Annotated in this window: 41 protein-coding genes and 3 tRNA genes (1 of these 44 running past the window's edge); 27 read left to right on the top strand and 17 right to left on the bottom strand. The window is 34.1% G+C overall.

Going from position 1 to position 57,671, the window contains the following annotated elements; all coding sequences use genetic code 11:
- On the bottom strand, positions 1 to 180 hold the 5' end (the start) of the coding sequence (locus QO200_RS12645) for a carbohydrate-binding protein SusD (protein ID WP_371540752.1). It extends 1,089 nt beyond the left edge of the window; the window shows 180 of its 1,269 coding nt (coding positions 1-180); it begins with the start codon at positions 178 to 180; its stop codon lies off the left edge, out of view.
- Between the two features lie 18 nt (positions 181 to 198).
- Entirely contained in the window at positions 199 to 3,258 is a 3,060-nt protein-coding gene (locus QO200_RS12640; protein WP_371540750.1) for a SusC/RagA family TonB-linked outer membrane protein, read from the bottom strand.
- Between the two features lie 190 nt (positions 3,259 to 3,448).
- Between QO200_RS12640 and QO200_RS12635 the strand changes: the two genes are divergently transcribed.
- The 13 genes from QO200_RS12635 to QO200_RS12575 all read left to right on the top strand — a co-directional run bounded on the left by QO200_RS12635 (position 3,449) and on the right by QO200_RS12575 (position 20,054).
- On the top strand, positions 3,449 to 4,225 hold the full coding sequence (locus QO200_RS12635) for a DeoR/GlpR family DNA-binding transcription regulator (RefSeq protein WP_371540748.1): 777 nt from the start codon (positions 3,449 to 3,451) through the stop codon (positions 4,223 to 4,225).
- Positions 4,226 to 4,339: 114 nt separating this feature from the next.
- On the top strand, positions 4,340 to 6,265 hold the full coding sequence (gene nagB, locus QO200_RS12630) for a glucosamine-6-phosphate deaminase (RefSeq protein ID WP_371540745.1): 1,926 nt from the start codon (positions 4,340 to 4,342) through the stop codon (positions 6,263 to 6,265).
- A gap of 134 nt (positions 6,266 to 6,399) precedes the next feature.
- Positions 6,400 to 9,306, top strand: coding sequence for an FAD-binding and (Fe-S)-binding domain-containing protein (locus QO200_RS12625; RefSeq protein ID WP_371540743.1), 2,907 nt, complete (start codon positions 6,400 to 6,402; stop codon positions 9,304 to 9,306).
- A 105-nt stretch (positions 9,307 to 9,411) separates the two neighbouring features.
- Positions 9,412 to 9,864: an alpha/beta hydrolase gene (locus QO200_RS12620; RefSeq protein ID WP_371540740.1), complete on the top strand. Its 453-nt coding sequence runs from the start codon at positions 9,412 to 9,414 to the stop codon at positions 9,862 to 9,864.
- A complete protein-coding gene (locus QO200_RS12615) occupies positions 9,831 to 10,235 on the top strand; it encodes an alpha/beta hydrolase (RefSeq protein ID WP_371540738.1) in 405 nt (134 codons plus the stop codon). The genes QO200_RS12620 and QO200_RS12615 overlap by 34 nt, the downstream gene beginning before the upstream one ends.
- A 135-nt stretch (positions 10,236 to 10,370) precedes the next feature.
- A complete protein-coding gene (locus tag QO200_RS12610; RefSeq protein ID WP_371540736.1) occupies positions 10,371 to 11,795 on the top strand; it encodes a beta-N-acetylhexosaminidase in 1,425 nt (474 codons plus the stop codon).
- Between the two features lie 3 nt (positions 11,796 to 11,798).
- Positions 11,799 to 12,875, top strand: coding sequence for a chitobiase/beta-hexosaminidase C-terminal domain-containing protein (locus QO200_RS12605; protein WP_371540734.1), 1,077 nt, complete (start codon positions 11,799 to 11,801; stop codon positions 12,873 to 12,875).
- Between the two features lie 8 nt (positions 12,876 to 12,883).
- Positions 12,884 to 14,194 (top strand): serine hydrolase domain-containing protein, encoded by a 1,311-nt coding sequence (locus QO200_RS12600; RefSeq protein ID WP_371540732.1) that lies wholly within the window; start codon positions 12,884 to 12,886, stop codon positions 14,192 to 14,194.
- Between the two features lie 407 nt (positions 14,195 to 14,601).
- A complete protein-coding gene (locus tag QO200_RS12595) occupies positions 14,602 to 16,533 on the top strand; it encodes an amino acid permease (RefSeq protein ID WP_371540730.1) in 1,932 nt (643 codons plus the stop codon).
- A 321-nt stretch (positions 16,534 to 16,854) separates the two neighbouring features.
- A complete protein-coding gene (locus QO200_RS12590; protein WP_371540728.1) occupies positions 16,855 to 17,325 on the top strand; it encodes a hypothetical protein in 471 nt (156 codons plus the stop codon).
- Between the two features lie 303 nt (positions 17,326 to 17,628).
- A complete protein-coding gene (locus QO200_RS12585; protein ID WP_371540726.1) occupies positions 17,629 to 18,186 on the top strand; it encodes a hypothetical protein in 558 nt (185 codons plus the stop codon).
- Between the two features lie 461 nt (positions 18,187 to 18,647).
- Positions 18,648 to 19,058 carry a DUF4870 domain-containing protein gene (locus QO200_RS12580; RefSeq protein WP_371540724.1) on the top strand — a complete coding sequence of 137 codons (411 nt, stop codon included), beginning with the start codon at positions 18,648 to 18,650 and terminating at the stop codon, positions 19,056 to 19,058.
- A gap of 84 nt (positions 19,059 to 19,142) precedes the next feature.
- On the top strand, positions 19,143 to 20,054 hold the full coding sequence (locus QO200_RS12575) for a hypothetical protein (RefSeq protein ID WP_371540722.1): 912 nt from the start codon (positions 19,143 to 19,145) through the stop codon (positions 20,052 to 20,054).
- 472 nt (positions 20,055 to 20,526) lie between these two features.
- Here the strand turns inward: QO200_RS12575 and QO200_RS12570 are convergent, their stop codons facing one another.
- From QO200_RS12570 to gcvT, 4 genes are all read right to left on the bottom strand, one after another.
- Positions 20,527 to 21,384 (bottom strand): EamA/RhaT family transporter, encoded by an 858-nt coding sequence (locus QO200_RS12570; RefSeq protein ID WP_371540720.1) that lies wholly within the window; start codon positions 21,382 to 21,384, stop codon positions 20,527 to 20,529.
- Positions 21,385 to 21,515: 131 nt separating this feature from the next.
- Entirely contained in the window at positions 21,516 to 22,229 is a 714-nt protein-coding gene (locus QO200_RS12565) for a YebC/PmpR family DNA-binding transcriptional regulator (RefSeq protein ID WP_371540718.1), read from the bottom strand.
- Between the two features lie 102 nt (positions 22,230 to 22,331).
- Positions 22,332 to 24,368 carry a S41 family peptidase gene (locus QO200_RS12560; RefSeq protein ID WP_371540716.1) on the bottom strand — a complete coding sequence of 679 codons (2,037 nt, stop codon included), beginning with the start codon at positions 24,366 to 24,368 and terminating at the stop codon, positions 22,332 to 22,334.
- 230 nt (positions 24,369 to 24,598) lie between these two features.
- The gene (gcvT, locus tag QO200_RS12555) at positions 24,599 to 25,681 is read right to left on the bottom strand and encodes a glycine cleavage system aminomethyltransferase GcvT (RefSeq protein WP_371540715.1); all 1,083 of its coding nucleotides are present in this window, start codon (positions 25,679 to 25,681) and stop codon (positions 24,599 to 24,601) included.
- Between the two features lie 217 nt (positions 25,682 to 25,898).
- Here gcvT and QO200_RS12550 point away from each other — a divergent pair, with 217 nt between their 5' ends.
- Positions 25,899 to 26,747 (top strand): NAD(P)H-hydrate dehydratase, encoded by an 849-nt coding sequence (locus QO200_RS12550; protein ID WP_371540712.1) that lies wholly within the window; start codon positions 25,899 to 25,901, stop codon positions 26,745 to 26,747.
- 28 nt (positions 26,748 to 26,775) lie between these two features.
- On the opposite strand, the gene QO200_RS12545 is transcribed toward QO200_RS12550, so the two are convergent.
- Positions 26,776 to 28,125 carry a TlpA family protein disulfide reductase gene (locus QO200_RS12545; RefSeq protein WP_371540710.1) on the bottom strand — a complete coding sequence of 450 codons (1,350 nt, stop codon included), beginning with the start codon at positions 28,123 to 28,125 and terminating at the stop codon, positions 26,776 to 26,778.
- 202 nt (positions 28,126 to 28,327) lie between these two features.
- Between QO200_RS12545 and QO200_RS12540 the strand changes: the two genes are divergently transcribed.
- The 3 genes from QO200_RS12540 (at position 28,328) to QO200_RS12530 (ending at position 30,040) form a co-directional block, all read left to right on the top strand.
- Positions 28,328 to 28,813 carry a hypothetical protein gene (locus tag QO200_RS12540; protein ID WP_371540708.1) on the top strand — a complete coding sequence of 162 codons (486 nt, stop codon included), beginning with the start codon at positions 28,328 to 28,330 and terminating at the stop codon, positions 28,811 to 28,813.
- 71 nt (positions 28,814 to 28,884) lie between these two features.
- Complete coding sequence (locus tag QO200_RS12535; RefSeq protein ID WP_371540705.1) at positions 28,885 to 29,679, top strand: HipA family kinase; 795 nt, start codon at positions 28,885 to 28,887, stop codon at positions 29,677 to 29,679.
- Entirely contained in the window at positions 29,657 to 30,040 is a 384-nt protein-coding gene (locus QO200_RS12530) for a DUF3037 domain-containing protein (RefSeq protein ID WP_371540704.1), read from the top strand. The genes QO200_RS12535 and QO200_RS12530 overlap by 23 nt, the downstream gene beginning before the upstream one ends.
- Positions 30,041 to 30,087: 47 nt before the next feature.
- Here QO200_RS12530 and QO200_RS12525 read toward each other — a convergent pair whose 3' ends face one another.
- Complete coding sequence (locus QO200_RS12525; RefSeq protein WP_371540702.1) at positions 30,088 to 30,597, bottom strand: GNAT family N-acetyltransferase; 510 nt, start codon at positions 30,595 to 30,597, stop codon at positions 30,088 to 30,090.
- Between the two features lie 568 nt (positions 30,598 to 31,165).
- Between QO200_RS12525 and QO200_RS12520 the strand changes: the two genes are divergently transcribed.
- Positions 31,166 to 33,619 carry an ATP-binding protein gene (locus QO200_RS12520; protein ID WP_371540700.1) on the top strand — a complete coding sequence of 818 codons (2,454 nt, stop codon included), beginning with the start codon at positions 31,166 to 31,168 and terminating at the stop codon, positions 33,617 to 33,619.
- A 421-nt stretch (positions 33,620 to 34,040) separates the two neighbouring features.
- Positions 34,041 to 34,580: a YSC84-related protein gene (locus QO200_RS12515; RefSeq protein WP_371540698.1), complete on the top strand. Its 540-nt coding sequence runs from the start codon at positions 34,041 to 34,043 to the stop codon at positions 34,578 to 34,580.
- A 116-nt stretch (positions 34,581 to 34,696) separates the two neighbouring features.
- Here QO200_RS12515 and QO200_RS12510 read toward each other — a convergent pair whose 3' ends face one another.
- From QO200_RS12510 to thrA, 5 genes are all read right to left on the bottom strand, one after another.
- Entirely contained in the window at positions 34,697 to 35,335 is a 639-nt protein-coding gene (locus QO200_RS12510) for a hypothetical protein (RefSeq protein WP_371540696.1), read from the bottom strand.
- 425 nt (positions 35,336 to 35,760) lie between these two features.
- Complete coding sequence (locus QO200_RS12505) at positions 35,761 to 36,657, bottom strand: mechanosensitive ion channel family protein (RefSeq protein ID WP_371540694.1); 897 nt, start codon at positions 36,655 to 36,657, stop codon at positions 35,761 to 35,763.
- 253 nt (positions 36,658 to 36,910) lie between these two features.
- A complete protein-coding gene (thrC, locus tag QO200_RS12500; RefSeq protein ID WP_371540692.1) occupies positions 36,911 to 38,200 on the bottom strand; it encodes a threonine synthase in 1,290 nt (429 codons plus the stop codon).
- 118 nt (positions 38,201 to 38,318) lie between these two features.
- Complete coding sequence (locus QO200_RS12495; protein WP_371540690.1) at positions 38,319 to 39,239, bottom strand: homoserine kinase; 921 nt, start codon at positions 39,237 to 39,239, stop codon at positions 38,319 to 38,321.
- A gap of 81 nt (positions 39,240 to 39,320) precedes the next feature.
- Complete coding sequence (gene thrA, locus QO200_RS12490; protein ID WP_371540688.1) at positions 39,321 to 41,768, bottom strand: bifunctional aspartate kinase/homoserine dehydrogenase I; 2,448 nt, start codon at positions 41,766 to 41,768, stop codon at positions 39,321 to 39,323.
- A gap of 679 nt (positions 41,769 to 42,447) precedes the next feature.
- Here thrA and hutH point away from each other — a divergent pair.
- From hutH to QO200_RS12475, 3 genes are read left to right on the top strand one after another with little or no spacing between them, the layout of a single operon-like run.
- Positions 42,448 to 43,956, top strand: a complete 1,509-nt coding sequence (gene hutH, locus QO200_RS12485) for a histidine ammonia-lyase (protein WP_371540686.1) — start codon at positions 42,448 to 42,450, stop codon at positions 43,954 to 43,956.
- Positions 43,957 to 44,008: 52 nt separating this feature from the next.
- Positions 44,009 to 44,653 carry a DUF47 domain-containing protein gene (locus QO200_RS12480; protein WP_371540684.1) on the top strand — a complete coding sequence of 215 codons (645 nt, stop codon included), beginning with the start codon at positions 44,009 to 44,011 and terminating at the stop codon, positions 44,651 to 44,653.
- Positions 44,654 to 44,687: 34 nt separating this feature from the next.
- Positions 44,688 to 46,028: an anion permease gene (locus tag QO200_RS12475; RefSeq protein WP_371540682.1), complete on the top strand. Its 1,341-nt coding sequence runs from the start codon at positions 44,688 to 44,690 to the stop codon at positions 46,026 to 46,028.
- A 126-nt stretch (positions 46,029 to 46,154) separates the two neighbouring features.
- Here the strand turns inward: QO200_RS12475 and rimK are convergent, their stop codons facing one another.
- Complete coding sequence (gene rimK, locus QO200_RS12470; protein ID WP_371540681.1) at positions 46,155 to 47,525, bottom strand: 30S ribosomal protein S6--L-glutamate ligase; 1,371 nt, start codon at positions 47,523 to 47,525, stop codon at positions 46,155 to 46,157.
- Positions 47,526 to 47,665: 140 nt separating this feature from the next.
- On the bottom strand, positions 47,666 to 50,215 hold the full coding sequence (locus tag QO200_RS12465) for an ATP-dependent Clp protease ATP-binding subunit (RefSeq protein ID WP_371540679.1): 2,550 nt from the start codon (positions 50,213 to 50,215) through the stop codon (positions 47,666 to 47,668).
- 256 nt (positions 50,216 to 50,471) lie between these two features.
- Between QO200_RS12465 and gyrA the strand changes: the two genes are divergently transcribed.
- Together gyrA and QO200_RS12455 are read left to right on the top strand one after the other, a co-directional pair.
- On the top strand, positions 50,472 to 53,123 hold the full coding sequence (gene gyrA, locus QO200_RS12460) for a DNA gyrase subunit A (protein ID WP_371540677.1): 2,652 nt from the start codon (positions 50,472 to 50,474) through the stop codon (positions 53,121 to 53,123).
- Positions 53,124 to 53,176: 53 nt separating this feature from the next.
- Positions 53,177 to 54,448: a tetratricopeptide repeat protein gene (locus tag QO200_RS12455; protein WP_371540675.1), complete on the top strand. Its 1,272-nt coding sequence runs from the start codon at positions 53,177 to 53,179 to the stop codon at positions 54,446 to 54,448.
- A gap of 49 nt (positions 54,449 to 54,497) precedes the next feature.
- On the opposite strand, the gene QO200_RS12450 is transcribed toward QO200_RS12455, so the two are convergent.
- Both QO200_RS12450 and QO200_RS12445 read right to left on the bottom strand, forming a co-directional pair.
- Positions 54,498 to 55,259, bottom strand: coding sequence for an NlpC/P60 family protein (locus QO200_RS12450; RefSeq protein ID WP_371540673.1), 762 nt, complete (start codon positions 55,257 to 55,259; stop codon positions 54,498 to 54,500).
- 64 nt (positions 55,260 to 55,323) lie between these two features.
- A complete protein-coding gene (locus QO200_RS12445) occupies positions 55,324 to 56,502 on the bottom strand; it encodes an acetyl-CoA C-acyltransferase (RefSeq protein ID WP_371540671.1) in 1,179 nt (392 codons plus the stop codon).
- A gap of 241 nt (positions 56,503 to 56,743) precedes the next feature.
- Here QO200_RS12445 and QO200_RS12440 point away from each other — a divergent pair.
- From QO200_RS12440 to QO200_RS12430, 3 genes are all read left to right on the top strand, one after another.
- Positions 56,744 to 56,827, top strand: a tRNA-Ser gene (locus QO200_RS12440).
- Positions 56,828 to 56,915: 88 nt separating this feature from the next.
- Positions 56,916 to 56,990 (top strand) — tRNA-Pro (locus QO200_RS12435).
- A gap of 39 nt (positions 56,991 to 57,029) precedes the next feature.
- Positions 57,030 to 57,103, top strand: a tRNA-Arg gene (locus QO200_RS12430).
- Positions 57,104 to 57,671 lie beyond the last annotated feature (568 nt).

The raw sequence follows: 57,671 nt of genomic DNA, 5'->3' as shown, positions 1-57,671 counted from the left end.
ATAAACAGGGCTTATTCTTGATGTACTCCATAACTGTTGTAAACCATTTGCAGCTCCTATTAAACCATCTCTACTATTAAGAATTTGTTCTTGTGAAGGCTTAGTTGGATCTAAGAATTCCTCGTTGCAAGAAGTAAATGAAACACTTACTATTAGTATGATTATAAATATTTTCTTCATTTGTTTTTCTTTTTTTTATTAAAATTGAAATTTTAACGCTAATGAATATGATCTAGGGATTGGTACTGTACCAAAATTATATTTAGCTACTGATGATTGCCCTCCAGAGTTAGTTTCAGGGTCGAAACTTGTGAATTTATCCCAGGAGAATAAGTTTCTACCACTTGCATTAATAGTTAAGTCATCAAAAAAGCTATTCAATTTCCCGAAAGAATAACTAAACGAAACTTCTCTCAATTTGATGTAACTACCATCTACAACTCTAAATTCTTCAATTCCATATATCGACCATATATATCCTCTGGGTAATTCCCCATTAAGTTCTTTTTCAACTAATTCTCCATTTCCAACTCCTTGTCTTGTTCTGTAATCTGCATCAAATACATCCACACCCTGAACACCGTCAAATAAAATAGACATACCAAATTTTTTGTAATTTAAATTGGCACCGAAAGAGATAATGTAATCTGGATTAGGATCTCCTATTTTTGTATTAAGGATAGTTCCTGTAGGTTGTCCACTTGCATCTCTCGTAGGATTTCCAGTTAGAGCATCTCCTTTTTCAACTTGTGGATATCCATTTGCAGTAAGTAGCAAGCTACCGTCTGTGTTTCTAGCGTAATACGTACCATAATAAATACCAATTGGTTGTCCTTTTTCTACAAATACTGGTGCTCCAGAAGGATTACTGTCTAATTTGAATCTTTGCTGCGGCAAACCAGTCACTTTATTTCTATTGCTGCTGTAGTTTACATACACATCAAGATTAAGATCTTCTTTCTTGATCACATCATATCGCAATCCAATTTCTAAACCTTTATTATTCATTTCTCCAATATTTTGGATGGTATTGGTAGATCCTGTTGAACTTGCTAGTTGTACCGGTAATAATAAGTCTACTATATCTGCATTGTAATAACTAAAAGACAGATTTATACGGTCGCTAAGAAAGCCTAGGTCAGCACCAACCTCGTATGTTGAGCTTTTTTCAGGGCGTAAGTCTAAATTTCCTTTTTTGAAGCCTTCAAGGGTAAAGGAAGTATTTCCGATAAGGTTTCCTGTAGAATAATTTGTGAATCTAGCATAAGGAGTTATTGCTGTCAAACTCCCAGATTCTCCCCAAGAACCACGTAAACGGGCTGAACTTATAGGAGAGTCTTGCATGAATTTCTCATCAGACAATACATAACTAGCACTTACTTTAGGATAAAACTGTGAGCGGTTTTCTTTTGAAAAAACAGTTGAGGCATCTTGTCTTCCTGCTATAGTTATGAAAAGTTTGTCATTGATCCCAATAGTTTCTTGCAAATAGTAACCCCATAGATTATATTTTGATTCACCCGCGCTAGGAGATCCTGGAAGCAATGTGTTAAAAGCATTAATTGTTTGAACAAACGGTTTTAAGTCTCGACCTTCAATCGCAAAAAGTTCGTCTCTGTAAGTTTGCATATTATAACCTGCAAATGAGGTTAGTTTTATATTTTTAGTGATATTCCAAAGGTATCTCAAGTTCAAATCATTGTTGAATTGCACGACTCTATTTGAGGCTTCAGAAACATAACCGTCATTAAAATAAGTTCCATTCACGGGAGAGTATGGATATCTTGGTATAAAAACTTTTCCTTTTTGGTTGTAATTGTCTAATCCAAAAATGAAGTCAGCATTAAAGTTTTTGAATGGTTTATAATTCAATTGAATATCAGAAACCATACGATCTGTTTTTTGTGTAATGTTGAAAGTTTCAATTACAGATAAAGGATTTACTCTATTTGGATCTACTGACATTAAATCACCATTTGAGCTTCTTTGATTGATGTCATAAATATTATTTGTGATAGTTATCGAATTAATTGGGCTCCAAAAAACATTACCATCTGGTTTCTCATTCGAGCTAGAAGTAATATAATTTAAGCCAATCGACGCTGTTAATTTGTCACTGAAGTCATGCTGTAATCTTATTTTGGCTCCTAATCTTTCAAAATCAGTATTTTTAACAATTCCTTCATTTTTTAAATAACCAATAGATGAAAAATATTTTGTTTTATCATCGCCGCCTCTTAAAGAAAAATAGGTGTCATTTCCTATTCCAGTGGTAAAAATATCATCTTGATAATCATACCTTTTAATTCCAGAAATGGTTCGTGTTTCTAAATTTCTTCCAGCTACTAATACGGTAGTTGCAGTTGCAGCTTGTCCTTGTATTGGAAATAATGCTGGAGAAGAATTGACGAATTGTTTGTCAGACATATTAACACCAACTTTTTTACGTAGGCTATTTGAAGTCAGACTTGTTGAAAACGTATACTTCGTTTCTCCTGATTTTCCTTTTTTTGTTGAGATCAAAATAACTCCATTTGCAGCTCTGGAACCATATATTGCTGCCGCAGCACCTCCGTTTAGGACTTCAATGCTTTCAATGTCGTTCGGGTTTATGTCAGACGACCTGTTTTGTCCAATTTGTAGGTTTGAATTTCCTTTACTTACATTAAGGTTTGTAAGATTTGTAGTTGCATTATTCAATACAACACCATCAATAACATACAAAGGATCTGAGGAACCTAGGATAGAAGAAGTTCCTCTAAGTTTTATGCTGAATCCACCAGCTGGATCTCCAGAGTTTTGAGAAACTTGGGCACCAGCAATCTTTCCTTGTAAAGCAGATGAAAGATCTACAGGTTTTGCTTGATTGAGTTCTTCTGCTTTCAAACTTGTAACTGCATTTCCAAGTTCTTTTCTAGTTACTCGTACCGTAGAACCCAAGACAACAACTTCGTTTAGGGTATTAAGTTCTTCAGATAAATTGATGCTGAAATTAGTTGTTTTTTCTGTTACTTTTAATTCTCTGGTTTCAAAACCAATATAACTAAAAATAAGAGCATCATTAGGCGATGCATTAATCAAGTAGTTACCATCTAGATCAGTGATGCTACTTTTTGTAGTACCTTTAATAAGTACTGTAACTCCCGGAATAGGAATTCCATCAGCTTTGTTCTTTACAGTTCCAGTAATTGTTTTTGTTTGTGCAAATGTGGTTTGAACAAAAATAAACAATAATGAAATCAGGAATAATTTTTTCATAATTATTTGGTTTACGTTTTAGTTAGTACACAAATGTATTTATTTTATGCATACAAATGCGATGTTATCAGATGTATTTTAATTTTTTACTCAAATAATGCATTATAACGCATTTTTTTTGGGGTCGAAAGTTGTTTTAATCCTTGGGTGTCCCTAATCGTCTCCATATTAATGATTTATTTTAATACATTTGTACTCTATCATTTACTTTATCACGATGTTAAAAGCAGAAAGGCGCAATTATATAATGAATAAAATTGCTGAAGAACAGCGAGTTAGTACCGTAGAGTTAGCTGAGTTATTGGCTGTGTCCGAAGATACTATTAGAAGAGACTTAAACAAGTTGCATGAAAGAGGTCTTCTTGAGAAAGTATATGGTGGCGCGATTCCTATTGCAGATAAGCCTAGAAATGTTTTTGATATAGTAATATCTAACGAAACACAGAAAAACGAAATAGGCCATAAGGCACTTTCTTTACTTCATGATGGTCAGGTAATTATTATGAGTGGAGGTACTACAAACTTGGTTTTTTCTAAATTAATTCCGCCATTATTAAGCGCAACAATCTATACGTATAGTTTGCCTATAGCAATGCAATTATCTCAATACCCGAATATTGACTTAATATTTATTGGTGGTAAGATACAAAAAAACGCCATGGTAACCATTGGAATGGATGTGCTTAAGGTTTTGTCTAAAATCAAAGCAGATATTTGTTTTATGGGGGTGAGTAGTATAAGTGCTAAGCAAGGGCTAACCGAAACAGGTTATGAAGTTTCGATTGTTAAAAAAGCAATGCTGGAAGCATCTGATAAGGTCATTTTAATGCTAACTGCTGAAAAATTAAATAGGAAGATGCCTCACGTAGTTTGTGAGATTAGTAGCTTAAATACGATGATAACTGACTTAAATCCAGAGGATGAGGTGTTAGAAGAATACCGTAAAGCTGGGGTCACTATACTTTAATGCGTTATTTTGCGTTATTCAATAATTTATTATTAAAATAACGCATTGAAACGCATTTTTATGTTTTTATTTTCTATATTTGTTGTATTAACTTTCTTAAAATACAACTAAACTATGGAAGCAATTCGTAATCTAAACTATGTAGCACCTGGAAAATATGAAACAACCCGATTTGAGAAAATTCATAATGAAATTTTTAAAAATTCGGTAGATGCTTCAAAAGCAGTTGCTCAAGAAATAGCGACACTAATTAAAGTAAAGCAATCAGAAAATAAAAAATGCGTACTAGGTTTAGCTACTGGTTCTTCTCCTATAAGAGTTTATGATGAATTAGTGCGTTTGCATAAAGAAGAGGGGCTTAGCTTTAGTAATGTGATTACTTTTAATTTGGATGAATATTATCCAATGAAAAAAGAAAATAAGCAAAGTTATCACTATTTCATGCATGCCCACCTTTTCAATCATATTGATATCGCCCCTGAAAATATAAACGTACCTGATGGTGCAGTAGCTCTTGAGGATTTACATCAATACTGTACTGATTATGAATTGAAAATTAAAAGTGTTGGTGGTCTTGACTTTCAATTATTGGGAATAGGGCGTACAGGACACGTGGGTTTCAATGAGCCAGGATCACATATCAATTCTGGAACACGATTAATAACGCTTGACCACATTACAAAGGTAGATGCTTCATCAGATTTTAACGGAATAAGCAATGTTCCTACAAGAGCGATAACCATGGGCGTTTCTACAATTCTTAGATCTAAGAGGATTGTTTTATTAGCTTGGGGACAAAACAAAGCAGATATAATTAAAAGAACGATTCAAGGAGGTATTAGCGCTGAAATCCCTGCTACTTTTTTGCAAAATCATGATAACACGACCTTTGTGTTAGATCATTCGGCAGCTTCTGAATTAACGCGACTAAAAACGCCTTGGCTAGTAGAAGAATGTGTTTGGACGCCAGCATTAAAAAGTAAGGCAATTGTTTGGCTATGTCAACAAACAAATCAATCCATTTTAAAACTAACAGACAGAGATTACAATAACAATGGAATGTCTGATTTATTAGCGCAGGAAGGATCTTCTTATGATTTGAATATTAATATGTTTAATCAGTTACAGCGCACGATTACTGGATGGCCTGGAGGGAAACCTGATACTGATGATAGTAACAGACCAGAAAGAGCTAATCCGTCTCAAAAGAGAATTATTCTTTTTAGTCCTCATCCAGATGACGATGTGATTTCAATGGGAGGTACTTTCTCAAAATTAATTAAGCAAGGACACGATGTTCATGTAGTTTATCAAACATCGGGTAACATTGCCGTAACAGATGATGAAGCTTTGAAGTTTGCTGAGGTATGCACTGATTTTATTGGCGATGATCGCGCTAAAATAGATTTTAAAGAGGTGATTCATTTTTTAAACAATAAAAAGGAAGATGAAATGGATTCGCTTGAAGTTCGAAAATTAAAAGGGCTTATAAGAAGACGTGAATCGTATGCTGCAACCAGATATATTGGTTTGAATGATGCTAATATTCACTTTTTGGATTTACCGTTTTATGAAACAGGCCAAATCAAGAAAAATCCGTTAGCTGCAATTGATATTACCATTGTTATGGATATTATTGAAAAAATAAGACCACATCAGGTGTTTGCTGCAGGAGATTTAGCAGATCCGCATGGTACTCATGAGGTTTGTTTGAATGCTATTTTTGCAGCTATGGCTACGCTAAAAAGCAAGTCGTTTATGGATGATTGCTGGTTGTGGTTGTATAGAGGCGCTTGGCATGAATGGGCTATTGATGAAATTGACATGGCAGTTCCGCTTAGTCCGGATGAAGTCATGTTAAAAAGACATGCTATCTTATTCCATCAGTCTCAAAAGGATCGCGTTATGTTTCAAGGGAATGATTCCAGAGAATTTTGGGTAAGGGCAGAGGAACGTAATAAAAGCACAGCAAAAAGCTACGATAACTTAGGTTTAGCTGAATATGAAGCGATAGAAGCTTTTAAGCGATTTGATTACTAAATAAAAATACGATGAAGGCTGCTATAACAAAATGACGATTAGCAGTTTTGTTTTAATAGTCATAATTGTTCCATTATACTGTACTATCATTTATATTTGTGAAAACAAAAGCAATACAATTTACAATGTCCAACTTGCCCCCATTAAAAGAATTAGCTGCATCTTTAGAAGGAACTCTTCTATACGATGATCTTCATAAAACACTCTATGCAACAGATGCTTCTGCTTACAGAATAATGCCTTTGGCGGCAGCGTTACCAAAAAATGAGGCTGATATTATAACGTTGGTCCGTTTTGCCAAGGAAAACAAGATTGCTCTAACGCCTAGAACCGCAGGAACTTCTCTAGCAGGACAAACAGTTGGTAGTGGTATTATAGTAGATGTGTCTAAATATTTTACTAAGATTGTCTCTTTTGATAAAGAAAATAAAACGATTACAGTTCAGCCCGGTGTTATCAGGGATGAGTTGAATTTATATTTAAAACCGCACGGATTATTTTTTGGCCCTAATACTTCTACTTCTAATCGGTGTATGATAGGAGGAATGGTAGGGAATAATTCATCTGGAACCACATCGATACGTTACGGGGTTACCAGAGATAAAATTGTTGAGATAAAAGCAATTTTAAGTGATGGTTCGCAAGTTATTTTTGGTGAATTAACTTCGGCTGAATTTATTGAAAAAACAAAAGGCGATTCTCTCGAAAATAAAATCTACAGAAGCCTTTACGAGGAATTATCGAATGAAGCTACACAGAAGGAAATTGTAAAAGAATTCCCGAAACCAGAAATTCATAGAAGAAATACAGGATATGCAGTAGATATGCTGTTGTATTCTGATCTTTTTGGCGGAAGCCAACCCACGATTAATGTGGGGAAACTGCTTTGTGGTTCTGAGGGAACTTTAGCTTTTACTACTGAGGTCACTTTAAAAGTTGATGATTTACCCCCCACTAATAATGTGATGGTAGTAACTCATTTTACTAGTGTTCAAGAGAGTTTAGAAGCTGTTATGATTGCCATGAAACATCATTTGTACACTTGTGAAATGATCGATGATACTATTCTGGATTGTACTAAAACAAACAAAGAGCAAAGTAAAAATAGGTTTTTTATTCAGGGTGAACCCAAAGCAATAATGATGTTTGAAGTGGCTTCGCACACAAGTATGGAAGATGCGGAAATGCAAGCAGATGCTTTAATCAAAGATTTAGAAGAGAACCATTTTGGTTATGCTTCGCCAAAATTATACGGTGCCGATATTGAAAAAGTAAACGAACTTAGAAAAGCGGGTCTCGGACTTTTAGGAAGTATTGTAGGTGATGAAAAAGCTGCCGATTCTATTGAAGATACCGCTGTTGAATTGAGTGATTTGCCTAATTATATCGCAGACTTTTCGGCAATGATGAAACGCCACGGCCAAGACGCAATTTATTATGCTCATGCTGGTGCTGGTGAACTGCATTTGCGTCCTGTTTTGAATTTAAAAACAAAAGACGGCGTTTATCAGTTTCGAAATATTGCTACCGAAGTGGCACATTTAGTAAAAAAATACCGCGGTTCATTAAGTGGGGAACATGGTGACGGAATCGTACGGGGCGAATTTTTGCCTTTTATGATTGGTGAAAAAAACTACGAATTATTAAAACGGATCAAATTAGCTTTCGACCCAAATTCAGTTTTGAATATGGGGAAAATTGTCAATGCGTTAAAAATGGATGAAAATCTCCGTTTTGAAACAGGGCGAGAAGAACCTAATATCAAAACAATTCAAGATTTTTCAGATAGTATGGGAGTTTTAAGAGCTGCTGAAAAATGTAATGGCTCTGGCGATTGTCGTAAATTACCATCGGCAGGAGGGACTATGTGTCCGAGTTATCGTGCAACTCGTAACGAGAAGGATACTACTCGTGCCCGTGCAAATACTTTACGCGAATATTTGACACATTCAGAAAAAGATAATAAATTCAATCACAAGGAATTGTATGAGGTTTTTGAACTTTGTATAAGTTGTAAAGCCTGCGCTAGCGAGTGCCCGTCTAATGTAGATGTGGGTGCGCTTAAAGCAGAGTTTTTATACCAATACCAAAAAGAAAATGGTTTTTCTCTTCGAAATAAAATTTTTGCTAATAATGCTAAACTGAATAAACTTGGAAGTATTTTTCCAGCATTGACAAATTTCATGGTCAATCAACCCTTAATAAAAAAAGGAATGGGTGTGGCTCCTAAAAGAGAAGTGCCATTATTAGCTCCCAAAACATTCAGGAAATGGATTGAAAATAACAAATCAAAAACGACAACTACTTCATTTGTAAACGGAAAATTATATTTGTTTTGTGATGAATTCACGAATTATTATGACGTTACAGTAGGGATAGATGCGTATGAATTACTATCAAAATTAGGCTACGAAGTTCTTTTTGTAGATCATGAAGAAAGTGGGAGAGCCTACATCTCCAAAGGTTTTCTGGAAGAAGCAAAAGCAATTGCTACTAAAAATGTGAATACTTTTAAAGCAATTGTGTCGGCTGAAATTCCGTTGATCGGAATCGAACCATCTGCAATATTGACTTTTAGAGATGAATACGTTCGTCTGGCTGATGATAAGGCTTCTGCCGAAACTTTGGCGAAAAACTGCTTGACAATAGAAGAGTTTTTCAAAAGGGAAATTACGGCAGGTAAAATTCGTTCTGAACAATTTTCTGAGGAAGTACGAGAAATCAAAATTCATGGCCATTGCCATCAAAAATCCTTGAGTTCAATAGAGGCTACTTTTACCATGTTGAACGTTCCAAAAAACTGTACGGTTACAATCTTTAATTCAGGTTGCTGTGGTATGGCGGGTTCTTTTGGCTATGAAAAAGAGCATTATGAAATAAGTATGCAAATGGGTGAGGACACCCTGTTTCCAAAAATTAGAAGTACCGCTCCAACAACTGCCATTGCTGCCGCAGGAACAAGTTGTCGTCATCAAATTTTTGATGGAACAAATAGAAAAGCACAACATCCGGTAAGTATTTTAAATACTTTTCTAAAATAGATTTATCGAAATTGATTGTTCTTTCTGGGTAATTGAAAAGGCTTTTTTTAGCTATTTTAGATCAAATGGTTAGTCTTTTTTAAAACCAAAACAAACTATAATGCTATGAAAAAAATAGTATATGTAACGCTTTTCTTGTTCGCTTTTTTTTATGCTAGAGCCGCTAAGGTAGATACCCTACAAGTGTACAGCGCAGCAATGAATAAAAATATTTCTAGCTGCGTTATAACTCCTGACAGCTATGATGAAAGTAGTAAAAACTTTCCAGTTGTTTATCTACTAAATGGGTACAGCGGAAATTATGCTACTTGGGTAAAAAGTTTTAAAGAGGTTGCAAAGCAAGTTGATAAATATGGTTTTATAGTAATAGGAGTAGATGGAGGTTATTCAAGTTGGTACTTTGATAGTCCGATTGATCCTGCTTTTAAATATGAGACCTATATAATGGATGAATTAGTTCCTTTTATAGATAAAAATTACAAAACGATTGCAAGTCGGGATAGTAGAGCGATATCAGATTTTCTATGGGAGGGCACGGAGCATTGTATTTGGCATTGAAGCATCAGGATCTATATGGAGCGGCAGGAAGTATGAGTGGCGGAGTTGATATTCGTCCATTTTCTGAAAACTGGGATATAAAAAAACGGATTGGTTCCATAACAGATTTTCCTGAAAATTGGGAGAAAAATACGGTTATCAATATGCTTGATTTGGCAAAAAGCAATAAATTAAAGCTGATTATTGATTGTGGTGTTGACGATTTTTTTATTGATGTAAATAGAAACCTTCATGACAAGATGCTATCTTTAAAGATTGATCATGATTATATCGAACGTCCAGGAAAACACAATATTGAATATTGGGAAAACTCTTTAAAATTTCAATTGCTGTTTTTTCATAATTTTTTTAATGAGACAGTTAGGGAGTAATAGAAGCATAAAAAGAGGAATGAATAGTCGCGTTTAGCTTAGTCTTATCCCATACAAAAGCATAAGGCGAAAGAAGCGCTTGCAAAAAACATTTTTATTTGCTAGATCATCCCATTATAATTTTAAATAAATAAGATGAAAAAATATATTCTACTCATAGCTGTTTTCTTGACTTCTTTGAATGTAATACAAGCTCAAAAACTAGATCTGATTCCAAAACCGGTCAAGATAGAACAGCAGCCAAGAACGTTTATCATACCAGCATCGGTACATCTTATTCTTGATGAAAAAGTACATAAAAGTGCTGTCTTTATAAATGATAAATTTCTAAAAAATACTGGAATTACCCCGAAAATTTCAATTGGTAATAAACATAAAAACAATGCAATTCAGTTCTTAGTAGATGAAAAAATGAATATCCCAAATGATGGTTATACCTTGAGTGTAACTAGAAAAGGAGTTCTCGTAAAAGGAAAGTCTACAAACGGAGTCTTGAATGGTTTTCAAACGTTATTACAAATTTTTTCTGCAAAAGAGGTAAGAAGAGGAACAATTCCTTTTGTCGAAATTGAAGATTACCCTCGTTTTGAATGGCGCGGAATGATGCTTGACGTGTCAAGGCAGTTTTTTGACAAACAAACCGTCAAAAACTATATTGATTGGTTAGCAGCGCATAAGATGAATATTTTTCATTGGCACCTTACAGATGATAATGGCTGGAGAATCGAAATTAAATCAATGCCAGATTTAACTTTAAAAGGCGGTTTTAGAGGACCAGGAGAAGTTTTGTTACCTTCTTATGGTTCTGGAAATAAGCGTTATGGAGGATATTATACGCAAGAAGATATAAAAGAAGTTGTTTCTTATGCTTTAGAACGGGGTGTTTCAATTATGCCAGAAATCGAAATTCCGGGGCATTCTCGTGCAGTAACAGCCTCTTATCCAGAAATAGGTTGTGTTACATCGCAGGAAACAAAAAGTGTTCAGGGCGAAGTAAAAAATGTATGGTGTGTAGGACGCGAGGAAAATTATCAAATTCTAGATTCTATAATTCGAGAATTTACAGAAATTTTTCCTTTTGAATACATGCATGTTGCAGGCGATGAGGTAAACCGCGCTACGTGGGGACAATGCCCAAAATGTCAAGCGGTGATGAAAAAAGAAGGATACACTGATACTTTTCAGCTTCAGAACTATTTTTTTAGACGTATTGAAAAAATTGTCGAAAAGTACGATAGAAAAACAGCGGGTTGGAACGAAATTATTAAGGGCGGTGAACTAAGTCCTAAAACACAGATTTTTGCATGGCAGGGAATAAGTTACGGAATAGAGTCGGTCAAAAAAGGACATCCTACAGTTATGATTCCGGGACAATACACTTATTTTGATATGGCACAATCTGAAAATGAACGAGGTCATCGCTGGGCAGCCATTACTGATACTAAAAGAGTTTATTCGTTTGAACCCATTCCTGAAAATGATTTATCATTAGAAGAACAAAAATTAATTAAAGGAGTGCAAGGTGCTTTGTGGAGTGAATACCTAGATTTGCCAGCATGATTCATGGAGTATCAGAGTTACCCGAGAATTAGTGCTTTATCTGAAATTGCTTGGTCTAAAAAAGAATCTAAAAACTGGAAAGATTTCTATGGAAGATTAACAAATAGTCATTTGCAACGATTATCTAATATGGGAATTGCTTTTAGAGATTTTCCACCAACAGCGATTTATAAAAACGGAAGCATTACCGTAACATTGCCGTATGAAGGAGCGATAGTACGCTATGATGCGCAAGGAAACGAACCTACGACTCAATCCCCTTTATATACAAACCCAATTGAAACAAAGTATTATGAAAAATACATGTTTCGTACCTTTTTTAATGAAAATACCGCAAGCCCTGCAGTAAAAGTAGAGAAACTACCAGTGGCAAATTGGACTACTTCTAAAGTTGGAATTATAAAAATTTCGGAGAATATTTCGGAGAACATAGACAAAAATGGGATTTGGTATCTCACTTTTAATCCAATAGCTGATGAAACCATGAGCGGATTTGTTAGCGAAGTTTCGCTTTTTGAAAATGATAAATTAATACAAATGTATGCTACTCAGCAGGCTTTAAAATCAAAATTCAGATTGCGTTTTTTGACTGAAAATTACAATGAAAAAAATCACTATCATTTGGATTTCATAGTCGAAAATAAAGAAGGGAAAGAATCTGCTGCTAAAGTAAATTTTGACTGTAGTCCTTATCAGGAACCAGAAGTAAAAGTGACTTCATCGATGGCCGAAAATCCAAAATTTCCATTTTCTAGATTAGAAGATTATAATTTAGAAAGCTATTTGCGTACTGACGTTCCTTGTGTTAAGGGCGACTGGATTTTATACACTTTTACTAATCCTGTTTCTTCTTCTAAAATTGATGTGCTAACAGGAATTCCGCACCACCCAAGATTTATTATTAATGATGGTTTTGTCGAATATTCCTATAATGGTGTTGATTTTATAAAAGGCGATTCCTTTGATTATGGAAACGCGTCTATCTATCCAGAACAGGCTGTAAAAGCAATTAAAATTGTCATTACTGGAACTAACAACGAACCCATTATGGCGGCACAAGATTTAAGAATTAATCCATAAATAAAAATATGAAGAAGTCAGCAATTAGAATATTCCTTGTACTATTGGTTCTTTTAGAAATGGGTTGCGGTTCATTAAAAAAATCAAAAAAACCTTTCGATACCAAGCAGAACGAAGTTTTTATTGATTCTATGATGCATAATGCACTTGAAAAAAGTTTTTTTCCGGGAGCTCAAGTTATTGTAGGTAGTAAAGATTCAATTTTCATTTCAAAAAATTACGGCTACCATGATTACTCAAAAAAAGAAGTAGTAAAAGAAGAAGATGTCTATGATTTGGCTTCTATGTCTAAAGTGTTAGGAGGGACTCTTGTAGCCATTCGTTTAGTTGGAGAAAATAAAATTAATTTAAATGATAAAGTAGGTGATGTAGTAGGGATTTATAAAAACACAGCTATAAATGATTTAACACTTTTTGAATTATTAACGCATACAACGGGACTTACTCCATCGATTACTTTTTATCAAAGTTTGTTGTCTACATCTGATGGGTTACCATTTTTAAATAGTCAAAAATCGGAGAATTATCCTGAGCTATTTGACAATATGTATGTAAATATAAATATAGTGTATGATGAGAACTATTTGTCATTCGAACCAAAAGAAAATTATATTCAGATTTATAAAAACATGTGGTTAAATCCTGAATTTTATAAAACAGTCTATGAAAAAATAGGGGCAGCCAATACTAGTCCACGAGGGAATTATTTATACAGTGACCTAAATTTGATTCTTGTAAAACAAATGATTGAGTCAAAAACGGGAATGAAACTAGATCAACTGGCAAAAGGAATTTATAGTGAATTAGGTATTTCAAACATTGGATACAATCCCTTAAAGTGGACATCTGAGAAAAATGTGATCCCTACTGAAATTGATAATTTGTTCAGAAAAGATACGATAAAAGGCTATGTTCATGATGAAGCAGCGGCGATTTTTGGCGGCGTTTCGGGGAATGCCGGATTATTTGCAAATGCGACATCCATCTCTGCTATTTGTCACATGTTGTTAAACAAAGGAAAATATCAAGGAAAACAAATTCTAAAAAAGAAGGTTGTAAAAGCATTTACAAAATCACCCTTAGTCAAAAAAGGAATTTATCGCGGACTGGGTTTTGATAAACGAAAACCAGATGCTTTTTATAAGAAAAATGATTTTGGTCATACTGGTTTTACTGGAACTTTTTTCTTTTTGAATCCTGATAATGAAAGATTCTTAATCATTCTTACTAATCGTGTCAATCCTAGTCGCACTAATAGACTAATTTATAAAGATAATTTTACTGCTAAAATTTGGAAGGAAATAAATGGCAATAATTAAATTGGCGCTATGTAAAAACCAATTCTAGTTTGTATTTTGGTTGGTTCAGTTTCTTTTGGATAAAAACACAATCTCCGCTAAGTATTTCGAATGCTTTTGAGAAATAATTAGCGCTTTTTAACTTTTAAGAGATGGGATTTGTGCCTTTTTGAAAGCTCATTTTTACAACGGAATTGTTATTGCATTTTTTTTAATTTTTATCGGCATTCTTAATTACAGGATTGACTTTTTAAATCACTGATAATTATATATTTGACTTTTTATTATTGTCTAATAAATAATAAGGGTCGTATCATTAGAATTTGAAATTGTTTTATACATTTGGTTTTTAAATAAAACTTACGTTATTACTATAATAATGGAATATTATTTACAGGATGATAGTTTTTAATGTAAAAATTTAATGCATGGCATTTTCAAGTTTATTTCGTAAGAAGACCGTTCAGGATATCTTAAAACAGATTGAAAAAAATGAAGCCGACGGCCACGCAACGCTAGGTCGTTATTTAACGGCAAGAGATTTGACCGCTTTTGGTATTGCTGCAATAGTAGGTGCGGGTATTTTTAGTACCATTGGTAAGGCTAGCTCCGATGGAGGCCCTGCTGTCATTTTCCTTTTTTTATTTACGGCTCTTGCCTGTAGTTTTGCTGCCTTTGCTTATGCAGAGTTTGCGTCTATGGTACCCGTTTCTGGAAGTGCGTATACATATTCCTATGTTGCCTTCGGAGAATTGATTGCGTGGATTATTGGGTGGGCATTAATCATGGAGTATGCCATTGGGAATATTACGGTTGCCATATCTTGGAGTGATTACTTTACAGGACTCTTAGAAAGTATGGGGATTCATCTACCGCAATGGATTCAGATGGATTATCTAACCGCATCAAACGGATTTAAAGACGCAACAGCATTAATGCAAAGCGGAAAATCATACGAGAATTTAAGTGAAGGATTAAAAGCAGCATACACCGCTTGGACTACTTCGCCAACATTAGGTGTTTTCCACTTTGTGGCCGACTTACCTGCCTTATTTATTGTCATATTGATTACGGCTTTAGTATATCGTGGAATGAAAGAATCACGCAACGCCAGTAATGTGATGGTTGTCGTGAAGTTGTGTATTATCCTTCTGGTAATCTCAGTGGGGGTGTTTTATGTAGATACTGATAATTGGACTCCTTTTGCTCCTAACGGTGTAAGCGGAGTTTTGAAAGGCGTATCGGCGGTTTTCTTTGCCTATATTGGTTTTGACGCTATCTCTACGACTGCCGAGGAATGCAAGGATCCACAGCGGGATTTACCACGTGGTATGATGTGGGCAATCATAATATGTACTATCTTATATATTGTTGTTGCGTTAGTGTTAACGGGAATGGTAAATTACACTGAGTTAAATGTGGGTGATCCTTTAGCGTTTGTATTTCATAAATTAGATTTAAAATGGATGTCTGGTATTGTTGCGGTAAGTGCCGTGATTGCGATGGCTAGTGTTTTATTGGTTTTTCAAATGGGGCAACCGCGTATTTGGATGAGTATGAGTCGTGATGGTTTATTACCAAAACGTTTCTCCAGAGTGCACCCTAAATTTAAAACACCATCCTATGCCACTGTGGTAACTGGTTTTGTAGTGGCTGTCCCGGCCTTGTTTTTAAACTTGACTATGGTTACTGACTTATGCAGCATTGGGACATTATTCGCCTTTGTATTGGTTTGTGCAGGAGTCTTGGTATTGCAAAATAAAACGGATATACCAAGAGGGAAATTTAAAACACCCTATGTAAATTCAAAATACGTTATTCCTTTTATGTTGGCAGCAGGACTATATTTTGCTTTCAATTATAATAATAAAGCAACAATGGACTTTCTTACTAATGAAACCCAAGTAAACAACGCTACTGATATTATCACTTCTCTAAATAAAGAAGAATCTAAAAAAGTGTATGATTACCTAGTGAGTATTGGAGCACAAAAAACGACTGATGCGACTTTGGATTTAGAAAATTTGTTGAGTCAGTACCAAAAAGAGGATGTTAAATACGCCGCTGTTGTGGCAGGACTACCAATAGATAATGCGCTTAAATATGAAAGTGGTCTTAGCTTGTTTAAACACAAAATCCCAATGTGGATTTTCCTTATTGTTTTGGTTGGACTTACGTTCTGGTCTTTCAGTGAAAACTTATCTTTAATTCCATTACTAGGACTAGTGAGCTGTTTGTATATGATGGCCGAACTAAGTGTTTGGAACTGGATTTATTTCACGGCCTGGTTGCTTATAGGACTAATGATTTACTTTGGCTTTAGCCGAAAAAATAGTAAACTGAATTTGAAAGAAGCATAAGAAATAGAGTAATTATAGTAAAGCCGTCTTGATTAAGTTCTAGACGGTTTTTTATGTTTGGTTGTTTTGAGAATTAAATGAGTAAAAAGGTATTTTTGAAAAAAGAATATGCGAAAAGAGCTTTGTATTTGATGTTATGTACTAGTTATTAGCTAGTTACTGCCAAAAACACGCAGAATGAAAGAAATAATAAGAAATTGACAGTTATTAGTGAAAATTGGTATTAAATAGCTAAAAAGAGTTTAAATAACTAATTAAAAAGATAAGATTAACGTAAAAATTATAGATACAAAAGTGGAAAACCCAATAACAAGTACTCAAATGAATAACAAAACAAAATTTGCTATTCTTCCAATTATAATTTGTACGGTTACGACAACATTAGCATTTGGATTATTATATATAACTTTAAATTCATCTAAAGCAGGGATTCTTATTCCTCTACTTTTATTGATATTCGTAATTTATTTTTTTTTAAATGAATTCAGAACTAAAGCTCATAAAATAGAAATCCAAAATGAAAAGATTATAGTAAAGAAATATTTTGGACTTGGAAAAAAAAAGTTTTTTAAGTTAAAGGATTTAGAAGGATTTAATGTCTTAATTCAACCAAGTAAATCAGGTTGTTATGAATATATTTTTATACTTAATGAAGGAAAACGAATTGCTTCAATTTCAGAATTTTATCATAGAAATTATATAACTATGAAATCTGCAATTGAGAAAAAAATTAAATATTTGGGACAAACCGAATATAAATTTAAAAACGAATATAAAGAGATGTTTAAATAAAAATAATAACTGCCAGCAGAAACTTCAAAAGTTTACGGCTAAATCGTATTTCCGACAAAAATAACCGGTTACTAACCGCCATTTAGCGAGATTGTGGGTTTAGTGGAATTAACGTTTCGCATCAAGTTTTCGTTAAGCCGAAAATTGAGCGGTTACGAACTATACTGTTGCTAATCGCCGTTTGGCAAGATTGCGAATTTTGTAGTAAATTCACGTTTACGTTTCGCAATAAATTTTATCTTTAACGGAAAATAATCGGTTACGAATTTCCAGCCATCTCAAAGTGGCAAAACGTTATAACCAATGCTAAAAAAAAACGAGGAGAATTTAATAAGAATAAATATCAATATGGACAGCAGGGACAAGATAGAACATGACCTCATTAAAGAAATAATGGAACCAAAGCAGGAATTCCATTACATAAATTCTTTAAAAGATACTGACGACAAGACACGTGAGCAACTGACACAAGAATTAGTCAATGCTTATAAAGTAATTTTTACTCAAAATGAAGAAAAAGGAAAGCGAGTAGCCGAGTTAATTATCGCTAATTTGGAGTTGGATTTTCAAACCGAAGAGAAAAAGAAACGGGCAGCCGAATTAGTAATTGCTAATATAGAACTTGCCTTTCAAAGCGCGGAGAAAGCGAAACGTGCGGCTGAATTGATAATTGCTAATAAAGAGCTAACGTATCAAAACGAAGAAAAAGAAAAGCGGATTGCAGAATTAGCCAAAATAAAAAATAAATTGGAACAATTAATTTATCAATATAAGGATAGAGAACTAGATATAGTTGGATTTAAGAAGGAAATAAATGAGCTATTTTTAAAGGCTGGCGGCGAATCAAAATATATTATTTAATTCGTAATGATACGTTTTAGCTTGACAATGACAACAGTTTGACAAGAGAAATAAAAGCACATGGCTATAACAAAGGCTATATGTAATAAGGGTTTTTGTGCTAATTTAAGCATTCTATCCCGCGCTAAGTTCTGTGTAACTGGACAGGAAATTAGCCCGCAATACCTTATTGCATATAGCCTCATCCGTCAAACTGTCTAAAATCCTAAAACAAGTCTCTTAGAATTTGAGATTTTTACAAGATAGCAACCCGAATACAAAATGTAAAAACGGAGGTTATTACAGAGACTGACGTTAGCAGAAAGTTTACAAGAACCGCAAACAAAACGAAAATGGAATCAATAGTTCAATATTTAAGAGAGGAAAAAAACTTAACCCAAACTGAACTTGCCGAAAAAAGTTGACTTTCGCTAAGAACAATTCAAAGGATTGAGGCAGGTAATATCCCAAAAGGATATACCTTGAGAGCTCTTGCAAGTGTCTTTGAAACGGAACCTGAAAAGCTAATTCCCTCCAAAGAAATTATAAAACTTGACAGAGCAAAATTGATTAATTTTTCTAGTCTATTTGGACTTATAATACCTTTTGGAGGAGTTGTATTTCCTTTGATTTTGACGTACAAAACAAAGGACACAAAAAACAAGGAATTGGGAAAAAGCATTGTAAGTGTTCAAGTCATTTTAGGTGTTGCACTCGCTGTTTCTCAAATCGCAAGTCCGTTTATTCAAAAAGGATTATCACTACATTTTCCACTCTTTATATTTCCATTATTGTTGATTATTTGCTTGAAATTATTGGTGGTTATTATAAACGGTATTAGTTTAAACCAAAGAAACGATTTACATAAAAATTTAAAAATCAATTATTTGTAAAATTTGTCAGTCTATTGACGTAAAATTGGCGTATTACTTTTGCAAAAAAAAGTTTTCTAAAGTTGAAATTTGTAAAAAAAGCAAATGAAAATTTTAAAGAAAATTATGTTGACTTTTATGGTCGTTTTGGTTTTAGCTGTACTTGGTGGCTATATTTATTTTGACCAAAAATTTACTCCAGAAAAAAATTATTTGACAGCCGAAAATGAAAGTGGTTCTATTCCATTTACGTGGTTGGGTACAGAAAAAAACGTATTGTTGCTTCCCATACATTTTGAAGGCGACACAGCAACCTATTATTTGCAATTTGATACAGGTTCGCCCTACACTATTTTTTACTCAAAATCAATTAAAAATATCCGTCAAATATATACAAATGAAGAAGTTGCAAAAACATCTTTTTATATTGGAAAAACAAAAATCACTTCTGATAAATTCAAAATTTATAATCTCGGAAATGACCATAATAATGACTCCCTAAAAATAATTGGGACTATTGGAGCAGATATTCTGGAAGACAGGAAAACACTCATCAATTTTAAAGAAAATTATATTGCTTTAAATTTATCAAAAGTGCCCACTCAATTTCAAACCAAACTCTTTGATTTTAAATTCAAAAATAGAAGAATCATCGTTAGAAGTTTATTAAATGGGAAAGATAATAAATTTTTATTTGATTCGGGTACAAGTGCCTATGAATTATTAACCAGCAAAGAAGTATGGGAAAACTTGAAATTACCCAACTCAAAAGTAAACATCGAAAAAGGACAATCGTGGGATAAAGTTTTAACTGTTTACACAGCAAACTGCAACCAAAAAATACAAATTTTCAACCACGAAATACCTTTAAATAATGTTACTTATGTAGAGGGATTTTCTCAAGCCCAATACTCAATGATGAAATTTTCTGGTATGACAGGTATGTTGGGAAACAAATTATTTTTAGACAATAGTTTGTACATTGATTGTACACAAAACAAAATGGGAATAGAATAATAAAATCTTCTGATAGCAGCCGTTTAGCAAGATTGCGAATTTTGTGAAAAATCACATTTACGCTTGAAAAATAAACGGTTACGAAGCTCGCTAAGCGTCCTGCCGTTAGAATTTAGTTTCGCAAAACCAACTAAAGAATCAACAATAAAAGTTTAAAATTGATTGGAATTTAAAAATAGTAATTTATTTTTAAAAGCATTTGTAATTGCTTTTTTTTCTCATTAATTGGAACGTTATTGAAATTAAATCATGTTGAAAATTCCTCAATCATTCTAGGTATTGGAGTTATTTCAACGGTAATCTATATAATTATTGGAAGTTGCTAAGTAAATAGTTCTACTAAAATAATAAGCTCCGATAAAGTATTGTGGACCATTGGATTTGTACTATTCAGTTTATTGGGTTGGATTATCGTACTTGACAAAAAGGGAAAATATTGTTTAAAAAGAACTCCAAAGAGAAAAACAGCAGTCTAAACGTAGATTTGCGATAGCGCAATCAATACAATAGAAACTAATGCCAACGCAAGACCCACATAGTTTCGTTTACTCATTTTTTCTTTAAAAACGAGAATACCTAAAAGGCTCCCCAGAATAATAACACCCATATTCATTGCGGCAAAAACAGTTGAGGGATTTTCAGCAAAAGCTTGATGGGCTTTTAGATAGAAAAGGATATTACCAAAGTTAAAAGCACCTACCAATCCGCCGAAAAGGATGTTGATGGCGCTTAATTTTGTTTTTCGTACCATAAGATCATATAAACTGGTCACAATCATTAGCGTTAGGGCTATTGCGAAAATCACAAATAGCGAACTCGTAAATGGAAGACTAGTGTATAAGGCTATTTGTTTAAAAAGGATGTCTATAACTCCAAAACCAATTAGCACTGCAGCAGGATACATCCATTTATTGTTGGTATTGGCTGCCGGTTTAGAAAGGATTAGCAATAGGGCAGGCAGACCTATCGAAAAGGCCGTTATCTTTAATAGATTGAAATCTTCTTTAAAAATAAGCCAGGCTGCAAGTAGCGGTATGAAAAGCGAAAGCCTTTGGGCTGCATCGGTTTTTACGATTCCCATATGTTTTATAGAGGCTGCCAAAAAGATAAATATCGAAGGCATCAAAATTCCTAGTGTGATATAGATGGACCATGGTGCTGTGTGATCTATGGCATTCAAATCTGGGCTAAAAGTAAAGAAACACAATACTAAAGCAAAAAGATAATTCCAACTGACAATTTGAATAACACTGATCGTATAGTTTCGCGATAGTTTAAAAATAACACCTACAGTCACACTGCATAAAATACTTAATATAAGAAATAACATAGAATGGCAATTAGGTAATGAAAAACAGATAGTAGTTGGTTATCAGCGTTTTTTTATTTTTATAAAAATCCATTATAGAACTAAAAAAACTCCAGCATAACTGGAGTTTGATAGGTATAAGAAGAAACGAATTACGCTTCTTCCATGGTATGATATACGTTCATTACGTCATCATCTTCTTCTATTTTTTCAATCAATTTTTCTACATCAGCCATTTCAGCTTCTGTTAGTTTTGTAGTGTTTTGAGGAATTCGTTCAAAACCAGAAGAAAGGATTTCTAGATTGCGATTTTCAAGCTCTTTTTGGATAGTTCCAAAACTTGTAAAAGGCGCATAAATTAATATTCCGTCTTCATCTTCAAAAACTTCTTCAGCACCAAAGTCAATTAATTCCAACTCTAATTCTTCAGGATCAAGTCCATCTGCAGGAATACGGAAGTTACAGGTATGGTCAAACATAAATTCAACAGAACCTTGTGTTCCCATAGTACCATTGCATTTGTTGAAATAACTTCTCACATTAGCAACAGTTCTATTATTATTGTCAGTAGCCGTTTCAATTAAAAGTGCAATCCCATGAGGAGCATAACCTTCAAACAAAACTTCTTTATAATTTGCAGTATCTTTATCAGTAGCTTTTTTAATAGCACGTTCTACATTTTCTTTAGGCATATTTGCAGCCTTTGAATTCTGAATAACTGCTCTTAATCGTGAATTAGCTTCAGGATTTGGTCCGCCTTCCTTAACGGCCATTACAATGTCTTTTCCAATTCTAGTAAATGCTTTAGCCATTGCTGACCAACGTTTCATTTTTCTCCCTTTTCTGAATTCAAACGCTCTTCCCATTTCTTATTTATTATATTGAACTGCAAAAATACAGTTATTCCTTATTTATACCAAAAGCCTCTTCTGTTCTTTTTATTAAATGTTGGTAATATTCCCTTTTCGTTATTTTTTGACGGAATTCAAATCATTAATTATCGCAATCGCTTCATTTAAATAATGATTTTTTTTCACATTTTTCAGTTGGAATTCATTATTTGCTTTTTCCGAAGGGTTAATACTCAGCAAATAATTATTAAGGTTTGAATTATGAATTATCAAATTGTTACTTTTTGTATCGAATGCATTAATTTCCTCCCACATCGCATTGATTTCAGATTGGTCTTTAATAACTGCAGTAAGAGTCAGTGGTCGAGGTGATTTTGGCGTGTTTACTAAATCTTCAATTTTTTTATTCAGTTTTTTTGTTTCATCGAAATAGGAATTAGCAGCGATTCTATCCGTACTTCTTTTTGCGATTTTTGCCATCGCACTATTTTTAATGAATTGCTTATAAACAATGGAAGATGTAATACTGTCATTTTTAAAAGCAGTAGGGTTGTTGCACTCCTTAGGATATAGGACTTCGTAAATTTCAGGAACTACTACATTAGGAATAATTCCAGTAGCTTGATTACTTTTTCCGTTGATCCTATAAAATTTATTAATGCTGACTTTTACAAAGTTTTCATTATCATTAGGTTCTAATGGCATTATGGACTGCATAGTGGCTTTACCTACGGTTGTACTTCCCATCAACAGCGCCCTATTGTAGTCTTGTAATGCCGAAGCAAAAAACTCAGTCGCTGAAGCCGAATTCCCATTAACCAATAGCACTATAGGATCTTTGTAAATCATTCCCGGATAAGGATCAATTATAATGCTTTGCTCATTTTTATTATCTACTATAATGGATATAGGTCCGTTATCGATAAACATTCCTGCTAATTTTATGGCTTCTTCCATCGAGCCTCCTCCATTGTCTATCAGATCTATAATAACACCCTGAATACTGTCTTTTTGTAGTTTTAGTACTTCCAGCGCCGCGTCTTCAGAACAGCCTTTGCCGCTATTTCCTTCAAAGTCAGTATAGAAACTAGGAATTTTTACATAACCGTAGCGGCGGTTTTTATGTACAATAATAAAACTATAAACAGCATTACCTTCGTCTTTTAATAGCTTCTTTTCTACAAGTACCTTAAAGTTTTTACCAGAGCTTCTTCTTAGGGTTAGCATGATTTTTTTATTAGTATCCGAGAGAATCATATTCGAAATAGATTCTAAAGTGGCGCAAGAAACCTGTAATGTTTCTTTTAGGTTGGAAACGGCAATGATTTGATCCCCTTTTTTTATTCCGCCAGTTTGAAAGGCAGGACCATCGGGATCTATTTTGATGATTATAATTTCATTGCGATCATTCAAGTTTACGTTCATCCCCATAGACAAATGTTCTTTTGATAAGGAAGCTACAAAATTAGATTTGGTATCGACGTTGAAGTACGCAGAGTGTGGATCGAAATAAGAGCAGAAATTATCAAATAAATTTTCTTCAAAACCGGATTCTTTTTGCAAAATCACGTTTATTTTGCAAATTTCGTTTGCTATAATTAGTTTTTTAGATGCTGATTCTACGGTGTTAAATGCTGCTGTAATAGAATCTAGATTAGTGTTCTGAGAAACAATATCATCAAGAATTTTATATTTTATGTTTTTTCTCCAGGCAGTTTCGACTTGGTCTTCTTCTAGATAAAATGGAAATGCTTTTTTATAAAACCGAATCGTATCTTTAACATTATATCCAATCGTATCAGTCTTCATTTTTTCTAAAATAGCTCTGTTTCGCAATAGTCCATTTTTATAGACCGTTATAATATCAGGCAGGAAAGAACAATCGTTTCGCTGGATTAAATTATCGATATTCAATCTGTATTTAAGCGATAGGGATTGGTATTCTGATTTTAGTAAAATATTTCTGGAAGGATCGAGTGCATCAATAAAGCTATCAAAGACAAAAACAGATAAACTATCGTCAATTGGTTTTGGCTGAATATGCTTACTTTGAATAAGCGTATTAACTTTAGAAAGTAAAACACAAGTTTTAGTATCACTTTGGGCGATAAGCGAAAATGTACATAAGAAAAAGACCAGTGAAATTATTTTCATCTCCGCTTTATTAATTTCGAAAAAAGCTAAAAATTAAGCAATTTTGCTTAATTATAAAGTTACATAAAGACTTGGATTTAAGCTATTTTTTTCAGAACTATTTAAATCTAATGTTTTGCTGTAAAAAAGGAAGATATTATAAAAAAGAAACCGCTTATTCACTATTTAAAAACATACCAAAAAGCATGTAATTTAAATAGTGAATGAGCGGTTATCGAATAAATATTAATTTATTTCTTGTAGAAAGGTAATTTTACCACTTTAGCAGGAACGTCATTTTTACGAATTCTGATATAGATATCATTATCCAATACGCTATTTGCTACAGTTACATAACCCAGTCCAATTCCTTTGTTCATTGATGGTGACATTGTTCCAGAAGTTACAATCCCAATCACAGATCCGGTTCCGTCTACAATTTCATAGTCGTGTCTTGGTACCGCACGTTCTTGCATTTCAAAAGCAACGAGTTTTCTGGAGACACCTTCTTCTTTTTGCTTTTTCAGGTTTTCAGAGTTAGTGAATTCTTTGGTAAATTTAGTAATCCAGCCCAATCCTGCTTCAAGTGGAGAAGTCGTGTCGCTAATGTCATTTCCGTACAAACATAAACCCATTTCAAGACGCAACGTATCTCTTGCGGCTAATCCAATTGGTTTGATTCCGAAAGCCGCACCAGCTTCAAATACTTTGTTCCATATTTGTTCCGCATCTTCATTCTTGCAATAGATTTCAAAACCTCCAGAACCAGTGTATCCCGTTGCGGATATAATTACATTGTCAAGTCCTGCGAAATCCGCCACTTCAAAATGGTAATATTTGATAGCTGACAAATCTATTGAAGATAATGACTGCATTGCTTCAACTGCTTTTGGCCCTTGAATTGCCAATAAAGAATAGTCTTCAGATATGTTTTTCATGTCGACACCCAAATCATTTTGAGCCGAAATCCAATTCCAGTCTTTTTCAATATTCGAAGCATTTACAACTAATAAATATTCCTCCTCTTTCATCTTGTAGATTAACAAATCATCCACAACGCCGCCGTCATTGTTAGGCAAACAAGAATATTGCGCTCTACCAACAGTCAATACTGATGCATCATTTGAACTCACTTTCTGAATCAAAGCCAAAGCATTTGGTCCTGTAAGCAAGAATTCTCCCATGTGTGAAACATCAAAAACACCTACAGCATTTCTAACCGTTTCATGTTCAGCATTCACCCCTTCATATAAAATAGGCATATTGTATCCGGCAAACGGAAGCATTTTTGCTCCCAAACTTTCGTGTATGTGCGTCAGCGCAGTATTTTTCATTGTGTATGTATATAAAATTTGAAGTGGCTAATTTATTGAAAAATTATCATATTTAAGGCATCAAATATGTAAATTCAATAGTATTTAGGAGCCATTTCCACCTATCCATTGCAATCTTTTACTTTTTAAAGAAAAAAGTAAAAGGATTTTCATTACTATCTGGGCTAGGGCATTTCATTTCTCCATTAATTTTGTAATTTTAAACAAATAATTCAAAATGATGCAGCCCATATTCATAGATAAGAACGAAATCATAAAACGCTACAAACCCATTGACTCCCAAACCCACAAAGGAATTCAAGGGCACGCATTAATTATTGCAGGAAGTTATGGAAAGATTGGTGCAGCTGTATTAGCTTCAAAATCCTGCCTAAAAACAGGTTGCGGACTCGTAACGGCCTACGTTCCTGAATGTGGTTATGAGATTTTGCAAATTTCAAATCCTGAAGTAATGACACTAACGGATAAAAGTGAAAAATACATTTCGAATATGACATTCGACATAAAACCACAAGCGATTGGTATTGGTCCAGGTTTAGGACAAGAAACCGAAACGCAAAAGGCAGTTCATGATTTCCTAAAAAAGAATACAGTTCCGCTAGTAATAGATGCTGATGCATTAAATATTTTGTCAAAAAATGCAGCATGGTTTACATTATTACAACCCAAAACAATCCTAACACCGCATCCCAAAGAACTAGAACGCTTAATAGGTAAATGGAGTACGGACGAAGAAAAATTATATAAAACAATTACCTTTTCTAAACAATATAATTTGGTTATTGTGATGAAAGGGGCACCCACGCATATTATTGATGGGGGAACTGTTTATGAAAACACAACTGGAAATGCGGCTTTGGCAACTGCGGGAAGTGGCGATGTCTTAACGGGAATTATTACAAGTTTAGTAGCGCAATCCTATGAGCCAGTTGACGCTGCCATCCTGAGCGTTTATCTTCACGGACTAACGGCCGATATCGCTTTGCCAAAAACGGGCTATCAGTCCTTCATCGCTTCAGACATAATTAAATATTTAGGGAAAGCGTTTTTGAGTATTACAAAATAAAAGCCCTAAAAAAGGGCTTTATTAAATCTTATATTTTCAATTCGTTAAACAAATCAATTAAACTAGTATCTGAAGGTCTGGGAGCGTTGGAATTTACAATGTTTCCATTTGGATCGATAAGAATGAATCTAGGGATTCCTTGAATTTCGTATTCTTTTATAAATTTAGAATCCCATTCCTTATCTGCCAATAATTGAATTCCTCCTAATTGTTTTGTATTTACAAGATTACTCCATTTTACTCGGTCTTTAACATTATCAATTGAGATGCTAACAAACTCAATATTTTTGCCATGATACTGTTCTTCCACTTTTTGTAGGGCTGGTACTTCCTGAAGGCATGGGCCACACCAGGTCGCCCAAACATCAATATAAACATATTTTCCCTTCAGACTTTCTAAAGATGTTTTTCCACCTTTTTGGTTTTCATAATCGAATTTTGGAGACGGATTGCCAATTTCTAATGCTTTTATATTATTATAAAGAATAGTAAGATTTTCTTTTAATTTTGGATTATTTGTAGTTGAAAGATATTCTTGGTATATTTTTTCATAATTGGCATTATCAATGTTCACGTCATAAATCAAATTTTGAATGATGAAATTCTTAAGATTTTGACTTTTTACCGCTTTAATAGCCGTGATTTTAGCTGTAGTGAAGTCAATATTTGTTCCATCATCTTTTAGATTATTCAAGAATTTCAATGTAGCCATTTTTTGGTATTCATTTGAAAACAAAAAATCAGCATCATTGTCTAGATCCATGTTGCCGTCAAATTCTGGAAATTTATCAGAAACTTCAAATCCATTCAAATGGGCATGATAAGCATGCGAATATTTGTAATATAAAAAGTGTTTCTGCCCTAAATAATGAATGTTTGCAACCTCTTTTTCTTTAAAGTAGGCATTAGAAAATTTAGTTTTATTGTACAATGCTGAAATAGCAGTTTTAATTTCATTGACTTTTTTCAAGAACGCTGGCTCATCTAGTTTATACAATTCTTCATCTGAAACTTGAGAAGTTATAAGAGATTTTTGGGTAATATATTGATTCTCTATACTTCCATTTCCGCTATATTTTAAAGAGGAAAGAAACGTTTTGTCATCAGTACTAAGACTTAGTTTTGTTCCTTTTGATAAATAAAGGGGTATAGTGTTGTTACCAGTTTCAAGACTGTAAATTCCATCATATGGAATCATTATATTTTCTGAAAAAGTCCCGTCAGCTTTTAATTTGATTTCTTTCTCAAAAGATTGTCCTTTAATGGTAATTTGCCCATTCTTCGTATTTGTGATTTTCCCTGAAATTGTTATTGGCTCATTTGAAGTTGTAAACGAAGCAAAAACTAAAATCAGCAAGAGATAGATACTTTTTTTCATGGGTTGTTTTTTTAGGATCAATCAAATGTAAGGTAAATTCTTATAAAAAATGAATTAATTTGATGATTAAGAATAACGAGTATTGTTATAATTTCATTAATTTAACGCCCGAAACACTTTGCCCGCAGCAGGTTAACAGTCTTTTATCCTTTGGATATTATAAAGTATTTGGAAAAGCATTTTTAAGTTTAGAAAATATATAATGAAAAGTAGAATTAGCATGAAAAAATATAAACTACTAGTTGTTCTATTTATTTTAATTTCCTGTTCTCCAAAAGACAGAATTATGGAGGGAGATTTAGCTTTTAAATCCGTTGAAGTATTTAATTATTATAACCTGAATCAAAAGAATATTACTAAATGGGAAAATATTTTGGATAGTATACGTCAAATAAAGGCTCCTAATAGTAATGATTTACATCTTTTAGAATATTTTGATAATTTAAAAAAATATAAAGTCATTACGTCTCCTTGGGTTAGGGTAAAGTTTAATGATTCTGTCAGAATAGTATATTTTGATGAGGTAGATTATAAATTGCTAAAGCCTTATGTTTCTCATGATTTAGTGAATAATAATAGGAAAGTGACATTAAAAATGAATATAAAAGTAAGAGATGAGTCTATTTATTATTGCAAGCAACTTCTATCGATAAAGAAAAGCAAAGGGAAAACCTATACTAGTAAGTAGTAGGATTTTTAATGCTTCCAGTAAAATCCACTCAACTTATTTGTAAGTTTGCACTTTAGTAAATTCCGAATATGAAAACCAACTTCAATCTTCGAACCGTAAATGTTACGCGGTACATCACTCCTTTGCGCGAAGGGGGTTCTTTGCCTGCTTTGGCGGAAGCCGATGACGATTTTAAATATGTCCTTAAATTTAGAGGTGCCGGTCACGGCGTCAAAGCCTTAATCGCTGAATTGATTGGTGGTGAAATTGCTCGCGCTTTGGGAATGAAAATGCCTGAATTAGTTTTTGCTAATCTGGATGAAGCTTTTGGTAGAACAGAGGCCGATGAGGAAATTCAGGATTTATTGCAAGGAAGTCAAGGAATGAATCTGGCACTACATTTCCTTTCTGGCGCAATCAATTTTGATCCTGTGGTAACAGTTGTTAATCCAGTATTGGCTTCACAAATTGTTTGGCTAGATGCTTATATAACAAATGTTGACCGTACCTTCAGAAATACCAATATGTTGATTTGGCATAAAGAATTATGGCTAATTGATCATGGGGCAAGTTTGTATTTTCATCACTCTTGGACCAATTGGGAAAAACATGCGCAGAGTCCGTTTGCACTAATCAAAGATCACGTATTGTTGCCACAAGCATCAGTCTTAGCTGAAACGGATGCAGCTTTTAAACAATTATTGACTCCAGAAGTGTTAGAAGGAATAGTAAACCTAATTCCAGAGGATTGGTTGCAGTGGGAAGAGGTAGAAGATACGGCAGCTGAATTGCGGAATGTATATTTACAGTTCCTATTGACCAGATTAAATCATTCAGAAATTTTTATTAAAGAAGCCCAAAATGCAAGAGAAGCACTTATATGAGTATGCCGTAATTCGGGTTGTGCCTAGGGTAGAACGCGAAGAATTCCTCAATGTAGGGATTGTCCTTTTTTGCAAAAAAGCTAAATTTATTAAGGTACTTCATTCTCTTAATGTCGAAAAAGTACTTTCACTGTCAGTAGAAGCTGACGTAGAACAAATTCAACTTAATTTATCCGCATTCGAAAAAGTTGGGCACGGAACCAAAGATGGAGGGCCAATTGCTTTGATGGATATTCCATCTCGTTTTCGTTGGTTAACGGCTTTACGTAGTTCTGTAATTCAAACTTCAAGACCGCATCCAGGATTGTGTGATGATTTAGAAAAAACAAGCCAACGCTTATTTACAGAGTTTGTTCTGTAAAGCATAAATTTCAAAGGGCGATACGCATTATTTTATCGCCCGAAAAATCATATAATTTTTTTCTCCAGCACCATAAATTCTAAAGGTTGCTCTACGATTGAAATATGAATATCGCTTTCTGGGAAAGCTTCTCTAGCACCAGTATCTGCATAACCGTGGCGTTTGTACCAGTCAATCAACTCCGTTCTAATAGCGATAACAGTCATGATAATTGTAGGTAAACCTAATGCCTGAGCATGAACTTCGGCCTGTTGTAATAATTTTTTTCCAATACCGCTATTTTGCAACTCAGGTGATACCGTCAACATGCCTAAATAGAGTTGTTGTTCTTTTTCGACCAGCAAAACACAACCTATAATCCGGTTGTTCTCTGTGAATTTTAGCAACGTATTTTTACTGGTACTGATAATTTCCTTCAGTTCGGCATCGTTGGTTCGACTGCCTTCTAGTATGTTGGCTTCGGTGGTCCATCCTTTTTTAGAAAATTCCCCACGGTACCCCGAGTTGATTAATTTATTTAATTCTGAAACGTCTTCTAGTGTTGCTACTGTAATCATGTGGGAAATACTGAATTGTGATTTTGTAGTTACAAATATAAATAAAAAGAGAATCAAAATGGATTTAGCGGGATTTCTTATTAGGTGATAATTAGGATTTGGGCGTAACCCAAAAGCAGAAATGTTTGGGACTGATGAACGTGGCTGCAGCTTTTGGGTCGGGCTTTTGGCTTAATCTTTATTTTTTGAAGGAAAAAAATAAAGGATAACGCCGCAATCCCTTACGCGAGTCACGCAATACGATTGGGCTAGTACAATACAAAGAAGAATTTCAAGTGACTATTTACTTTCTACAATCAACTAAATCGCTTTTTTTGGAAATACTTTGGCGCCTTTAGCACATTATTACTAGAAAAAGAACGAGTTACTTCCTTTAGGAATATTAGTTTTCTTGTCTCTTATTTTAATGTTCAAAGAGCTGAGGTAATTGCGAAAACAAGCTCCTTTTAATACAAAGAGGATTGAAATTAAGATATTCACAACTAGACGGTATTGTTTTTTGCGTTTTGATTCTTATTTATCCATCTAGAATTCATATTTTCGTGATAACCAATTCATTGAAAAAATAATGATAAAAATTTTTACAAATAGATATTGCGGATTGTTATTAATTTTAATTTGCTTTGGAGTTTCGGAATCGATTTTTGCACAGAAAAACAGCGATAAAGTTATAAGAGTAGGGGTGTATGATAATCCTCCGAAAATATTTTATAATGAAAATGATAAACCTGAAGGTGTTTTTATTGATCTTATTAAAGAAATTGGAAAGGCAGAAAATTTGAAACTGGAATATGTCTTTGATACCTGGGACAATCTTTATAAAAAGTTACAAAAAGGGGAGATTGATGTGCTACCTGATGTTGTATACTCAGCGCAACGAGATTCTATTTTTAGCCTGAACAAACTACCTGTGCTAACTTCTTGGTTAGAAGCGTTTTCGAGAAAAGAACTCAAATTAAATTCAGTACTAGAACTGAATAATTTGAAAGTAGGTGTATTAAAGGGCTCCATTCAAGAAACTCAAATGCGAGATGTGGTGCCTAAAGACTTTAATATAGCATTTAATCTTTATACATACGATAATTATACTAGTTCTGCAAAGGCACTTAAGAATAGTGAAATTGATATATTAGTCGCCGACCGATTTTTTACTTTTTCAAACCTATTTGACGAGAATATAGTACCTACAGGAATAATAATCAGGCCCTCGGCACTGCATTTTGCATTTACAAAAAATAAAAATAAGGCATTGGTTGAATTGTTTGATAAAAACATCTCAATTCAAAAAAATGATGCTAATTCAGCCTATTATAAGTCACTGTTTTATTGGTTAGAAAGAGATTCTGCTAAGTGGATTCCAAGTTATATAAAATGGTTATTGCTTATTATTTTTATCGTTTTAATTATTTCAGTTTCTTTCGCACTATTACTACGAAAAAAAGTAAAAATTAAAACATACGAACTCAACAAAGAAAAAGAAAAGGCAGAAGAAAGCCAAAATCAGTTAAAATTAATTGCAGATAATTTAGTAAACGGAATGATTTATCAAATAGTTACACTTGATGAAAACAGAAGAAAATTTAATTATGTGAGCGATGGGGTTGTTAAACTTTATGGATGTACAGCAGCAGAAGTAATTGAGGACCCTAGCTTAATTTACAGAAGGATTCATCCGGATGACATAGAAATAATGAAAGTAGCAGAAATAAAGGCTATAAATACGATGTCTAATTATATTACAGAAGTGCGAGTAATAAATCCAGACGGAAGTATTAGATGGGCTTATTCTGTTGCAAAACCTAGACTCATTGGTGGTTTGGTATGCTGGGATGGTATAGAATATGATATTAGCGAAAGGAAACAATTAGAGATAGACCTTAATATGGAAAAAGAAAAGGCAGAAGAGTCAGACCGATTAAAATCTTCTTTTCTTGCTAATATGAGTCACGAAATCCGTACCCCTATGAACGGAATATTAGGTTTTGCGGATTTATTGAAAGAACCCAATCTAAAAGGGAAAAAGCAACGAAAGTACATTAAGATTATTGAAAAAAGTGGTTTAAGAATGCTCAATATTATTAATGATATTATTAATATTTCGAAGATTGAGTCGGGCCAAATGGAAGTTCATCTGCAGATGACTAATATTAATGAACAATTAGAATATATCTACACTTTCTTTACTCCAGAGGCAGAAAAAAAAGGGATTAAATTATCTTATAAAAATGCTTTGCCTTTTAACGAAGCAGTCTTAACAACAGATCGCGAGAAAGTATTTGCGATACTTACAAACTTGGTTAAAAACGCGATCAATCATACCGAAAAAGGAGGAATAGAATTTGGCTATACGGTAAAAGATAGCTTTCTTGAATTTTATGTAAAAGATACAGGAATTGGAATACCAAATGACAGACAAAAAGCTGTTTTCGAACGATTTATTCAAGCCGATATTGCTAATAAGATGGCGCTGCAAGGAGCGGGTTTAGGGTTGTCAATTTCTAAGGCTTATGTGGAAATGTTAGGTGGCTCAATCTGGCTTGAATCTAAGGAAGGAAAAGGAACCGTGTTTTATTTTACACTTCCATTTATGGTTGATGCAACTATAGAAAAAATAAGTACTGTGGATGTTGTATTTCCTGCTGAGGTTAGCTGTAGTAAAAAGTTGAAAATTGTTATTGCCGAAGATGATGCAGTATCAGAGATGCTAGTTTCTAAAGTGGTTAAAGGTTTTGGAAGGGAAATTGTCAATACAAGAAATGGATTAGAAGCAGTAGAAGCTTGTCGTAATAATCCTGATACTGATTTAGTACTAATGGATATTCAGATGCCAAAAATGGGAGGTTATGAGGCAATTACCGAAATACGAAAGTTCAATACAGAAGTAGTGATAATTGCACAAACAGCTTATGCTTTTGCAAGTGACATGGAAAAAGCAATTGAGTCAGGGTGCAATGATTATATTACAAAACCGATTAAAGCTGAAGAATTAAAATATTTAATTTCTAAATACTTCCCAGATTAAGTGTAAGTAGTCTAAAATAAGGGCTACTCTTTGTCTGTTCCTCAAATAGATTTGCGATATAGTTTCAGTCCTATGTTTGATAGGATCAAAACTATTAATCTAGCAAAAAAGGTAGGGTAAACAAATAGAAAAATCTACTTCGATAAAAAAGGATGCGAGTTACTTCTTAGATATTTAACCTTTTATTAAATATTCACTTTAGATTCGGCATACATATTAATTTTAGTACTTCGCTTTTCTTTATTAATAACATCGGATCTTACCATCAGAATGCTTTAGTGTTTAAAGACTGGATGCATCGGTTATTGACACTTTATTTGTAGATTTTTAGTTAAAGCTTATAACATTATAATAAGTTTGACTCTAAGCTAATAAAAAGTAATATCTTTATGTAGTACAACAATTTAAAAAACAGAAGATTATGAAAAAATTAAATATTATTGGGATAGTAATGTTAGCTTTTTTGCTAAACACGACAGCAATGTTTGCTCAATCAAAGGCTAAGAAAAGGCAAATCATAGAAGACAGTAAGTTAGCAAAAGAGGAGTTTATTAAGAGTGATGCACTTATGGAGAGTCTTTTTGATAATGCTGCAGGATATGTTATTTTTCCTAATGTAGGAAAAGGGGGGTTAGGAATAGGTGCCGCAGCTGGTAATGGAGTTGTCTATGAAGGAGGTACTATTATAGGGATGGCAAAATTATCTCAATTAAGTATAGGATTTCAGGCAGGTGGTCAAGCTTATCGTGAAGTGATATTTTTTGAATCTCAGGAAGAATTAAATCGTTTTAAAGAAAGCCGATTTGAATTTTCTGCTCAAGCATCAGCAGTTGCTGTAACAGAAGGAGCTTCAACAAATGTAAAATATGCTGAGGGTGTTATGGTTTTTACGATGCAAAAAGGTGGGCTGATGTATGAAGCTTCAATTGGTGGACAGAAATTCAAATTTAACAAAATGTAGATTGCCTATCAATTCTAGAATTAACAAATAAAAAAAAGCGACTAACTTATCATAAGTTGGTCGCTTTTTTTGTGCGTTGTCTTTGTTGTAGAGAATGCGAAGTAATTTGCTATAAACTAGTTTTTACTTAATAAAACATCAGCATGTACAGCCACTTCGCTCCATGTTTTACTTACACCATCTTTTCCAGTATGCAATGCCTCACATGCTTTATTGATGGAAGCTACAGCTGCTAAACCATCCCAGTTTTCTAAATTCATTACCCCGTCAAAAGAAAGGCTAGTATCACTATTCGTTGTGTATTGTAAAGGAATATTTGCTGTTTTTCCGTTTAATAGTACATCTATAGAACAGGTGTTATCAGCAGCAACTTTAAACTCACCAGAAATAAGTTCTGTATTTTTCATTACTCCAAAAAAGAATTTTAAAATCTTAGGATCTCTAGTTCCCGTAGCGTCATTTGTAAACAAACTACTTACTGGAATAGTAAATTTAGTACCATTCAAAGCTTCTAAAGCCGTTTTTCCTTGTCCGGTATTTGTTAATGTTATTTCTTTAAATGTACCGCCAACAGCTACTTTTTCAGTTGTCTTATAAGCATCAAAACTTACTTTTGTAGAATCATTTACTACACTGTAAGTCCCTTCTGTAGTCTGAGTTTCTGTAGTGCTTTCTTCGGTAGTTTTTTTAGAATCTTTACAGCCAACGGCAGTAATAAGAATCATTGCCAAAGCAATTAGTTTTAAGTTTTTCATTGTACTATTCTTTTTTAAATGTTTAATGTAAAATTAGTCATAATAAGATAGACGAGAGACTTTATATAGAAAAGAGTACAAGGTAATTAATGTTAAATCTTACAAAACAGAATGTTAACACGTGTTAAAACGCCATAGTTATCGTAAACTAAAAACAGTTTTTATTTGGAGTTTAATCCAACAATAAATAAAAAGTAAGTAGATGATGTTTTATTTGTGCAAATTGCGGCCTGTCTACCTCCGCAGTTTTTCCGCAGAATGTCAGACTTAATTAAACAGCAAAATCATTTCACTCATTAATTATTTGATCTAATGATTTTTGGGCACTGATAATTTCTTTCTGATAGACCTTTCGCTTTTTTTGTCGTTTTATTTATTTAACAAGATTTTGACTGGGGTAAAAAGTCTTAAATTACTAAAATTTGTTATTGTTCCTTTTTAATATTAATAGGCATTTCGTTTAACGTTGTTCCGCCCTTTATACCAAAATCTAAAGTTCTGATAGGGAATGGAATCATGATGTCATTTGCGTCATACGCTTTCTTAATTCTAAGAATAGCTTCACTTCCTACTTTGTTGTAGACAGATTGTTCAGGAGTATTGATCCACATTCGTACCGATAAATTGACAGAACTATCACCAAATTCAACAAAGAAAACGTCGACCTTATGGTCTTGAGAAAGTTCTTCAATTCCACTTACAGCATCAAATGTAATTTGGCGTACTTTTTCTAAATCATCACCATAAGAGACTCCTACTATTAGATCAAAGCGCCTTTTTTGTAAGATGGTGTAGTTTTCAATAGGATTTTGAAAGACTTCTTTGTTAGGAATGATAACGGTTTTACCTTGAAAAGTTTCTACAACTGTATCACGAAGATTTATTTCTTTAACTTTACCCATGTAGTCTTTAATTTGTACAATATCACCAACTTTAAGTGGCTTTCTAAATGATATAAATATCCCCGACATGAAATTTGCAGCTATATCTTGAAAAGCAAATGCTAATGCCAATCCTAAAATTCCTGCACCAGCTAATATGGAAGTAACTGCTTTGTCCAGATTTAGGATAGTTAGCACGGTAAAAAGAACGATGCCAATGAATGAAGAATAAACTACTGAACTAAATAAGTTGTTAAGAGTGTGGTTATTAGAAATTTTTGAGAGTAGTTTTATAGTTACTCTACGAATGAACTTAGCGAAGTAAAACCCAAGTACTAGGACTACGGCTGCTAATACAATGTTAGGTAATAATTTGATCAGAGCTTCTCCCCAGTCGGTTAATTTGTCGGTAATTAGGTTAGTTATTTTATCTAAATCCATAAATATTTTTGATTTTAATGCTACAGTTAATAAGAGCTTCTAAAAATACTAATATAGTAAATGATTATTTTGTTCACAATTTAATAAATGTTGATTTTAATTATCTATCTGATAGTCAGTGATTTTTGTATGATTTAACTATTGATAAATTTTAAAATTCTATAAATAAGTAAATATAAAATAGGAAAGGGAAAACCATAAAAAAACGACTAAAAATCACTTCTCAGTCGTTTGTATATTTGGTTTTGAAAGTTTATCCCAAGAACGCTTTCAATTCTTCGTACGTTTTAATTTTAGTACTTACTTTTTCTTTATCCATCACACTTTCAATTTGGGTAGGAATAGGTAACTTTACGTTTAAAGCTGGTTCTACAACATCTAAAAACTTAATAGGGTGTGCTGTTTCAAGAAAAACGCCAATGGCATTTGGATAGTTATGTAATTCTTTTTTTAATCCTAAATAACCGATCGCACCATGCGGTTCAGCGATATAACCGTTTGCATGATAAATGTTTTTCATTGCTTCAGTTGTTTCTTCATCGGTAAAAGTATAAGAAGAAAAGTCCTTCTTGAAATGGGTTAAATCATTGTGGTACATTTCCTGAATCCGAATGAAATTACTTGGATTCCCCACATCCATAGCATTCGAAATCGTAGCTTTCGATGGTTGTGGATCGTAAAATCCGCTAGCTAAAAATCTTGGTACGGTGTCATTTACATTTGTGGAAGCCACAAAATGAAGAAGGGGTAAACCTAATTTTTTAGCCATAATTCCAGCGCAGATATTTCCGAAATTGCCGCTTGGGCAAGAGAATACCAATTCCTTGTTTTGCTTTTTCAATTCTTTGTAAGCAAAGAAAAAGTAAAACATTTGTGGTAACCAACGTGCAATATTAATTGAATTTGCCGAAGTCAGGTTTTTGTGTTTCAGACTTTCGTCTAAGAATGCTTTTTTTACCATGTCCTGGCAATCATCAAAAACACCATCTACTTCGAGCGCTTTTATATTTTGACCTAATGTTGTAAGCTGTTTTTCCTGAATGTCACTCACTTTTCCTGAAGGGTAGAGAATGATTACTTCTACACCGGCAACGCCTAGAAAGCCGCTAGCAACTGCACCGCCGGTATCTCCGGAAGTCGCTACAAGAACGGTGTTTTTACTGTCTTTTTTGTCTTTATTGAAATACGCCAAACAACGCGACATGAAACGCGCTCCTACGTCCTTAAATGCCATTGTAGGGCCATGAAATAATTCAAGTGAATAGATTCCTTTTTCTACTTCGACAACGGGGAAATCAAAAGACAGGGTGTCGGCAATAATTTCTTTAAGTATGTTAGCAGGAATTTCATCTCCTACAAATTGCTGGATGGCTTCAAAAGCGATTTCTTCGTTGCTTAAATTTTCGATTGTATCAAAGAAATCTTTAGGTAATGGCGTTATCGTTTCCGGAAAATACAACCCTTTGTCAGAGGCTAATCCTTGTATTACCGCTTCCTGAAAGGAAACGTTTGGGGCGTTATGGTTTAAACTGTAGTATTTCATTGGTAAAAATGATTTCTGATTGAAGATTAACGATTTTAGATTGTTGATTTTTCTCGTAACAGGAGTTACTTCTAAAATCAAAAATCGTTAATCAAAAATCTTAAATTTTTATTTAATATTATAATATTCGTACTCCATCAGGATTCACTTTTGAAACGTGAATTTCATACGGTAATTTCATTTCGTCATAAACTGCGCTCATTGCTTTGGCGATTTTATCGGCAGCGTCTCTTCCTTTGCTTAAAGCAAAAATAGAAGGGCCAGAGCCTGATATTCCTGAACCTAAAGCACCATTTTCTAAAGCGGTTTGTTTGATTAAATCAAAACCGGGTATGAGCACAGAGCGCAATGGTTCTACGATTTCGTCATGTAGTGACCGACCTATCAAATCATAATCCTTTGTGTATAATCCTGCGATTAGTCCGCCCACATTTCCCCATTGCATAATCGCACTTTTTAAGGAAACGGTTTGCTTTAATACGGATCGTGCATCAGATGTTTTTAGTTCAATCTGAGGGTGAACCACAGTTGCATACAATTCTGAAGGACTTTCGATTTTTATAATATCTAAAGGGCTGTAGCTTCTCACCAACGTAAATCCACCCAATAGGGCAGGAGCCACGTTATCAGCATGAGCGTTTCCGCATGCTAACTTTTCTCCTTGCATAGCAAACTGCACCAAATCTTTTATAGCAAAAGGATTTCCTAGTAAAACATTGATTCCATAAACGGCACCGGCGGCACTGGCGGCACTGCTCCCAATTCCGCTTCCAGCTTTTATATTTTTGTAAATTTCGATATCAAAACCAAAATCGGTTTCAACTGCATCAAGTAAAGCCAGTCCAGCAACACCTGCTACGTTTTTTTCTGTTTCCAAAGGTAAATCGGCACCCACAATTTTAGTGATACGAATCCCTTTTTGATCTGATTTTCTGATAATCATTTCGTCACCTACATTGTCAAGGCACAATCCTAGCACATCAAATCCACAAGATAGATTAGCAATTGTAGCTGGGCAAAATATTTTTATTTCATTCATATATTTTTTGTTTGAGGTTTAAAGTTTCAGGTTTAAGAGTAACTTGAAACTTTAAACTAAAAAAACTTTAAACTAATTTTTTTACACATTTCCAATTCGAATCACATCCGCAAAAATTCCAGAAGCAGTAACTGCAGCTCCCGCACCGGCCCCTTTTATTAATAAAGGTTGGTCAACATAACGATCTGTATAAAACAATACAATATTGTCTTTTCCTTCTAAGTTGTAAAAAGGATGATCTTTTGGGATGAACTGCAAACCTACGCTCGCTTTTCCATTTTCAAACTGAGCAACAAATTTTAAGCGACTTTCTTTTTCATTGGCTTCAGCCAAAATCCCTTCAAAATGAACAGCATGTTCTACAAGAGATTTAAAGAAACCTTCATTATTTGTCGTTTCCATACAGGCAGCAGGAAGGAATGATTGGTTTTCAATTTCTTCAATTTCCATTTCGTAACCACTCTCGCGAATCAAAATCAGGATTTTTCTGGCAACATCAATTCCGCTCAAATCAATCTTCGGATCAGGCTCAGTAAATCCTTGAACACCAGCTTCTTTTACTACTTGGTCAAAAGGGTTGTTTTTATCAAAATTATTAAAGATAAAATTCAAACTACCAGATAAAACAGCCTGGATTTTGTTGACTTTATCTCCTGATGCTACTAGATTTTTAACGGTGTCGATAATAGGTAAACCCGCTCCAACATTTGTTTCAAACAAGAAAGGCGCATTGTATCTTCGGGATAGGCTTTTAAGATTTTTATAGTTTTCAAAAGCAGAAGAACAAGCAATTTTGTTACATGTTACAACGGCTACACTTTGTCTTAAGAAGTGCTCGTATGTTTTAGAAACGCCTTCATTTGCCGTGATATCCACAAAAATACTATTACGTAAATTCAGATTTTTTACTTTTTTAATAAACAATTCTGGATTAGCAGCATCTCCATTGTCTATCGCCACTTGCCATGCTTTTAAATCAATTCCATCTTCGTCAAAAATCATTTTACGAGAATTAGACAAAGCGATAACGCGAAGATTTATTTTTAGATTTTCTTTTAAGAATTTCTTTTGTTGGTTGATTTGATCGATGAATTTCTCACCTACATTTCCAACACCCATAACAAACAAGTTTAGTTGTTTAGTATTGTCTTCAAAGAAACGTTCGTGAAGTGTGTTTAATGCTTTTTTAACATCTCGTTGATTGATTACCGCAGATATATTTCTTTCAGAAGCACCTTGGGCAATCGCACGAATGTTGACATTGTTTTTTCCTAAAGTACTGAACATCTTACCGCTCAATCCTTGGTGATTTTTCATGTTTTCACCAACTAAAGCAATAATACATAGATTTTTTTCTACGATGCAAGGATCTACTTTGTGCTGTAAAATTTCGATTTCAAAGGCTTTGTTGATTACGGCTTCGGCAGCTTCGGCATCTTCATTTAGAATTCCAATACAGATCGAGTGCTCAGAAGAGGCTTGAGTAATAAAAATAACATTGATTTCTTCTAGCGACAATACTTCAAAAAGTCTTTTAGAGGAACCAGATACACCTATCATTCCGGGGCCTTCAAGCGTAATCAATGTGATATTTTCGATATGGCTGATTCCTTTTACAGGCTGACCATTAGAAATGGATTGGTTTGAAATGTAAGTTCCTTCCGCTTTTGGTTCGAAAGTATTCTTGATATGGATAGGAATATTTTTTCTTAGAACTGGCTGAATTGTTGGTGGAAACAATACTTTGGCACCAAAATGAGACAATTCCATTGCTTCCTGATATGATATAGAGGCAATAGGTTGCGCTTGTTTTACAATTTTCGGGTTAGCAGTAAACATTCCGTTGACGTCAGTCCAGATTTCTAAATCTGTTACGTCTAAAGCTCCAGCCATTATTGCAGCTGTATAATCGGATCCACCACGCCCTAAAGTCGTATTGATTCCATCAATAGAGGACGAAATAAAACCGGGCATTACAACTACCTGACTTTCATTCGAAGTAAAAAAATCAGCAATTAATTTATCTGTTACATTGAAATTTACGGCTGCTTTTCCAAAATTATTGTTGGTTTTAATAAGCTCACGACTGTCTTTATAGCTACTGCTTTTAAAATTTTGTTTAAGTGCTTCTGCAATGATATAAGAAGAAAGCAATTCGCCAAAACTTAAAACAGTGTCCGCAGTTCTATTAGATAATTCTCCTAGAAGGTAGCAACCATCTAATAAAGTTTCAAGATGATTGATGATGCGTTTGATGTGACTTAGTAAGCTACTTTGTTCGCTTACCGGAATCAATTCTTTTACCGCATCCAAATGTTTTTTCTCAATGTCAGCAACAATTTCCTTGTAACTTTCATCATTTGAAGCAGCTCTTAATGAAGCCAACTGAAGTAAGTCAGTAACTTTACTAAGTGCAGATACTACTACGATTAATTGATCTTGTTTTGCTTGGTTTTGAACTATCTCAAGGACTAGTTTTATATTTTGTGCATTGGCTACCGAAGTTCCGCCAAATTTTAATACTTTCATTGTGTTTGTTTTATTTTAGAAAAAAGGCAATGCTATTTACCCACCTAAAATCTTTCCTTCTAAAAAAAGAAAAATATAAAATAGGATTATATGTAAAATGAACACCCCTAAGGGGTAGTAGTTGTTGTAGCTGTAAATGTAAAAGTAACAGAAGTTACAACCCAAGTTTGAGCTGATATCGAAGAATGATATGTTGTTCTGTTATTTGTCATAATTATTTTCCAAAAATACAGCTTTTTATAAAAAGCAACCCCCTTTGTGCTGTTTTTTGCGAATATTTTAATTAAAAGGAGAGAATCTGACTTCTATTGAATATTTCTTATTTTATGAGCGGGTTATGGCGGCTATTGTTATTTAAATTGGATGTGAAAAGACATAATCAGGTAGAGTTGAGGTGATTTTTCTAGTTTTAACTGCTAATTTGTTCTCATTTTTAGGGGGTAAGAAACAAGTTAAATTATTTAGTGCTGTAATAGTCGTTTTAAAATGGAAGCTAGTACCTAATTCTGATTTTGCTAAAACAATTGAATAATCGATTTACAAAGCAGGATTATTCTGTGATAAACTGCATCAAATTTAGTAAAGCGGTAGTTTTTAATCTAAATTTTAAATTATTGCTAATATATGTTGCTTTTTAATATTGATTTCTTCAATTTTGGCTTTTAAAATTTAAGATTAAATGGACAATACACATTATATAAGTACTGCACTACTTTCCCTTGAGACCGTAAACGAAATTATTTCACAACAGATGTCAATAGAGTTATCTGATGAGGCTAAAATAAACATTCAGAAATGTAGGGATTTTTTAGATACGAAAATGACCACTCATTCTGAACCTATCTACGGAATCAATACAGGTTTTGGATCACTTTGTAATGTTAAAATCTCTAATGAAAATTTATCAAAACTTCAGGAAAACCTAGTAAAATCGCATGCTTGTGGTACTGGGGAAGAAGTTCCAAATGAAATTGTAAAACTGATGTTACTGCTAAAGATTCAGTCTTTGAGCTACGGGCATTCAGGAATTCAATTGCAGACAGTGGACCGTTTAATCGCTTTTTATAACAATGATATTTTACCTATTATATATACCCAGGGTTCTCTTGGTGCTTCTGGAGATTTAGCTCCTTTAGCGCATTTATCCCTGCCTTTATTAGGCGAAGGAGAAGTCTCTTTTGAAGGTAAAAAAGTGCATTCAAGTGTAGTAATGGAGCGTTTTGATTGGCAACCTATAATTTTGCAATCTAAAGAAGGGTTGGCCTTGCTAAATGGAACCCAATTCATGAGTGCTTATGGTGCTCATATTTTAATGAAAGCCAATAAATTCTGCTATTTAGCAGATTTGATTGGTACGATATCTCTGGAAGGATTTGATGGTCGCATCGAACCATTTAATGAGTTGATCCATTTTATTCGTCCTCATAAAGGTCAAATTACAACTGCTAGCCGAGTAAAAGAATTTCTAGAAGGAAGTCAAATTATCGAGCAGGAAAAAGTACATGTACAAGATCCGTATTCATTCCGTTGTATTCCGCAAGTTCACGGAGCTTCAAAAGATGCTATTGATTACGTAAAGAAAGTCTTTAAAACAGAAATTAATTCGGTTACAGATAATCCAAATATATTTATCGAAAGTGATCAAATTATATCAGGAGGTAATTTTCACGGACAACCATTGGCTTTAGCCTTAGACTTTATGGCAATTGCATTAGCAGAACTAGGTAGTATTTCTGAAAGAAGAACCTATCAGTTGATTTCTGGATTGCGCAACCTTCCTGCTTTTTTAGTTGATAATCCAGGCTTAAATTCTGGGTTTATGATTCCGCAATATACCGCTGCGAGTATTGCAAGTCAGAACAAGCAATTAGCGACACCTTCCAGTGTAGATAGTATTGTTTCCAGTAATGGGCAAGAAGATCATGTGAGTATGGGAGCTAATGGCGCTACAAAAGCGTTGCGTGTTATGGATAATCTAGAACGCATCTTGGCAATCGAATTGATGAATGCGTCTCAGGCAATTGAATTTAGAAGACCGCTTCAGTCAAGTGAGTTCATCGAAATGTTTTTGAGCTCGTATAGAGAAGAAGTTCCGTTTGTAAAAGAAGACCGTATTTTACATTATGATATAGAGAAAACGGTTTCTTTTTTGAATAGTTTTCAAATAGAAGATGATTTGTTAGATTAATTGACGAATCGAAGATATAAAAACAGTAAGTTTGCGCCCTAAAAATAATAAGATGTCAATAAATAGTATTTTCCAGTTTTTAGTTCCAAAGGATAAAAAGTTTTTTCCTTTATTCGAAGAAGCATCAAGTAACTTAATTGAACTAGCTTCAAACTTACATGAAGCTGTTAATCTTCCCTTAAAAGAAAGGGAAGTTCTTTTTCAAAAAATTGATAAATTAGAACAAAAAGGAGAACAAATTACGCGTCAAACCAATCTTGAGTTGAGCAGAAATTTTATTACTCCATTTGACAGAGAAGATATATATTCGTTGATTAAATCGATTGACAATGTTGCTGATAACCTTCAGGGTGCGGCAAGTAGAATGAGATTATACCATGTTGATAAGATTACAAAGTCAATTAGAAAACTGACTGAAATCAATCTTGAAGCATGTCAAAATATTGACGTGGCTGTTAAAGAATTGAAAAACTTTAATAACATCAAGAATATTACTGAGGCTTGCGCTCGAATTAATAAATTAGAGAATAAGTCAGATAACGTTTATAATAAAGCGATTTTTGAAATATTTGAAAATGAAACGGATGCAATTACCATAATAAAATACAAAGAAGTGTTATCTGTATTAGAAACCGCAACAGACAAGTGTAAAAGTGTAGCCGGAGTTTTAGAATCAATTTCTGTAAAGCATTCTTAAATTCAATTTTATTTCAATCTGAAGTTCTAAGTTTATGACGTTACTTTTAGTTATTATAGTACTAGCCTTAATTTTTGATTACATCAACGGTTTTCATGACGCTGCAAATGCAATCGCCACCGTTGTTGCTACAAAAGTATTAACGCCTTTTCAAGCTGTTCTTTGGGCAGCTTTTTTTAATTTTCTAGCCTATTGGGTTTTTGGTTTTGGTGTCGCAGATACCGTGGCTAAAACGGCTAATACGATGGAGATTACTCTTGTCGTAATTCTTGCCGGGGTAATTGCAGCAATTTGCTGGAATTTATTGACGTGGTGGCTCGGAATTCCATCTAGTTCTTCTCATACTTTGATTGGTGGTTTTGCAGGAGCTGCAATTGCGCATTCAATTGCAATGCACGGTTTCTCTGGATATATTGGAGCTGACGGAGCAACTCATTATTGGTATGAAATAGTAAGCTGGTACAAAGCTGGAAAAGATGGCGGTATGCCATCGGGAGTGCTAATTATTATAGCTTTTATCGTTTTGGCACCACTATTAGGAGCTATGGCTTCTTATTTAATCTCGATTTGGTTACTAAATGCTTCACGCAAAAGTATCTATCCTAAGATTTTTACGATTGCCTTAATGGTTGCTACAATCTGGTTTGTGTACTCGCAAATGATTCCCTACGAAGAAATAATTAAAGATGGTAAAATGCCTCGATTTGCTACCTCTGTTTTTTGGAGTGTTGCTTTTGAATCTCATAACATCAAGTGGTTTTTAGTTGCTTTTATTATTTTAACGGTGAGTTGTTTTTGTTTAATATTCAGTAGTTTGAATTTATATCAAGCGGATGCGGCATTAAAAAAAATGCAGTTAGTTTCTTCAGCGGCTTTTAGTTTAGGACACGGAGGAAATGATTCACAAAAAGTTATGGGTATTATTGCGGCTGCAGTAGCAGTTTACATCAATGCTAACCCTGGAATACAAATGGATTCATGGTTAGATGTGGTTTTACCATCTGAAAGTGGTGCATTTAAAATGCCAGCTTGGATTCCTTTAGCTTGTTATAGCGCTATTGCTGCTGGAACATTAAGTGGAGGATGGAAAATTGTAAAAACAATGGGTTCTAAAATCACAAAAGTAACTTCTTTTGAAGGTGTTGCTGCTGAAACTGCTGGAGCTTTGACTTTATATTTTACTGAACATTTAAAAATTCCTGTAAGTACTACGCATACCATTACGGGATCTATCATTGGTGTAGGTATGACTAAGCGTGTGTCTGCGGTACGATGGGGAGTTACAGTAAGTCTTTTATGGGCTTGGGTATTAACAATTCCTATTTCGGCATTACTCGCGGCAATAGTTTACTATGGTCTCAATTTGTTTTTGTAAGTATATTATAATTTCGAATAAATAAAAAACCATCCTAATTATAAAATTAGGATGGTTTTTTTGTGGGAATTTTTTCTTCAGAAACTTAGATAAGTAAATAGCCAAGTTTTAAAAGTATGCAGTCAATTACTTTATTTTAAAGTTCTTTTCAATGGCTTTGATCATTTCGCCTGCGATATCTTTATTGGTAGCACCTTCTATTCCTTCTAATCCTGGAGAGGAATTTACTTCAAGTAATAAAGGACCTTTCGCTGAACGAATAATATCAACCCCAGCGACTTTTAAATCCATGGCTTTTGCTGCTTTAATCGCAATTCGCTTTTCTTCCATAGTTGCTTTAATGACAGATGCTGTTCCGCCAAGATGAATATTAGCTCTAAATTCGCCTGGCATAGCTTCACGCTGAATGGTTGCAACTACTTTTCCGTCAATTACAAATAATCGTAAATCTTTACCGTTAGCTTCTTTTATGAATTCCTGAACTAAAATATTAGCATTTACACTTTTAAATGCATTTATAACACTTTCTGCCGCTTTTTTAGTTTCTGCTAGTACAACTCCTTTTCCTTGCGTTCCTTCTAATAATTTTACAATTAAAGGAGAGCCACCTACCATTTTAATTAAGTCATTAGTATCTAGTGGAGAGTTTGCGAATCCTGTTGTAGGAATCCCAATTCCACTGTTTAAAAGTAATTGTAACGAATATAATTTGTCACGGGACTGTGTGATTGCTGCAGCTGAGTTTAGGCAATACACTTTTAATGCCTCAAACTGGCGAGTTAATGCACAGCCGTAAAAAGTGATACTAGGTCTTATTCTTGGAATAATAGCATCAAATTGATTTAAAATGATTCCGCCTCTATAGTGGATTTCTGGTGTTTGCGCATCTAAGCGCATATAACATTCCTTGATGTTTAAGAAATGCATTTCATGTCCACGCATTTCACCCGCTTCCATAATACGCTTGTTGCTATATAATTCTGGATTAGAGGCTAAAACTCCAATTCGCAAACCTGTAGTTGCTTTCTCTGAATTTTTATATAATTCCTTTAGATTGTCAGTAGTGGGTTGACCCAATAGGTACTGTTGCTCTGGATCAACAAGAACTCTTCCGCTCATTGCTTCTCTTCCTAAAAGCATTCTGAATCCCATGGAATCCCTATTAGTCAAGGTCATTTCGATAGGCCATATGGCATCTCCAATTTTTAAATTGGTTTGAATCACATAACGTTGCTCTCTAAAACCGCTGGAGCTTTTTACGATACGTTTGTCAATTAGAGGAGCCTCACAATGAATAACTGTTTTTAAATTATTCTGAATAGGGTTGATGTCAAATCGCACCCAATTTGTTTCATTTTTAATAAAAGGAGCTATGTTTATAGCGTGCAAAGCAGATGTTTTTGCACCAGAATCGACACGGGCTTTTATCGTGGGAATTCCCAGTTCAGGAAAGGAGCACCATTCTTCACTACCTAGAATAACTTTTTCTTGAGGCATATTTTTTATTTTTTAAGGTCTAATTATAAAAGTCAAATGTAAATATTTGTTTTTAATAACAAGATAAATTTACATAAAGAATAAACCCGCTACGTTATAAAAACGTAACGGGTTTATTTTGTTGTCTAAAATATGTTTTACTATTCTTTGGTGTTCTCTTCTGCCTTATTAACTTTTACAGTTAATTCCTGAGCACCCTCTTCAATATCCATGAATATCTCATCTCCTAAAGCAATCTTGGAAGTAATAATCTCTTCGGCAAGTGTGTCTTCAACATATTTTTGAATGGCTCTTTTTAATGGTCTCGCGCCAAATTGTTTATCGAAACCTTTGTCTGCAATAAAAGCTTTTGCTTTGTCAGAGAGAGTCAATTTGTATCCTAGCTCTGTAAGACGTGCATAAAGTTTTTTCAATTCGATTTCGATAATTAAATCGATATCATGTTTTTCTAATGTATTGAATACAATTACGTCATCAATTCTGTTTAAGAATTCAGGAGCAAAGGTTTTTTTCAATGCATTTTCTATAATGCTTTTCGAATTGTCATCTGCATTTGCTGTTCTTGCAGATGTTCCAAATCCAACACCTTGACCAAAATCTTTTAATTGTCTTGCTCCAACATTTGAAGTCATGATAATTATAGTGTTTTTAAAATCAATTTTTCTACCTAAGCTATCAGTCAAGTAGCCATCGTCTAAGACTTGTAGCAACATATTGAAAACATCTGGATGCGCTTTTTCAATCTCATCTAATAATACAACACAATATGGTTTTCTACGTACTTTCTCAGTCAATTGTCCACCCTCTTCGTAACCTACGTATCCCGGAGGTGCTCCTACTAAACGAGAGATTGCGAATTTCTCCATGTACTCACTCATGTCAATACGTACTAATGCATCTTCAGAATCAAATAATTCTTTAGCAAGAACCTTGGCTAATTGTGTTTTTCCAACGCCTGTTTGTCCCAGAAAAATAAAGGAACCAATTGGTCTGTTTGGATCTTTCAATCCGGCACGATTTCTTTGAATAGATCTCGCAATTTTTAAAACGGCTTCTTTTTGTCCAATAACTTTGCTTTCGATAAGTTGCGGTAATATAGCCAGTTTATTACTTTCTGTTTGTGCAATACGGTTCACAGGAATTCCAGTCATCATTGAAACTACATCGGCAACATTGTCCTCTGTAACTTCAATTCGATTATTTTTCGCATCCTCTTCCCATTGCTCTTGAGCGATTGCTAATTCTTTTTCGATACGTTTCTCATCATCTCTAAGTTTTGCAGCCTCTTCATATTTTTGTTTTTTGACAACAGCAGTTTTTAGTTCGCGAATCTCTTCCAGTTGACGTTCTAAATCAAGGATTTTCTTAGGAACTTCAATGTTAGTGATGTGAACACGAGAACCAGCTTCGTCCAAAGCATCAATAGCCTTGTCTGGTAAAAAACGTTCTGACATGTATCTATCTGTTAATTTAACACAAGCTTCAATTGCTTCTTGTGAATAAATAACATTATGATGGTCTTCGTACTTGTTTTTTATGTTGTTTAAAATGGTAATAGTTTCTTCAACAGTAGTTGGTTCGACAATTATCTTTTGGAAACGTCTTTCTAATGCGCCATCTTTTTCAATATACTGTCTGTATTCATCCAGTGTTGTTGCTCCGATACATTGGATTTCTCCTCTTGCTAAAGCGGGTTTAAACATATTGGATGCATCCAAAGAACCAGTAGCTCCACCAGCACCAACGATTGTGTGAATTTCATCAATAAAAAGAATGATATCATCATTTTTTTCTAATTCATTCATCACGGCTTTCATGCGCTCTTCAAATTGTCCTCTGTATTTAGTACCTGCGACAAGGCTGGCTAAATCTAAAGTTACGACACGTTTGCCGAACAGGATTCTTGAAACTTTCTTTTGTATAATACGTAAGGCTAAGCCTTCGGCAATAGCGGATTTCCCAACACCGGGCTCACCGATAAGGAGCGGGTTGTTCTTTTTGCGTCGGCTCAGAATCTGGCAAACACGTTCGATTTCTTTCTCACGCCCTACAACAGGATCTAATTTTCCTTCTTCTGCCATTTCTGTTAAATCCCTTCCGAAATTATCTAATACAGGTGTTTTAGATTTTTTATTGGATTTATTGGCTGGATTATTAAAATTACCTTCTTTAAGACTGTCATCTTGTCCTGCATCGTCGTTATAAGAGTCTGTTGCTTTTGGTAAATTCTCCAAGAATTCTTCTTCGTTTGGTGTCATATTGATATATTGTTCTTTAGCTACATCGTAATCGATTTTAAGTTTATTCAGTAGTTTGGTTGTTGGGTCGTTTTCGTTTCTTAGGATACAAAGCAATAAATGCGCTGTACTAACAGAGGAACTTTGGAATACTTTTGCTTCTAAAAAAGTAGTTTTTAAAGCGCGTTCCGCTTGGCGAGTTAAATGAAGATTTTTCTTTTCTAAATTAGTCTCTACGCCAGGAGTCGCGGGGCTTAGTATTTCTACTTTCCTACGCAGATGATCTAAGTCAACGGAAAGGTTATTTAATATTTGAATTGCTTTTCCATTACCGTCTCGAAGGATACCTAGCATCAAGTGTTCAGTTCCGATGAAGTCATGACCTAATCGCAAGGCTTCTTCCTTGCTGTAGGTAATAACATCTTTTACTCTTGGTGAAAAATTATCATCCATAATGTATATTTTGTATATGTAAATTTAGTGAATTAGTATCTTAAAAACAAGAATCATACCTTAAGATGTCGTGTCAGCTAATTGACAAAAAAAAACGGAAAAACATGGTAGAATGACACTTGTTTTATTAAACAAAAGAAGATGCTAATTTGTTAATAAATCTTTGAAATAAGAATGTTAAAAAGCTTTAAAAAATTTCAAAAAGCTGTATATTGGCACGTTTTGAAACTAATATAATATTTTAATATAACAACTTATGTCTGAAGGAGAAAACATAATTCCTATTAACATAGAAGATGAAATGAAATCAGCTTACATCGATTATTCGATGTCAGTAATTGTATCAAGAGCACTTCCAGATGTTAGAGATGGTTTGAAACCAGTACATCGAAGAGTTCTTTACGGAATGTATGATTTAGGAGTTTTTTCAAATAAAGCCCATAAAAAATCCGCCAGAATTGTCGGAGAAGTTTTGGGTAAGTATCACCCTCACGGAGATACCTCTGTTTATGACGCCATGGTTCGTATGGCTCAGGAATGGAGCATGCGTTATTTGCTAGTTGATGGTCAAGGTAACTTTGGGTCTGTTGATGGTGATAGCCCTGCAGCAATGCGTTATACAGAGGCTAGAATGCGTAAAATTTCGGAAGAAATTATGGCAGATATCGAAAAAGAGACAGTTGATTTTCAATTGAACTTTGACGATACGCTGTATGAGCCAAAAGTAATGCCAACCCGTGTACCGACTTTGTTGATTAATGGAGCAACTGGTATTGCGGTAGGTATGGCAACTAATATGCCTCCTCATAATCTTACGGAAGTTATCAATGGTACGTTAGCGTACATGGATAATAACGATATCGAGATCGATGAGTTGATTAACTATATTAAAGCGCCGGATTTTCCAACTGGAGGTATTATTTATGGTTATGAAGGTGTTCGTGAAGCATTCAAAACCGGAAGGGGTAGAGTGGTGATGCGTGCTAAAGTTGGTTTTGAAGAGGTTGAAGGTAGAGAATCTATTATCGTTACCGAAATTCCTTACCAGGTCAATAAGGCTGACATGATTAAGCGTACTGCTGATCTGGTAAATGATAAGAAAATTGAAGGAATTGCAAATATTCGTGATGAATCAGATAGAAACGGTATGCGTATTGTTTATATTTTAAAACGTGATGCTACTCCCAACGTGGTTTTAAACATGCTTTATAAATATACTCAATTACAGTCTTCTTTCAGTGTAAATAATATTGCATTGGTAAAAGGTCGTCCGCAGATGTTGAATCTAAAAGACATGATTCACTATTTTGTGGAGCATCGTCATGATGTGGTGACTCGTAGAACGCAATTTGAATTGCGTAAAGCAGAGGAAAGAGCACATATATTAGAAGGTTTAATTATTGCATCAGATAATATTGATGAGGTTATCGCGTTAATTAAGGCTTCGAAAAATACGGAAGAAGCAAGAGGGAAATTGATTGAAAGATTCAAATTATCTGATATTCAAGCAAGAGCAATTGTTGAAATGCGTTTGCGTCAATTAACAGGTCTTGAGCAAGATAAGTTAAGATCTGAGTATGAGGAAATCATGAAGTTAATTGATTATTTAAAAGGCTTATTAGCAGATGTGAATTTAAGAATTGCTTTGATTAAAGAAGAGCTTGTTGAGATTCGTGAGAAATACGGAGATGAACGTCGTTCATTAATTGAATACTCAGGTGGTGATGTAAGTATCGAAGATTTGATCGCTGATGAGAATGTGGTTATAACAATCTCTCATGCAGGATATATTAAACGTACAAACCTAACAGAATATAAAACACAAAATAGAGGTGGAGTTGGTCAAAAAAGTGCTGGTACTAGAGATCAAGATTTCTTAGAGCACATGTTTGTGGCAACAAATCATCAATATATGATGTTCTTTACTCAAAAAGGAAAGTGTTTCTGGATGCGTGTTTATGAAATACCAGAAGGAAGTAAAACTGCTAAGGGTAGAGCGATTCAAAATCTTGTGAATATTGAGAGTGATGATAAAGTAAAAGCATTTATTTGTACTCAGGACTTAAAAGACCAAGACTATATTAAGAGTCATAATTTGATTATGGTAACTAAAAAAGGTCAGGTTAAGAAAACATCTTTAGAGAAATATTCTAAACCTAGAGTGAATGGTGTTGCTGCAATTACAATTAAAGAAGGAGATGAATTGTTAGAAGCAAAATTAACGAATGGTGAAAGTCAAATTATCCTTGCTGTTAAGTCAGGGAAGTTAGTTCGTTTTGAAGAATCTAAGACTCGTCCTATGGGAAGAACGGCTTCTGGAGTTCGTGGAATCTCGCTTAAGGATGATTCTGATGAAGTGATTGGCATGGTTACTGTAGATAAAGATGCTGTAAACGATTCACAAGTTTTGGTAGTAACCGAAAAGGGATACGGAAAACGTACCAAATTGGTTGATGATGATGGAGTAGATGTCTACCGAATCACAAACCGCGGTGGTAAAGGAGTTAAAACTTTGAATATTACTGAGAAAACTGGTAATCTTATATCGATAAACGCCGTTACTGATGCCGATGATTTAATGATTATCAATAAATCAGGATTGACAATTAGAATGGCTGTAGAAGACTTAAGAGTTATGGGTCGTGCTACTCAAGGTGTTAAATTGATTAACTTAAAAGGTAAAGATTCTATCGCTGCTGTTACTAAAGTAATGAAAGATGATCCTGAAGAAGTTATTGTTGATGAAGATGGTAATATTGTTGAAGTGGAAGCAATCGAAAGAGTTAAGCCAGTCTTAGAAGTTTTAGAAGACGACGGAGCTGTAGAAGAAGATGAAGACGAAGAGGATGATTCATCTGATGAAGAAGAAACTGAAGAAGAGTCAGACGAAGACGATGACGAAGCGTAATTAAGTATAATAGACGAAACAAAAAAAAAATAATTAAATATAAATGGAATTTTATGAAAAGTAAATATGTAGTACTAGCGTCAGCTTTATTGATATCGGTAGCATCTTTTGCTCAGAAAGACGAACTTAAAGCTGCTGAAAAAGCGTTTAAAAAAGGAAACTCACAAGAGGCGGCAACTATTTTACAAGGTGCTGAATCTTTAATTTCTAGCGCAAGCGATGATGAGAAAGCACAGTTTTTCTTTTTAAAAGGAAATACTTACCTTGATTTAGCAAATAAAAATGTCGATACGGATAAAAATTTATCCTTGGCTGCAAATGCGTATTTAAGTTTGGTAGATGCTGAGAAAGCATCTGGAAAATCAAAATATTCTTCTCAGGCTACTAAATCGATTATTGATATAAAATATAAATTGATCAATAGTGCTATTGCTGACTCTAAGGTTGATAAAAATGCTGATAGTGCAAAGAAACTTTATGACGCTTATTTATTAGATAAAAAAGATACTTTAAATCTATATTATGCAGCTTCAACTTATGTAAATGGAAAAGAATATGATAAAGCATTAAAGTTGTATGAAGATTTAAAAAAGATGAACTATTCTGGAAAAGCAACTAATTATTTAGCTGTAAACAAAATAACAGGAGAGGACGATCTTTTTGGTTCTATGCAAGAAAGAGATAGAATGGTAAAAATGGGTACTCATGAAAAGCCAAAAACAGAAGTTATTCCTTCAAAAAGAGGAGAAGTGTATAAAAACATGGCTTTGATCTTAGTTGATGCAGGAAAAACAGAAGAGGCTAAAAAAGCAATTGAAGAAGCTAGAGCTGCAAACCCTGATGATACTTCATTGATATTGACGCAGGCAAATTTATATCTAGAGACTAAGGATTATGAGACTTATAAAAAGTTAATTGCTCAGGTTTTAGAAAAAAATCCAAACGATGCTGATTTGGTTTTTAATTTAGGAGTGCTTAGTGCGAACGCAAAAGATATTGCTAATGCTGAAAAGTATTATTCAAGAACAGTTGAAATTGATCCAAAATACGTTAATGCTTATATAAATATGGCGGCATTAAAACTAGATGCTGAAACAGCTATTATTACTGAGATGAATAAGTTAGGAACTTCAGATAAAGACATGAAGCGTTATGCAGTTTTAAAAACTCAAAGACAAAATATATTTAAAAGCGCTATTCCTTATCTTGAGAAAGCATTAGAAGTAGATTCAAAAAATGATGATGTTGCTAAAACACTTTTAAACGTGTATAGTGCATTAGAAATGACTGCAGAGAAAAAAGCGTTAGAAGCAAAAATGAAGTAGTATATTTCTTAAATACAAAAAAAGCCTATCTGATTCAGATAGGCTTTTTTTATATAATCTTTTTTATAACTCGGAGTTTGTGAGTGTGCTTGTTTGTTTCGGGATTGTAAATACCTAAATGATCTAGCCTGTCAATTCTTATTTTTCCACTGGCGTGAATAATATAATTATTTTCCATGATAATACCTACGTGAATTATGTTGCCCTCATCATTATCGAAAAAAGCCAAATCACCTGGTTCGCTCTCTTCAATAAAACTTAGAGCTTCTCCTTGTCTGGCTTGTTGTGAAGCGTCCCTTAATAATTTGTATCCATTAAGTTTGTAGACCATTTGGGTAAAACCAGAACAATCGATACCAAACGGTGTTTTTCCACCCCACAGGTAAGGAGCGTTTAAATATAGAAACGCAGTATTTATAAGGTTTTTTTTGTCTTTGATGCCCTTTACTGTAGTGCCTTCAAAAGCAAATTGACTAGTATTTATACTTTCACTATTGATAAAAGAAATAGAAGCCCCTAGCGGGATTGGTATTAGCAAATTAGAAGGGCCAGTAATGTATTCAACTAGATCAGAATTTAAAATTATTGGATCATCTGAAAGCTGATTGAAGTTGGATTCAGAAATAAATTGGTATTGCTTAGAATCGATCCAGCCTTCGTATGTATCAAAATGCATTTTGATACGAGACCACTGTTTCTGCTGTTCTAAAACTTCAAAATGCTCACCAAATAAAACTTGAGAAACGATTTCGCTTCTGTCACTAGGTTCAAACCGAAGCGGGATTATAGCCAGATTACAAATTCCGAACATTTATGTAAAATTATGAGTTAAGATTTATGAGTTATAAGTGTTAAAACTCATAACTCATAATTATTTAAATTCGTTCTATAACAACTGCTGAAGCACCACCTCCACCATTACATATGGCAGCGGCTCCAATTTTAGCATTATTTTGTTCTAAAACATTCAATAATGTAACAATAATTCGGGCTCCTGAACAGCCTAATGGGTGTCCTAGCGAAACTGCTCCACCGTTTACATTTACTTTATCGTTATCTAGGCCTAAAATTTTTGAGTTTGCTAGTCCTACAACTGCGAATGCTTCGTTAAACTCAAAATATTCGACATCGCTAATACTTATGCCTGCTTTGTCTAAAGCTTTAGGAATTGCTTTTGATGGGCTTGTTGTGAACCATTTTGGCTCTTGCGCAGCATCAGCATAGCTTTTAATGAATGCTAATGGTTTTAAGCCTAAAGAGATTGCTTTTTCTTCGCTCATAAGAATTATAGCTGCTGCTCCATCATTTATAGTTGATGCATTTGCTGCGGTTACGGTTCCGTCTTTTGAAAAAACAGCATTTAGAGTTGGAATTCTATCCATTTTGACATTTGTGAATTCTTCGTCTTTGGATACTATAATTGGATCTCCTTTTCTTTGAGGAACGGCAACAGGAACAATTTCATTATCAAATTTACCATCTTCCCAAGCTTTTGCAGAACGCTCATACGATTGAATTGCGTACTTATCTTGATCTTCTCTACTAAACTTATATTCAGAAGCACATAAGTCCGCACATACGCCCATAGCGTTGTGGTCGTAGGCGTCAACGAGACCGTCTTTTTGCATTCCGTCCACCATGGTAGAAGGACCAAATTTAGTTCCGCTTCTTAAATTCATGTAATGAGGAATTAAACTCATGTTTTCCATCCCACCTGCAACCACGATTTCAGCATCACCACATTGGATAGCTTGTGCTGCAAGCATAACTGATTTCATGCCAGAGGCACATACTTTATTTATTGTTGTACAAGCAACGGTATCAGGTAAACCTGCAAAGATTGCTGCTTGACGCGCAGGAGCTTGTCCTACGCCAGCCTGAACAACATTACCCATATAAACTTCATCAACTAGATTTGGATCTAATTTTATTTTATCTAATGCTCCTTTAATGGCTATTGCACCTAATCTTGGAGCGGGTACTGTAGATAATCCACCCATAAAACTTCCGATAGGTGTCCTAACGGCAGAAACGATAACAACTCTTTTGCTCATGATTTTTATAATGTTGGTTTATCTAGCAAATTTAATCATTTTAAAACAAAATTTGATTTTGATTTGATTATTATATTTTTTTGAAAAAAAATATTGTTTTAGTTTTTAGCTATATGTTTGATAGTGAACTTGTTTTATAAAAATGTCAAAAAACATTGAAAAAAACCTTGAAAATAGTTGTGAGTAACGCAAAGAAGTCTTAAATTTGCAACCGCAAAAAGAACATGTTTTCTTTGAGCTGGGAGGGGTGCCAGAGTGGTAATGGAGCAGTTTGCTAAACTGTCACCGAGCAATCGGTGCCAGGGTTCGAGTCCCTGTCCCTCCGCTTAATTTTTTTATGATTCAAAATTAGTATTTTGAGTTCTCATGAAAATGATAAAATCATAAAGATTTTAAAATGAATATTGAATTTTCGGGGTGTAGCGTAGCTCGGTTATCGCGCCTGCTTTGGGAGCAGGAGGCCGCAGGTTCGAATCCTGCCACCCCGACAATAAAAACTTTTTCCATTTAAGTTTTAAAAGAAAAATGGAGGCATAGCTCAGCTGGATAGAGCACCTGCCTTCTAAGCAGGCGGTCGAAGGTTCGAATCCTTCTGCCTTCACTAAATAACCCTCTGGTAATCAGGGGGTTATTTTTGTTTTATAGCGTTTTTGTTTTTTATGCAAATGTCATTTGCATAATATTTGCATAATATGCAAGGTGTTAAATAGTAGTCTTTCTTAGATGACTCCCTCCATCAAAATGATTACAAACAAGCATCCTACTCAGAAATTTTACTGCCATTTTCATTTTTCCCATAGTTTGACGGCGGGGGTAACGACCATAGTATATCACTGATTTTATATCTCTCATTTTTTTTTTTTTTTTTTTTTTTGACAACGTAAAAACAAAAATTTAAGGTCAGAACCATCTATAACAGCTTTACCTTGTGGCAAAACTACATACTCGCTGTTGAAAAAGGTCTAGTTTAAGAGCATTCTTAGCTAAGAATACAACAACATAGGAGTAAGTACTATCAATATTAAAACCCGAGCTACAAAGATGTCTATAATAGGCTAAATAAGGCCTCTCAAAGCAGCCTACTGCGTTTATTGCAAATTCCAGTGATATTGACCACCCAATTCCAATTTAAAGTGACCACCTGATTCCAATTCAAAATGACCACCTAA

It is taken from the genome of Flavobacterium sp. Arc3 (genome assembly GCF_041431375.1).
Classification (GTDB): Bacteria; Bacteroidota; Bacteroidia; order Flavobacteriales; family Flavobacteriaceae; genus Flavobacterium.
This window is presented reverse-complemented; position numbering and strand designations above follow the sequence as displayed.

Coding starts and splice junctions, on each gene's coding strand:
- QO200_RS12640 (WP_371540750.1), bottom strand. CDS start 3,258: ATGAAAAAATTATTCCTGATTTCATTATTGTTTATTTTTGTTCAAACC.
- nagB (WP_371540745.1), top strand. CDS start 4,340: ATGGAAGCAATTCGTAATCTAAACTATGTAGCACCTGGAAAATATGAA.
- QO200_RS12620 (WP_371540740.1), top strand. CDS start 9,412: ATGAAAAAAATAGTATATGTAACGCTTTTCTTGTTCGCTTTTTTTTAT.
- QO200_RS12615 (WP_371540738.1), top strand. CDS start 9,831: ATGGGAGGGCACGGAGCATTGTATTTGGCATTGAAGCATCAGGATCTA.
- QO200_RS12610 (WP_371540736.1), top strand. CDS start 10,371: ATGAAAAAATATATTCTACTCATAGCTGTTTTCTTGACTTCTTTGAAT.
- QO200_RS12605 (WP_371540734.1), top strand. CDS start 11,799: ATGGAGTATCAGAGTTACCCGAGAATTAGTGCTTTATCTGAAATTGCT.
- QO200_RS12600 (WP_371540732.1), top strand. CDS start 12,884: ATGAAGAAGTCAGCAATTAGAATATTCCTTGTACTATTGGTTCTTTTA.
- QO200_RS12595 (WP_371540730.1), top strand. CDS start 14,602: ATGGCATTTTCAAGTTTATTTCGTAAGAAGACCGTTCAGGATATCTTA.
- QO200_RS12590 (WP_371540728.1), top strand. CDS start 16,855: ATGAATAACAAAACAAAATTTGCTATTCTTCCAATTATAATTTGTACG.
- QO200_RS12585 (WP_371540726.1), top strand. CDS start 17,629: ATGCTAAAAAAAAACGAGGAGAATTTAATAAGAATAAATATCAATATG.
- QO200_RS12575 (WP_371540722.1), top strand. CDS start 19,143: ATGAAAATTTTAAAGAAAATTATGTTGACTTTTATGGTCGTTTTGGTT.
- QO200_RS12570 (WP_371540720.1), bottom strand. CDS start 21,384: ATGTTATTTCTTATATTAAGTATTTTATGCAGTGTGACTGTAGGTGTT.
- QO200_RS12565 (WP_371540718.1), bottom strand. CDS start 22,229: ATGGGAAGAGCGTTTGAATTCAGAAAAGGGAGAAAAATGAAACGTTGG.
- QO200_RS12560 (WP_371540716.1), bottom strand. CDS start 24,368: ATGAAAATAATTTCACTGGTCTTTTTCTTATGTACATTTTCGCTTATC.
- gcvT (WP_371540715.1), bottom strand. CDS start 25,681: ATGAAAAATACTGCGCTGACGCACATACACGAAAGTTTGGGAGCAAAA.
- QO200_RS12550 (WP_371540712.1), top strand. CDS start 25,899: ATGATGCAGCCCATATTCATAGATAAGAACGAAATCATAAAACGCTAC.
- QO200_RS12545 (WP_371540710.1), bottom strand. CDS start 28,125: ATGAAAAAAAGTATCTATCTCTTGCTGATTTTAGTTTTTGCTTCGTTT.
- QO200_RS12540 (WP_371540708.1), top strand. CDS start 28,328: ATGAAAAGTAGAATTAGCATGAAAAAATATAAACTACTAGTTGTTCTA.
- QO200_RS12535 (WP_371540705.1), top strand. CDS start 28,885: ATGAAAACCAACTTCAATCTTCGAACCGTAAATGTTACGCGGTACATC.
- QO200_RS12530 (WP_371540704.1), top strand. CDS start 29,657: ATGCAAGAGAAGCACTTATATGAGTATGCCGTAATTCGGGTTGTGCCT.
- QO200_RS12525 (WP_371540702.1), bottom strand. CDS start 30,597: ATGATTACAGTAGCAACACTAGAAGACGTTTCAGAATTAAATAAATTA.
- QO200_RS12520 (WP_371540700.1), top strand. CDS start 31,166: ATGATAAAAATTTTTACAAATAGATATTGCGGATTGTTATTAATTTTA.
- QO200_RS12515 (WP_371540698.1), top strand. CDS start 34,041: ATGAAAAAATTAAATATTATTGGGATAGTAATGTTAGCTTTTTTGCTA.
- QO200_RS12510 (WP_371540696.1), bottom strand. CDS start 35,335: ATGAAAAACTTAAAACTAATTGCTTTGGCAATGATTCTTATTACTGCC.
- QO200_RS12505 (WP_371540694.1), bottom strand. CDS start 36,657: ATGGATTTAGATAAAATAACTAACCTAATTACCGACAAATTAACCGAC.
- thrC (WP_371540692.1), bottom strand. CDS start 38,200: ATGAAATACTACAGTTTAAACCATAACGCCCCAAACGTTTCCTTTCAG.
- QO200_RS12495 (WP_371540690.1), bottom strand. CDS start 39,239: ATGAATGAAATAAAAATATTTTGCCCAGCTACAATTGCTAATCTATCT.
- thrA (WP_371540688.1), bottom strand. CDS start 41,768: ATGAAAGTATTAAAATTTGGCGGAACTTCGGTAGCCAATGCACAAAAT.
- hutH (WP_371540686.1), top strand. CDS start 42,448: ATGGACAATACACATTATATAAGTACTGCACTACTTTCCCTTGAGACC.
- QO200_RS12480 (WP_371540684.1), top strand. CDS start 44,009: ATGTCAATAAATAGTATTTTCCAGTTTTTAGTTCCAAAGGATAAAAAG.
- QO200_RS12475 (WP_371540682.1), top strand. CDS start 44,688: ATGACGTTACTTTTAGTTATTATAGTACTAGCCTTAATTTTTGATTAC.
- rimK (WP_371540681.1), bottom strand. CDS start 47,525: ATGCCTCAAGAAAAAGTTATTCTAGGTAGTGAAGAATGGTGCTCCTTT.
- QO200_RS12465 (WP_371540679.1), bottom strand. CDS start 50,215: ATGGATGATAATTTTTCACCAAGAGTAAAAGATGTTATTACCTACAGC.
- gyrA (WP_371540677.1), top strand. CDS start 50,472: ATGTCTGAAGGAGAAAACATAATTCCTATTAACATAGAAGATGAAATG.
- QO200_RS12455 (WP_371540675.1), top strand. CDS start 53,177: ATGAAAAGTAAATATGTAGTACTAGCGTCAGCTTTATTGATATCGGTA.
- QO200_RS12450 (WP_371540673.1), bottom strand. CDS start 55,259: ATGTTCGGAATTTGTAATCTGGCTATAATCCCGCTTCGGTTTGAACCT.
- QO200_RS12445 (WP_371540671.1), bottom strand. CDS start 56,502: ATGAGCAAAAGAGTTGTTATCGTTTCTGCCGTTAGGACACCTATCGGA.